General features: G+C 65.5%; 52 protein-coding genes, 2 tRNA genes and 1 pseudogene (1 of these 55 only partly in view). 38 read left to right on the forward strand and 17 right to left on the reverse strand.

Annotated elements, in window-relative coordinates:
- From ACTIFP_RS13110 to ACTIFP_RS13135, 6 genes and pseudogenes are all read left to right on the forward strand, one after another.
- A pseudogene (locus tag ACTIFP_RS13110) lies at positions 1-156 on the forward strand (electron transfer flavoprotein subunit alpha/FixB family protein); the annotation flags it as partial.
- Between the two features lie 142 nt (positions 157-298).
- Positions 299-1,288 carry a cupin-like domain-containing protein gene (locus ACTIFP_RS13115; RefSeq protein ID WP_439569158.1) on the forward strand — a complete coding sequence of 330 codons (990 nt, stop codon included), beginning with the start codon at positions 299-301 and terminating at the stop codon, positions 1,286-1,288.
- Positions 1,289-1,481: 193 nt separating this feature from the next.
- A tRNA-Phe gene (locus ACTIFP_RS13120) sits at positions 1,482-1,556 on the forward strand.
- Between the two features lie 2 nt (positions 1,557-1,558).
- Positions 1,559-1,624: transfer RNA gene (locus ACTIFP_RS13125), tRNA-Asn, on the forward strand.
- 363 nt (positions 1,625-1,987) lie between these two features.
- Positions 1,988-3,133 carry a slipin family protein gene (locus tag ACTIFP_RS13130; RefSeq protein WP_439569159.1) on the forward strand — a complete coding sequence of 382 codons (1,146 nt, stop codon included), beginning with the start codon at positions 1,988-1,990 and terminating at the stop codon, positions 3,131-3,133.
- 75 nt (positions 3,134-3,208) lie between these two features.
- The gene (locus ACTIFP_RS13135) at positions 3,209-3,856 is read left to right on the forward strand and encodes a hypothetical protein (RefSeq protein WP_439569160.1); all 648 of its coding nucleotides are present in this window, start codon (positions 3,209-3,211) and stop codon (positions 3,854-3,856) included.
- A 6-nt stretch (positions 3,857-3,862) separates the two neighbouring features.
- On the opposite strand, the gene ACTIFP_RS13140 is transcribed toward ACTIFP_RS13135, so the two are convergent.
- The gene (locus tag ACTIFP_RS13140; RefSeq protein ID WP_439569161.1) at positions 3,863-4,702 is read right to left on the reverse strand and encodes an energy transducer TonB; all 840 of its coding nucleotides are present in this window, start codon (positions 4,700-4,702) and stop codon (positions 3,863-3,865) included.
- Between the two features lie 109 nt (positions 4,703-4,811).
- Here ACTIFP_RS13140 and ACTIFP_RS13145 point away from each other — a divergent pair, with 109 nt between their 5' ends.
- Together ACTIFP_RS13145 and ACTIFP_RS13150 are read left to right on the forward strand one after the other, a co-directional pair.
- Positions 4,812-6,161: a phosphotransferase family protein gene (locus ACTIFP_RS13145; protein WP_439569162.1), complete on the forward strand. Its 1,350-nt coding sequence runs from the start codon at positions 4,812-4,814 to the stop codon at positions 6,159-6,161.
- A 14-nt stretch (positions 6,162-6,175) separates the two neighbouring features.
- Complete coding sequence (locus ACTIFP_RS13150) at positions 6,176-7,465, forward strand: acyl-CoA dehydrogenase family protein (RefSeq protein WP_439569163.1); 1,290 nt, start codon at positions 6,176-6,178, stop codon at positions 7,463-7,465.
- A gap of 422 nt (positions 7,466-7,887) precedes the next feature.
- Here ACTIFP_RS13150 and ACTIFP_RS13155 read toward each other — a convergent pair whose 3' ends face one another.
- Positions 7,888-8,634: a class I SAM-dependent methyltransferase gene (locus tag ACTIFP_RS13155; protein WP_439569164.1), complete on the reverse strand. Its 747-nt coding sequence runs from the start codon at positions 8,632-8,634 to the stop codon at positions 7,888-7,890.
- A 137-nt stretch (positions 8,635-8,771) separates the two neighbouring features.
- On the opposite strand from ACTIFP_RS13155, the gene ACTIFP_RS13160 reads away from it, so the two are divergent.
- On the forward strand, positions 8,772-10,511 hold the full coding sequence (locus tag ACTIFP_RS13160; RefSeq protein ID WP_439569165.1) for an N-acyl-D-amino-acid deacylase family protein: 1,740 nt from the start codon (positions 8,772-8,774) through the stop codon (positions 10,509-10,511).
- Between the two features lie 71 nt (positions 10,512-10,582).
- On the opposite strand, the gene ACTIFP_RS13165 is transcribed toward ACTIFP_RS13160, so the two are convergent.
- Positions 10,583-11,935: a hypothetical protein gene (locus ACTIFP_RS13165; protein WP_439569166.1), complete on the reverse strand. Its 1,353-nt coding sequence runs from the start codon at positions 11,933-11,935 to the stop codon at positions 10,583-10,585.
- Entirely contained in the window at positions 11,935-13,233 is a 1,299-nt protein-coding gene (gene nhaA, locus ACTIFP_RS13170; protein WP_439569167.1) for a Na+/H+ antiporter NhaA, read from the reverse strand. The genes ACTIFP_RS13165 and nhaA overlap by 1 nt, the downstream gene beginning before the upstream one ends.
- Positions 13,234-13,367: 134 nt before the next feature.
- Between nhaA and ACTIFP_RS13175 the strand changes: the two genes are divergently transcribed.
- From ACTIFP_RS13175 to ACTIFP_RS13200, 6 genes are all read left to right on the forward strand, one after another.
- The gene (locus ACTIFP_RS13175; protein WP_439569168.1) at positions 13,368-14,798 is read left to right on the forward strand and encodes a glycosyl transferase family protein; all 1,431 of its coding nucleotides are present in this window, start codon (positions 13,368-13,370) and stop codon (positions 14,796-14,798) included.
- Positions 14,795-15,943 carry a hypothetical protein gene (locus ACTIFP_RS13180; protein ID WP_439569169.1) on the forward strand — a complete coding sequence of 383 codons (1,149 nt, stop codon included), beginning with the start codon at positions 14,795-14,797 and terminating at the stop codon, positions 15,941-15,943. The genes ACTIFP_RS13175 and ACTIFP_RS13180 overlap by 4 nt, the downstream gene beginning before the upstream one ends.
- 105 nt (positions 15,944-16,048) lie before the next feature.
- On the forward strand, positions 16,049-16,957 hold the full coding sequence (locus tag ACTIFP_RS13185) for a sulfite exporter TauE/SafE family protein (protein ID WP_439569170.1): 909 nt from the start codon (positions 16,049-16,051) through the stop codon (positions 16,955-16,957).
- Positions 16,954-17,727, forward strand: coding sequence for a TIGR02186 family protein (locus ACTIFP_RS13190; protein ID WP_439569171.1), 774 nt, complete (start codon positions 16,954-16,956; stop codon positions 17,725-17,727). Before ACTIFP_RS13185 ends, ACTIFP_RS13190 begins: the two co-directional genes overlap by 4 nt.
- Before the next feature lie 71 nt (positions 17,728-17,798).
- The gene (locus tag ACTIFP_RS13195; RefSeq protein WP_439569172.1) at positions 17,799-19,511 is read left to right on the forward strand and encodes an ATP-binding protein; all 1,713 of its coding nucleotides are present in this window, start codon (positions 17,799-17,801) and stop codon (positions 19,509-19,511) included.
- Positions 19,512-19,554: 43 nt separating this feature from the next.
- Complete coding sequence (locus ACTIFP_RS13200) at positions 19,555-20,304, forward strand: hypothetical protein (RefSeq protein WP_439569173.1); 750 nt, start codon at positions 19,555-19,557, stop codon at positions 20,302-20,304.
- A 6-nt stretch (positions 20,305-20,310) separates the two neighbouring features.
- On the opposite strand, the gene ACTIFP_RS13205 is transcribed toward ACTIFP_RS13200, so the two are convergent.
- The 3 genes from ACTIFP_RS13205 to ACTIFP_RS13215 all read right to left on the reverse strand — a co-directional run bounded on the left by ACTIFP_RS13205 (position 20,311) and on the right by ACTIFP_RS13215 (position 22,992).
- Positions 20,311-20,697 carry a VOC family protein gene (locus ACTIFP_RS13205; RefSeq protein ID WP_439569174.1) on the reverse strand — a complete coding sequence of 129 codons (387 nt, stop codon included), beginning with the start codon at positions 20,695-20,697 and terminating at the stop codon, positions 20,311-20,313.
- Between the two features lie 43 nt (positions 20,698-20,740).
- Positions 20,741-21,874, reverse strand: coding sequence for a cell wall hydrolase (locus ACTIFP_RS13210; RefSeq protein ID WP_439569175.1), 1,134 nt, complete (start codon positions 21,872-21,874; stop codon positions 20,741-20,743).
- A 173-nt stretch (positions 21,875-22,047) separates the two neighbouring features.
- A complete protein-coding gene (locus ACTIFP_RS13215) occupies positions 22,048-22,992 on the reverse strand; it encodes a right-handed parallel beta-helix repeat-containing protein (protein ID WP_439569176.1) in 945 nt (314 codons plus the stop codon).
- Between the two features lie 272 nt (positions 22,993-23,264).
- Between ACTIFP_RS13215 and ACTIFP_RS13220 the strand changes: the two genes are divergently transcribed.
- A complete protein-coding gene (locus tag ACTIFP_RS13220; protein WP_439569177.1) occupies positions 23,265-23,717 on the forward strand; it encodes a hypothetical protein in 453 nt (150 codons plus the stop codon).
- Between the two features lie 42 nt (positions 23,718-23,759).
- Here ACTIFP_RS13220 and ACTIFP_RS13225 read toward each other — a convergent pair whose 3' ends face one another.
- Positions 23,760-23,966: a cold-shock protein gene (locus ACTIFP_RS13225; RefSeq protein WP_088442721.1), complete on the reverse strand. Its 207-nt coding sequence runs from the start codon at positions 23,964-23,966 to the stop codon at positions 23,760-23,762.
- A 414-nt stretch (positions 23,967-24,380) separates the two neighbouring features.
- On the opposite strand from ACTIFP_RS13225, the gene ACTIFP_RS13230 reads away from it, so the two are divergent.
- The 7 genes from ACTIFP_RS13230 to rbfA all read left to right on the forward strand — a co-directional run bounded on the left by ACTIFP_RS13230 (position 24,381) and on the right by rbfA (position 31,578).
- Positions 24,381-24,917: a hypothetical protein gene (locus ACTIFP_RS13230; RefSeq protein ID WP_439569178.1), complete on the forward strand. Its 537-nt coding sequence runs from the start codon at positions 24,381-24,383 to the stop codon at positions 24,915-24,917.
- 168 nt (positions 24,918-25,085) lie between these two features.
- Positions 25,086-25,631: a ribosome maturation protein RimP gene (gene rimP / locus ACTIFP_RS13235; RefSeq protein ID WP_439569179.1), complete on the forward strand. Its 546-nt coding sequence runs from the start codon at positions 25,086-25,088 to the stop codon at positions 25,629-25,631.
- Positions 25,631-27,280: a transcription termination factor NusA gene (nusA, locus tag ACTIFP_RS13240; RefSeq protein ID WP_439569180.1), complete on the forward strand. Its 1,650-nt coding sequence runs from the start codon at positions 25,631-25,633 to the stop codon at positions 27,278-27,280. Before rimP ends, nusA begins: the two co-directional genes overlap by 1 nt.
- Positions 27,261-28,031: a DUF448 domain-containing protein gene (locus ACTIFP_RS13245; RefSeq protein ID WP_439569181.1), complete on the forward strand. Its 771-nt coding sequence runs from the start codon at positions 27,261-27,263 to the stop codon at positions 28,029-28,031. The genes nusA and ACTIFP_RS13245 overlap by 20 nt, the downstream gene beginning before the upstream one ends.
- A 17-nt stretch (positions 28,032-28,048) precedes the next feature.
- Positions 28,049-30,586, forward strand: a complete 2,538-nt coding sequence (gene infB / locus ACTIFP_RS13250; RefSeq protein ID WP_439569182.1) for a translation initiation factor IF-2 — start codon at positions 28,049-28,051, stop codon at positions 30,584-30,586.
- 36 nt (positions 30,587-30,622) lie between these two features.
- A complete protein-coding gene (locus tag ACTIFP_RS13255; RefSeq protein WP_439569183.1) occupies positions 30,623-31,180 on the forward strand; it encodes a DUF1697 domain-containing protein in 558 nt (185 codons plus the stop codon).
- Positions 31,177-31,578, forward strand: a complete 402-nt coding sequence (rbfA, locus tag ACTIFP_RS13260; protein ID WP_439569184.1) for a 30S ribosome-binding factor RbfA — start codon at positions 31,177-31,179, stop codon at positions 31,576-31,578. The genes ACTIFP_RS13255 and rbfA overlap by 4 nt, the downstream gene beginning before the upstream one ends.
- 100 nt (positions 31,579-31,678) lie before the next feature.
- Here rbfA and ACTIFP_RS13265 read toward each other — a convergent pair whose 3' ends face one another.
- A complete protein-coding gene (locus ACTIFP_RS13265) occupies positions 31,679-33,097 on the reverse strand; it encodes a WS/DGAT/MGAT family O-acyltransferase (protein ID WP_439569185.1) in 1,419 nt (472 codons plus the stop codon).
- Positions 33,098-33,239: 142 nt separating this feature from the next.
- On the opposite strand from ACTIFP_RS13265, the gene ACTIFP_RS13270 reads away from it, so the two are divergent.
- The 7 genes from ACTIFP_RS13270 to pnp all read left to right on the forward strand — a co-directional run bounded on the left by ACTIFP_RS13270 (position 33,240) and on the right by pnp (position 38,976).
- On the forward strand, positions 33,240-33,854 hold the full coding sequence (locus ACTIFP_RS13270) for a thymidine kinase (RefSeq protein WP_439569186.1): 615 nt from the start codon (positions 33,240-33,242) through the stop codon (positions 33,852-33,854).
- The gene (locus tag ACTIFP_RS13275; RefSeq protein ID WP_439569187.1) at positions 33,847-34,389 is read left to right on the forward strand and encodes a GNAT family N-acetyltransferase; all 543 of its coding nucleotides are present in this window, start codon (positions 33,847-33,849) and stop codon (positions 34,387-34,389) included. The genes ACTIFP_RS13270 and ACTIFP_RS13275 overlap by 8 nt, the downstream gene beginning before the upstream one ends.
- A 9-nt stretch (positions 34,390-34,398) precedes the next feature.
- Positions 34,399-34,671, forward strand: a complete 273-nt coding sequence (locus ACTIFP_RS13280) for a hypothetical protein (protein ID WP_439569188.1) — start codon at positions 34,399-34,401, stop codon at positions 34,669-34,671.
- A gap of 52 nt (positions 34,672-34,723) precedes the next feature.
- Positions 34,724-35,140, forward strand: coding sequence for a DUF6491 family protein (locus tag ACTIFP_RS13285; protein ID WP_439569189.1), 417 nt, complete (start codon positions 34,724-34,726; stop codon positions 35,138-35,140).
- 32 nt (positions 35,141-35,172) lie between these two features.
- Positions 35,173-36,168: a tRNA pseudouridine(55) synthase TruB gene (truB, locus tag ACTIFP_RS13290; protein ID WP_439569190.1), complete on the forward strand. Its 996-nt coding sequence runs from the start codon at positions 35,173-35,175 to the stop codon at positions 36,166-36,168.
- A 26-nt stretch (positions 36,169-36,194) separates the two neighbouring features.
- Entirely contained in the window at positions 36,195-36,464 is a 270-nt protein-coding gene (gene rpsO / locus ACTIFP_RS13295) for a 30S ribosomal protein S15 (RefSeq protein WP_439569191.1), read from the forward strand.
- Between the two features lie 193 nt (positions 36,465-36,657).
- The gene (pnp, locus tag ACTIFP_RS13300) at positions 36,658-38,976 is read left to right on the forward strand and encodes a polyribonucleotide nucleotidyltransferase (protein WP_439569192.1); all 2,319 of its coding nucleotides are present in this window, start codon (positions 36,658-36,660) and stop codon (positions 38,974-38,976) included.
- A gap of 75 nt (positions 38,977-39,051) precedes the next feature.
- Here the strand turns inward: pnp and ACTIFP_RS13305 are convergent, their stop codons facing one another.
- Entirely contained in the window at positions 39,052-40,710 is a 1,659-nt protein-coding gene (locus ACTIFP_RS13305) for a M20/M25/M40 family metallo-hydrolase (RefSeq protein WP_439569193.1), read from the reverse strand.
- A gap of 145 nt (positions 40,711-40,855) precedes the next feature.
- Between ACTIFP_RS13305 and ACTIFP_RS13310 the strand changes: the two genes are divergently transcribed.
- From ACTIFP_RS13310 to ACTIFP_RS13325, 4 genes are all read left to right on the forward strand, one after another.
- The gene (locus tag ACTIFP_RS13310; RefSeq protein ID WP_439569194.1) at positions 40,856-41,581 is read left to right on the forward strand and encodes a 2OG-Fe(II) oxygenase; all 726 of its coding nucleotides are present in this window, start codon (positions 40,856-40,858) and stop codon (positions 41,579-41,581) included.
- A 79-nt stretch (positions 41,582-41,660) separates the two neighbouring features.
- Complete coding sequence (pip, locus tag ACTIFP_RS13315) at positions 41,661-42,752, forward strand: prolyl aminopeptidase (RefSeq protein ID WP_439569195.1); 1,092 nt, start codon at positions 41,661-41,663, stop codon at positions 42,750-42,752.
- Between the two features lie 66 nt (positions 42,753-42,818).
- Complete coding sequence (locus ACTIFP_RS13320; protein WP_439569196.1) at positions 42,819-43,172, forward strand: hypothetical protein; 354 nt, start codon at positions 42,819-42,821, stop codon at positions 43,170-43,172.
- 40 nt (positions 43,173-43,212) lie between these two features.
- Entirely contained in the window at positions 43,213-44,667 is a 1,455-nt protein-coding gene (locus ACTIFP_RS13325; protein ID WP_439569197.1) for an amidohydrolase family protein, read from the forward strand.
- On the opposite strand, the gene ACTIFP_RS13330 is transcribed toward ACTIFP_RS13325, so the two are convergent.
- From ACTIFP_RS13330 to acnA, 3 genes are read right to left on the reverse strand one after another with little or no spacing between them, the layout of a single operon-like run.
- Positions 44,664-44,939, reverse strand: coding sequence for a CBU_0592 family membrane protein (locus ACTIFP_RS13330; protein WP_439569198.1), 276 nt, complete (start codon positions 44,937-44,939; stop codon positions 44,664-44,666). The genes ACTIFP_RS13325 and ACTIFP_RS13330 overlap by 4 nt on opposite strands.
- 46 nt (positions 44,940-44,985) lie before the next feature.
- Positions 44,986-45,270 carry a ribosomal protein L7/L12 gene (locus ACTIFP_RS13335; RefSeq protein ID WP_439569199.1) on the reverse strand — a complete coding sequence of 95 codons (285 nt, stop codon included), beginning with the start codon at positions 45,268-45,270 and terminating at the stop codon, positions 44,986-44,988.
- A gap of 24 nt (positions 45,271-45,294) precedes the next feature.
- Positions 45,295-47,967 carry an aconitate hydratase AcnA gene (gene acnA, locus ACTIFP_RS13340; protein WP_439569200.1) on the reverse strand — a complete coding sequence of 891 codons (2,673 nt, stop codon included), beginning with the start codon at positions 47,965-47,967 and terminating at the stop codon, positions 45,295-45,297.
- 273 nt (positions 47,968-48,240) lie between these two features.
- On the opposite strand from acnA, the gene ACTIFP_RS13345 reads away from it, so the two are divergent.
- From ACTIFP_RS13345 to ACTIFP_RS13355, 3 genes are all read left to right on the forward strand, one after another.
- Complete coding sequence (locus ACTIFP_RS13345; RefSeq protein ID WP_439569201.1) at positions 48,241-49,593, forward strand: DNA cytosine methyltransferase; 1,353 nt, start codon at positions 48,241-48,243, stop codon at positions 49,591-49,593.
- A gap of 44 nt (positions 49,594-49,637) precedes the next feature.
- On the forward strand, positions 49,638-50,576 hold the full coding sequence (locus ACTIFP_RS13350) for a PmeII family type II restriction endonuclease (RefSeq protein ID WP_439569202.1): 939 nt from the start codon (positions 49,638-49,640) through the stop codon (positions 50,574-50,576).
- Between the two features lie 171 nt (positions 50,577-50,747).
- Positions 50,748-51,218 carry a RidA family protein gene (locus ACTIFP_RS13355; protein WP_439569203.1) on the forward strand — a complete coding sequence of 157 codons (471 nt, stop codon included), beginning with the start codon at positions 50,748-50,750 and terminating at the stop codon, positions 51,216-51,218.
- 202 nt (positions 51,219-51,420) lie between these two features.
- Here the strand turns inward: ACTIFP_RS13355 and ACTIFP_RS13360 are convergent, their stop codons facing one another.
- Positions 51,421-51,579: a Flp family type IVb pilin gene (locus tag ACTIFP_RS13360; protein WP_439569204.1), complete on the reverse strand. Its 159-nt coding sequence runs from the start codon at positions 51,577-51,579 to the stop codon at positions 51,421-51,423.
- Between the two features lie 329 nt (positions 51,580-51,908).
- On the opposite strand from ACTIFP_RS13360, the gene ACTIFP_RS13365 reads away from it, so the two are divergent.
- The gene (locus tag ACTIFP_RS13365; protein WP_439569205.1) at positions 51,909-52,604 is read left to right on the forward strand and encodes a hypothetical protein; all 696 of its coding nucleotides are present in this window, start codon (positions 51,909-51,911) and stop codon (positions 52,602-52,604) included.
- A 27-nt stretch (positions 52,605-52,631) separates the two neighbouring features.
- Here ACTIFP_RS13365 and ACTIFP_RS13370 read toward each other — a convergent pair whose 3' ends face one another.
- The 3 genes from ACTIFP_RS13370 to ACTIFP_RS13380 form a co-directional block, all read right to left on the reverse strand.
- Complete coding sequence (locus ACTIFP_RS13370; protein ID WP_439569206.1) at positions 52,632-53,297, reverse strand: LuxR C-terminal-related transcriptional regulator; 666 nt, start codon at positions 53,295-53,297, stop codon at positions 52,632-52,634.
- 1 nt (position 53,298) lies between these two features.
- The gene (locus tag ACTIFP_RS13375; RefSeq protein ID WP_439569207.1) at positions 53,299-53,796 is read right to left on the reverse strand and encodes a hypothetical protein; all 498 of its coding nucleotides are present in this window, start codon (positions 53,794-53,796) and stop codon (positions 53,299-53,301) included.
- Between the two features lie 90 nt (positions 53,797-53,886).
- Positions 53,887-55,530 carry the 3' portion of a S9 family peptidase gene (locus ACTIFP_RS13380; protein WP_439569208.1) on the reverse strand. Its footprint extends 519 nt past the window's final position, so only the last 1,644 of its 2,163 coding nucleotides appear in the window; its start codon lies beyond the right edge, outside the window — the gene reads right to left on this strand; its stop codon occupies positions 53,887-53,889.

The following is a 55,530-nucleotide window of genomic DNA, read 5'->3' on the forward strand; positions in this document are numbered from 1 at the left end:
ATCTCGGGCGCGATCCAGCATCTCGCCGGCATGAAGGATTCGAAGACGATCGTCGCGATCAACAAGGACGAAGACGCGCCGATCTTCCAAGTGGCCGACTTCGGCCTCGTCGCCGATCTGTTCAATGCCGTGCCGGAACTGACCGGCAAGATCTGATCGTCCGGCAGAATCGCAATGCAGAAAGGGCGGCCCCGATGGGCTGCCCTTTTTCTTTGCCTGCCCGGTGTCAGGCCCGTCTTGAAGCCCGTCATCTTTTTGTCATCACAATGCCGTTTGAGCAGGGCGAGGAGTTTCGTCCATGCCCCAGCCCGACAAACGCGCGCTGCTTGCTCAAGGTCTCAGCGCCGGTGATGACGACGATGCGTTGCGGGCGCGGTTGGTCGCGGCGGGCGTATCGTTGGCAACGGCGAAATATGAGGTCGACCGGCTGACCAAGGATCCGATGGCGGGCGAGCTGCGCCGGCAGGCGGCGCGTATGGCCAAGCAGCGCTGGCTGTTTGCCAATCAGGAGCGGTTGGCGTCCGGGGCCGATGGCGGCTTTGCGCTCGACACGCTCGACGCGCCCGACGTCGATCATTTCTATCGCCATTATTACGAAGCGAACCGGCCCGCGAAACTGACGGGAATCGTTGATCATTGGCCAGCGTTGCAGCGCTGGTCGCTCGACCATTTTGCATCGGTCGTCGGCGATGCCGTCGTCGAAGCGCAGGTCGAGCGCGAGCGCGATCCCGAATATGAACTCGCCAAGGACGATCACCGCCGTCTGGTCCGTTTTGCCGAACTGATCGACTGGCTGCGCAAGGACGAGGCGAGCAACGATATTTACCTGACCGCCTATAACAGCGGGACCAATGCGGCGGCGCTGGCGCCGCTGTGGGACGACATGGCGCCGATCGCGCTGCTTGATCCGCGACGGCACGACGGCTTTTTCTGGTTGGGGCCAAGGGGGACGCTCACGCCCTGGCATCACGACCTGACCAACAATCTGCTGGTGCAGGTGACCGGCCGCAAGCGCGTTCGGATGGCGCCGCCATGGGCTTTTGCACGGATGAAGAACAGCCGGCATTGTTTTTCCGACTGGGGCAATGCGGCGCTGCCGCCCGGCGCTGGCGATGCTGAAACACCCCCGGTTCTCGAAACAATAATCGGGCCTGGCGAGGGGGTGTTTCTGCCCGTCGGATGGTGGCATCAGGTTGAAGCGCTCGACCTGTCGGCGAGCATGAGCTTCACCAGCTTCCGCCGTGCCAATGCGCATGTCCAAGACTATGTCTCTTGGGGCGCACTTTAGCCCATCCTGATATAAATTCTTCTTTATATGTAATATTTCTTCTTGCGCACTGTTTGAGGCGCGTCTAACGGCGCCGTCCCCGGCCAGTCTGCGGGGCGGACATCAACGGATCGGGGTTTCGCGAAGCCCGCCCGCGTCGACCGGCTCTGCCGGTTCGCTGTACGGATGCCGCCACGTTTGGTCAGGTACCATGGCGTCTATAGCTCAGGGGTAGAGCGCCGGCCCGAAAAGCCGGAGGTCGCGGGTTCGATTCCCGTTGGGTGCACCATTGGATAGCTCAATCGGGTAGAGCACTAGACTGTTAATCTAGATGTTGAAGGTTCGAATCCTTCTCCACCTCGGTCCGTGAAACGACCGCCAGATTTAGGTTCTGGTTCTTAACTTGGGCTCGGGGATCGGCTTGCGGAAAGGCGATGTCGTCGCCTGTCCACCTCCTTAGGGATGCGGATGGGAGCGGCTCCGGCTGGACGCCATGCCGGAAGATCCGACAGGCGGTGATGGCCGCGCTGCAGCGGAGTCGGGATGGCTGTTTTTGAACGGCCGTCCCCGCCCCGGTGCCGCAACGCCCGCTCGCGCTCCGTCCATCTTTCGCCATGCCGCCGGTCCCCGAACCCTTTGGGCTGCGGGAAAAAGTGAAGTGCAACGCAAACAAGAAAGGAAATCGGCGTGACGTGACGCGGATTAAGAATGGTGAATGACATGATGAAGCAACTGATCGATAGCCTGATGGGCCGCAAGCGCGTGCTCATCGACGAAAATGAACGTGCGGTCTGGCTCTACAAGGGCGAGGTCCGCGGCATCCTGGGTGCCGGCGAACATGTGCTGAAGAACCGCGACGGTTCGCTGCGCATCGAACGTCAGGCGCTGACCCAGATGCTGTTCAAGTCGGCCTATGAGCAAGCGGTGCTCGAAAAACTGCCGGTCGATGCGGCAACGCATCTGACGGTAGTCCGCACGGCCGAGAATGAGATTGCTGTCATCGAACGCGACGGAATCATCAACACCATTCTCGGTCCCGACGACAAGCTGATCCTGTGGACCGACGCGGGTCCGTGGAAGGCGGCGACCATCGATATCGCGGCGAACCCGCGGGTCGATGCGAAGCTTCTCCAGCGGCTGCAGAAGGCCGACAAGACCCAGCTCGTCGCGCGCGTCGAGGTCGACGAGGGCAGGACCGCGCTCGTCAGCATCGACGGGCGGATGATCGATCGGCTCGATGCGGGCGTCACCGGCTACTGGAACCCGGGGCGGAAGATCGCCGCGAAGCTGGTCGATCTGACCCGCCAGGCGCTCGATGTCACGGGGCAGGAAGTGCTGACCCGCGACCGCGTGACGCTGCGGATCAACATCAGCGCGGAATACCGCGTTGTCGATCCGACGCTTGCCGTGTCGAGCGTGAAGGACTTCGCCGACGCGCTCTACCGGGCGCTGCAGCTGGCCTTCCGCAAGACGATTGGCGCGCTGACGCTCGATCAGATCCTCGAACAAAAGGGGCTGGTCGATGCCGAGGCGGCGGACAAGGTCCGTGCCGATATGGCGATGGTCGGGGTCGAGGTTTCGGACATTTCGCTCAAGGACGTGATCCTGCCGGGCGAGATGCGCGAGATCCTGAACCAGGTCGTCGCGGTACAGAAGGAGGCGGAGGCGAATGTCATCCGCCGGCGTGAGGAAACGAACGCGACGCGCTCGCTGCTCAACACGGCGAAGGTCATGGCCGAAAACCCGGTCACGCTCCGCCTGAAAGAGCTCGAGGCGCTGGAAAGCATCGCGGGCAAGGTCGAGCGACTGACGGTGACCAACGGCACCGAAGGCCTGCTCAACGACCTTGTGCGCCTGCGCGACTGACGGAGAGGGGCCGGTGAAAGCCGGCCCCTTTTTTGTTATCGGGATCGTAAATTCTTCGCGCTAAACGACGCCGCCATGGCCCTGATCAGCGATTATCAGCAACGGCAGATGCGCGACACCGAATTGCGGCGTTTCGACCGTTGGTTCGTCGATACCGCCATGGGGCCGGCCTATCGCGGCCGCGACGGGCGGGCGCGGGGGGTGAAGCCTGACGAGGTGGCGCGCTGGCGCGGCGAGGTCGAGGCGCATGTCGATGCGATGATCGCGGCGATCCCGGCGCAGGCCGCGTGGGCGATCGGGGCGCTGCTCGCCATCGTGTTCGGCGGCGGCTGGCTGCTCGACGTGCTGGCGATTGCGCAGCGGTTCCATGCCCCCGCGATCGGACTGGGGGTGTTCATCGTCGAGGTCGGCATGATCGGCATCGAAATCTGGGACTATGTCGCGGGCTGGCGCGCGCGCCGCGACGGCATCGAGGCGGCGGTGGCGGCGCGCGCGCCGCTGCCGATCGACCCGGCGCGGCTGGGCAGCGGGCATAATTGGTTCCAGACCGGCGTCCTGGCGCTGGTCGTCCCGATCATCCTGCTCGCTTATGCCTCGCACCTCGACGAGGAGTTGATCGATCGGATCGACTGGCGCTGGGTCTTTGCCGCGATCCCGCTGGCGTGGGGGCTGCATTTTGCCGCCAAATGCTATGACCGGCGGATAAGGAGCCTGCGGCGTTAGCGTCGATTATCGAGTCGGCTGCCAGAATACCCGGTTGGAATAAGTGGTCGCGACCGGTGCACCGCTGGCATCGAGCGCCGGGGTGAATTTGGCTCTCGCCGAAACCAACGGACATGTTCGTTCGTCCAGCATGGCGAACCCGGAACTTTGGATAATTTCGCAGCCTGTAACCATGCCCTCTTTGTCGATCTGAAGACGGAATCCGGTTTTCCCCTCCAGCCGCTGTCGCTGCGCTGCGGCCGGATAGTCGTTGTTCGTGACCCAGCGGCCCGCATTGCCCAAGGGTTCAGCTTCCCGCTTGTACGCGCGGCGGGCCGCGGCATCTTCGCCTTTGGCGGTCGCGATATGATCTTGGCAGTTTCGGAGCGCGACGAACGCCTTTTGGGCGCCGGGCCACCGCATCTTTGCGTCGATTCCGCTGGCGCCAGCGACAATCCGTATTTTTTGATCGTCGACGAGCAGGTCGGCAAAGGATAAGGTCTTCGCCGTTGTCCACCGGAGGATGCGCTGGCTGCCGTCGGTTGTCACTTCGATCATGCCATAGAATTTCTGAGGCTTGGCGGTTTCGTCGATCACCATCTCGACTACGCCGCTTCTTGCCTTGGCGAGAAGCGTATCGCTGGCGAGCTTGAAATCATGTGTCGTGGAATAGAGGTTTGGCTGGATCTGCAAAGTGACTTGCGCGCCGCTGCCGCCAAAGTTTCGGAACAATGTACATTGGTCGGGTTGCTCGTCTAGCTGCCAAGGTCCAACCGGTTGCCACATTGGCGTTTCCGCCCCGTGGGCGATCGTTGTCGTGCCCATGCTGGTCAGCATGAAGGCGAAGGTGAAAAAGGCGCGCTGCATCAATATCCCCGATTTGACCCATAGCCTATCATGCGTGGGTTAGAAGCAACAATAGGCTGACGCGATTGCCGGGTTGCGCTTGCCGCGCCTTGCCCGCACCATCGGGGCGATGATCGATCTGCCTTCCTTGCTGTCCGCGTTCATGGTGCGGACCATCGGCCACGGCGATCTGTCGGGGCTGGCGCGCCTGTCGGGCGGCGCCAATATGGAGAGCTGGGCGTTCGATTGGGCGGGCGGCGCCTATGTGCTGCGCCGCGCGCCGTCGGCGGACTATATGGCGGGGCGGCCCTATGGCCATGCCGACGAGGCGGCGCTGGTGATTGCGGCACATGGCGCGGGGGTTAAGGCGCCCGAGGTTGTCGGGGTGCTAGCGGACGGCGACGGGATGGGCACTGGTTATGTGATGCGGCGCGTCATCGCCGAGGTGAATCCGGCGAAGATATTGGCCGATCCGCCACCGTCGCTGCTGACCGACCTGGGGCGCGAGCTGGCGCGTATTCATGCCATTCCAGCCGAAACCATTCCGGCGGCGATCCCGCTGATGGACACCGTGGCGGCGCTCGCCGAGCTGAAGGGGCGCTTTCTGGACTATGGCGGCGACCGGCCGGTAATCGCGCTGGCGATCAAATGGTGCGAGGATCATCTGCCGCCGCCTGCCGCGCCCGTGCTGGTGCATGGCGATTACCGGATGGGCAACATCATGGTCGATTGCGCCAAAGAGAGCGGGGGGCTGGCGGTCGTGCTCGACTGGGAACTCGCACATCGCGGCGACGCGCATGAGGATCTGGCGTTCGGGTGCATGACGGTGTGGCGGTTTGGGCGGATCGACCAAACGGCGTTCGGGGTCGGCAGTCTTGCGGAGTATTTCGCGGCCTATGAAGCCGCAGGTGGAGTCCAGGTCGACCGCGACCGCTTCCGTTTCTGGCTGGTATATCGCACCCTTTGGTGGGCGCTCGGCTGTTTGCAGATGGGGCAGGCGTGGCGTAATGGCGCCGACCCGACCGTCGAGCGCGTCGTTATCGGGCGGCGAACCGCCGAGCAGGAGCTTGACCTGCTGTTGCTGCTCGAGGTGGAGGCGCCGGCGGTCGAGCGGGGAAGGGCGCTGCCGCCTTCGTCAGTTGCCCATTCGGCGCCGACGGGTGAGCCGACGAATGGCGAGATCGTGCAGGCGGTGCGCGACTGGCTGGGCGATGCGATCAAGCCGCAGGCCGAGGGGCATGGCAAGTTTCAGGTTGCAGTGGCGATGAACGCGCTGGGGATCGTGATGCGCGACTTGGATGCCGGGGTGCGCGCCGAAGATCACGCGCTGGCGGCGGCGTTGCTGAGCGGCGCGGTGACACTCGCTCAGCCCGGATTGCTCGCGAAACTACGCCGCGCGGTGCTCGATAAATGCGCGGTCGACAGCCCCAAATATGCCGCGCTCGCCCGCGCGCGAGAAACTTGGGGTGCACAAGAATAACCAGGGAGAGAGACATGGATTTTGCGATGCCCGCCGACTTGCAGGCCTATCTGGACGAACTCGATGCCTTCATCGACGCCGAGATCAAGCCGCTGGAGGACGCCGACGACAATATCCGTTTTTTCGACCATCGCCGCGAACATGCGCGCACCGACTGGGACAATCAGGGCCTGCCGCGCCACGACTGGGAACAATTGCTGCGTCAGGCCACACGCAAGGCCGACGCCGCGGGGCATTGGCGCTTTTCGGCGCCGAAGAAATATGGCGGAAAGGATGGCAGCAATTTGTGGATGGCGGTGATCCGCGAGCATTTCGCCGCCAAGGGTCTTGGGCTCCACAACGACCTGCAGAACGAACATAGTATCGTCGGCAATTTCCCCTTTGTGGAGATGTTCGAGCAATTTGCGACGAGCGAGGAGCAGAAGCAGGAGTTCATTCTGGGCGGGTTCGAGGGCAAGCGCCGCACCGCGTTTGGCCTGACCGAGCCCGATCATGGCAGCGACGCGACGCATATGGAGACGCGCGGCGTTCGCGAAACCCGCGACGGCGTCGATGGCTGGCGGATCGATGGGCGCAAGATGTGGATCACCGGCATGCACGTCGCGACCCACTGCGCGACCTTCTGCCGCACCGACGGCAAGGGCGGCGATGCCAAGGGGATCACCTGTCTGCTGGTGCCGACGGGAACGCCGGGGATGAGCGTCGACGAATATATGTGGACGTTCAACATGCCCACCGACCATCCGCGGATGACGTTCGACAATGTGTGGGTGCCGGATAGTGCAAGGCTCGGGCCGGTCGGCGGCGGGTTGTCGATCGCGCAAAGCTTCGTCCACCAGAACCGCATCCGGCAGGCAGCGTCGTCGCTGGGCGCCGCGGTCTTCTGTATCGAGGAAAGCGTCAAATATGCCCGGACGCGAAAACCGTTCGGCGAGGCGCTGGCGCGCAATCAGGCGATCCAGTTCCCGCTCGTCGAGCTGGCGACGCAGGCCGAAATGCTGCGCTTGCTGATCCGCAAGACCGCATGGGATATGGACAACACCCCACACAAGGAAATCGAACACACGCTGTCGGACAAGGTCAGCATGTGCAATTACTGGGCGAACCGGCTGTGCTGCGAAGCCGCCGACCGCGCGATGCAGGTCCATGGCGGCATCGGCTATTCGCGCCACAAGCCGTTCGAGCATATCTATCGCCATCACCGGCGCTACCGGATCACAGAGGGCGCGGAGGAGATCCAGATGCGCAAGGTGGGGGCGTATCTGTTTGGGTATTTGGGGCCGCGGCGGGGGACGTTGGGGTAGGACCCAACTTTGGCCCGGTAACTGCCACTCCCAATTCGTCATCCCGGCGAAAGCTGGGACGACGATGTTCTATGGTAATAAACTGCTGGTTGCCGTCATCCCAAAGTTCAGGAAAGTTCAGCCCATTGCAGCGCCCGGTTTGTCGTGTGCGGTGGACAGAGGACGGCCGGATCCTAGCCGCGCCCGGAATCCGGGCGGCGACCGTTTTTGCCTACATATTGAAAGAGCTGAGGCGAAGGCTGGCACAGCGGAAAAATGTAGGAAAGCATTTTTTTGAGCTGCGGATGGCGGCTTTGGGTGGTGAGCGGACGTTCTCACCTAATTTCGTCATTCCCGCGAAGGCGGGAATCCCGCTTTTTCTTTCGCCGTCGCAAAGCGGGATCCCCGCCTTCGCGGGGATGACAGGAAACGGTCGAAACCGGTCAGCCCGGTTTGCGGAAGCGCAGGGTGAACTGGTCGGTCTTGCCGCGGATCGCGGGGTCGAAGACGTTCGTCGTGCGCGGGTCGTCGGCGCGTTTGTAGAGGTCGCTCTCGGCCTCCAGCTTGAACCCGGCCTTGGTCAGCGCCGCGACCACCGCCGCCTTGTCGATGCGGTGCAGGCTGTCGGCGAGCGTCGTGCCTGTCCCGTCGGCGGCGCTGTGGTCGACGATCACCAGCGTGCCGCCGGGCTTGAGCGCCGCGAACAGTGCCGCGCTCGCCTTGGCGCCGGTGCCTTCGGGGAAGGGTTTCAGATAAAGGTCGTGGAAATTCTGCACCGTGATGATCGTGTCGAGCGGTTCGGCGAAAGCAGGCGCGGCGAACGGTCCCGCGACCGCATCGACATTGGCGTAGGCGGCATCGACCGCGGCCTGATCGGTGCCATATTGTGCCTTGAACGCGATGAACTCGGCGGGCTGGAAGGCATGGACCTTGCCGGTCGGGCCGACCGCTGCCGCAAGCAGGCGGGTCACATAACCGCCGCCCATGACAAAATCGCCGACCTTTTCGCCCGGCGCGATCTGCGCGAACGCCAGCAACTCGGCGGGCTTGCGCGCCGCATCGCGCTCGCGATCGGCGGCGGGGCGCGCCGGATCGGCGAGCGCGGCCGGATAGTTTGGCGCGGCTTCCTTGGCAACGAGTGGGGTCGCGGAAACGGCGAGTAGCAGGGCGAGGGTAAGCGGACGGATCATGACATCGACTCCCGTGGTGTATCGCACCAGTATAACAGCATCGCGCGTCCTTCGCCCGTTTATTTGCATCTCGCGATTTTGATGATAGGTTTCTTCGTGAAACTAAAAATCGAGACAAGAGATTCGGGAGAGTCAGGATGTTTGATCTGGTGATACGCGGCGGCACTGTCGTCGATGGGTCGGGCGGGACGCCCTTTGTCGCCGATGTCGCGGTCGATGGCGACCGCATCGTCGCGGTCGGTGAGAACCTCGGCGCGGGGCGCGACGAAATCGACGCCAGCGGCAAGATCGTCACCCCCGGCTTTGTCGACGTCCACACCCATTATGACGGCCAGGCGACATGGGACGCCGAGATGGCGCCGTCGAGCTGGCACGGGGTCACCACCGTCGTCATGGGCAATTGCGGCGTCGGCTTCGCCCCCGCCAAGCCCGACCGCCACGACTGGCTGATCTCGCTGATGGAAGGAGTCGAGGACATCCCCGGCACCGCGCTGGCCGAGGGCATGTCGTGGGATTGGGAGACCTTCCCCGAATATATGGATGCGCTGGAAAAGCTGCCGCGGACGGTCGATGTCGCGTGCCACGTCCCGCACGGCGCGGTGCGCGCCTATGTGCTCGGCGACCGCGAGAAACCCGGCGCGATCCCGACCGATGCGGACATTGCCGAAATGTCGCGTATCGTCGAGGAAGGCATTCGCGCGGGCGCTCTCGGCTTTTCGACCAGCCGCACCGTGCTGCACAAATCGATCGACGGCGAACTGGTCCCCGGCACCACCGCGACCGCCGAGGAACTGATCGCGATCGGCCGCGCGATGGGGCGCGTCGGTTATGGCGTGTTCGAAATGGCGAGCGACCTGAAGCGCGAGTGGAACGAGTTTCAGTGGATGGGCGACCTCAGCCGCGAAACCGGGCTGCCGGTGACCTTCGCCGCGCTGCAATCGATCGCCAAGGAACTGCCGCTCGAGGAACAGATCGAAGAAATGCGCCGCCAGAATGCCACCGGCGCCAACATCGTCGCGCAGATCGCGCTGCGCGGCAACGGCATCATCATGGCGTGGCAGGGGACGGTCCACCCGTTCCGTTTCAAACCGGCGTGGAACGAGATTATCGATCTGCCGTGGGAGCAGCAACTCGCGAAGCTGAAAGACCCGGCGTTCAAGGCGCGCATGATCGCCGAAGAGAATGTTTGGCCCGAAAGCGACATCATCGACTTCCTGAAAATCGTCGCGCTCGGCTGGCCGGTGCAGTTCGAAATGGACCCCGATTTCAACTACGAGCCCAAGATGGACGAAAGCATCGCGGCGCGCGCCACCGCGGCGGGCGTCTCTCCGTCGGAATATGCCTATGACTTGCTGATGAAGGACGAGGGCAAGGGCTTCATCTATTTCCCGATTTTGAACTACCGCGACGGCAACCTCAATTTCCTCGAGGATTTGCAGCACGCCGACGACACGGTGAACAGCCTGTCCGATGGCGGCGCGCATTGCGGGACGATCTGCGACGCCGCGTCGCCGACCTTCATGCTTCAGCATTGGGTGCGCGACCGCGCGGGCAAGCGGATCGCGCTCGAACATGCGGTCAAGCGCCAGTGCCGCGATACCGCGCTGCTCTATGGGCTGGAAGATCGCGGCGTGCTGGCGCCGGGCTATCTCGCCGATCTGAACATCATCGATATGGGCGCGATCAAGCTCGGCAAACCGTGGCTCGCCTTCGACCTTCCCGCGGGCGGCAAGCGCCTACTGCAAAAGGCCGACGGCTATGTCGCGACGGTGAAGTCGGGCGAAGTCACGTTCCGCGATGGCGCGATGCAGGGACCGACCCCCGGCGGGGTGATCCGCGGCCCGCAGCGCGTCGAAATGGCGATGGCGGCGGAGTAGTCCCGAAACTCAACCAAACGTCATCCCGGCCTTCGCCGGGATGACGGCATTTATGCAGTGGTTGTTGTCCATCAGCGCGCCAGCAAATCCGACGGCAAAGTCGGTTCGCTGACCAGCTTTTCCATCCGCCGCCACATTTCGTCGCGGCCCGGCCTGCCGCGTTCGACATGCGCGCGGACCATCGCTTCGCCGAGGCCGTAGTTGATGACATAGCTGCGATATTGATCGGTGAAGCTGACCGATTGTTCGGCGCGCTTCTGCGACACCAGCAGATATTTCTGGGTCAGCTGGACGGCGGTCGGCCGGTCGATGGCACCGTCGAGATATTGCTGCGCGATCGTCAGCCGCGCGCCGCCCAGCGCTTCGATGGCTTTCAGCAATTGCCAGTAGCGGTCGTCGGACGGCACCGCGAGTTCGGCGAGCGGCATCAGCACGTCGCGCTCGGTCTCGGCCTTGCTGGCCTCGGGAAAGGCGAGGTCGATGCCGTAATTGGCGGTGCCTTCGGCGATCAGGCTTTGCGGGCTGTAGAGCGGATAGACGCTGAATTCGCTCCAGCCGCGCTCCTTCACCAGCTTTTCCTCGAGCTTCATGTTGAGCAGATGATGCCCCGGATAGCCTTCGTGGCAGCCGAGATCGAGCGCGCGCGACAGGCGGATCGGCAGGTCGGTGTTGACCTGGATCAGGCTGTGGTAGGCGCCCTGATAATAATTATAGCCGCTCCAGCTTTTGCCGGTGACGAATTCCAGCCGGAAACTTTCGCCGTCGGGCATGGCGATATGCGCGAGGCTGCGACCGCGGCAGCGCGCGATCGCGACGTCGAACACCTTTTGCAACCGGTCCTTGGGGATGGTGAAGGCGTCGAGATAGGCCTCGACGCGCGTCGCCAGCGGGCCGTCGCCGGGGACGAGGGCCTCAACCGCGGCGAGATGCTGGTCGTAGCTGGTGAGGGGCTTCAGCCGCGGGCGGACGCCGAACAGCCGTTCGGCCTCGTCGGCGAAGGCAAAGCGCGTGCCTTCCATCATCAGCAGCCGCGTTTCGGCGGCGCGCAGCTGGGCGCGCAGAAAGGCGGCGCGGCGGCGGTCGAGCGGGTCGGACAGGCGGCGCGCGGCGGTATTGAGCCGCGCGGTCAGATCGCGCGTCGCGGCGAGCAACGTCGGTTTGTCGCGCGGCGCGGCTTCGGCCGCCGCCTTCAGCTCGGGCGGGCCGTAATAGGCGTCGATATAGCCGTCCTCATGGGTGCCGATCTCGAGCGTCAGCTTGAGATAGCTCGCGGCGATGTCGTTCAGCGCCAGCGCCGAGGCGGGGGTACGGCGCACGTCGATCGCGGCGACGTCGGCCGGTGCTGCGGGCTGCACGGTCGCACTCGTCGCGCAGCCCGACAGGATGGCGGTGGCGGCGAGCGCCAATATGATCGATCTGGGCATCACGCGGTTATGGGCTCCTGGTCGTCTGAGATGTCTTCGGAGGTGTCTTCGACATCGCCATCGGCGGCGATCTCGGCGTCGGTTTCGCGCTCCACCGCATCATGTTCGGGATGGAGCGGGGCAAAGCGGAGGATAGCAAAGCCGATCAGCGCCGCGGCAAGCGACCCCATCAGGATACCGATCTTGGCCTCCTCGACCAGCAGCGGGTCGCCGGGAAACGCAAGGCCGCCGATGAACAGGCTCATCGTAAAGCCGATGCCGCACAGCATCGCGACGCCATAGATTTGCAGCCAGGTCGCGCCGCGCAGCTTGCCCGCGATGCCCAGTTTGACCGCCAGCCAGACGCTGCCGAAAATGCCGATCTGCTTGCCCAGGAACAGCCCCGCCGCGATGCCGAGCGGCAGCGGCGCGACCAGCTGTTCGGCGGTCAGGCCGCTAACGTCGACCCCGGCGTTGGCAAAGCCGAACAGCGGCACGATCGCAAAGGCGACCCATGGATGCAGACCATGTTCGAGCCGGTGGAGCGGCGAGCTCTGGCTGTCGGGCGACCCTGGCGTGCGCTCGAACGGGATCGCCATCGCCGCGAGCACCCCGGCGATCGTGGCGTGAACGCCCGACAGCAGCATCGCATACCAGAGCAAGGCAAAGGCGAGCAGGTAGAGCGGCAGGCTTTTGAGCCCGAGCCGGGCCATCGCGAACATCGCGCCGAGGACCGCCGCCGCAGCGGCAAGCGCCAGCAGGTTGATCTTGGCGGTGTAAAAGAGCGCGATGATCGCCACGGCGCCCATGTCGTCGACGATCGCGACGGTGACGAGGAACAGCTTGAGCGACGTCGGCGCGCGGCGACCGAGCAGCGCGAGCACCCCCATGGCAAAGGCGATGTCGGTGGCGGCGGGGATCGCCCAGCCCTGCGTGAGCCCCGGGGTCGTCCCGGCAAAGATCAGGTACAGCGCAGCGGGGATCGCCATGCCCGCCGCCGCGGCGAGGAAGGGCAGCCGCCGCCGGTCCCAGCTTGCGAGGCGTCCGTCGACGAACTCGCGCTTGATCTCTAGCCCGACGAGCAGGAAAAATATCGCCATCAGCCCGTCGTTGATCCACAGATGGACCGTCATCGGCCCCAGCTTGGCGGTGAGCACCGGCCCGGTCACCGCATGGATCATATGGTGATAGGCGGGGGCGAGCGACGAATTGGCGACAATCATTGCCAATATGGCTGCGAAAATTAGCAGCATGCCGCCCGCGCTCTCGCTCGAGAGAAAGTCGCGCAGCGCCGAACGGGGCGGAAAACTGCCATTCATTGGTCGGTTAAGTCTAACATATGATGGGGCATTGGTGGCGTCCTAGCTCTATGCGCCCGGCTTTACAAATCTCCCTCGCGCACTAGCAATATGGGCGTGGGTGGCGCGACGCCGCCGTGGCACGAGGCTGGTGGGTGGAGCTATCGACCGCATGGCTGGAATGGCTGGTGACGGGGGCCGGCCATGAACTGATGCTGTTCGCATCGGTGGGCATTTTGCTGATCGGGCTCGACGACCTGTTGTTCGATGCGCTGTGGCTCGGCACGCGGAACCAAACCGCCCCCTCCCGCTATCGCCGCGAAGCGCCGCCGCTCAGCGGAACGCTGGCCGTCTTCATTCCGGCGTGGGACGAGCATCGCGTGCTGCCCGCCATGCTGAACCGCGCGCTGGCGGCGTGGGCGGGCGAAGACGTCCGCATCTATATCGGCTGTTATCCCAATGATGCTGCGACTTTGTTCGCCGTCTCGCCGCTGATCGCGCGCGACCGCCGGTTGCGGCTGGTGGTCAGCGACCGCGACGGTCCGACGACCAAAGGCGACAATCTCAACCGCCTATGGGCGGCGCTGGGCGAGGACGAGCGCGCCGAGGGCAGGCGCGTCGCCGCGATCGTCCTCCACGATGCCGAGGATCACGTGCATCCGGGCGAGATCGCGCTCTATCGCCGCCATCTCGGCGAAAATGCGATGGTCCAGATTCCCGTCGTGCCGACGATGGCGCGCGGCGCACGGTGGATCGGCGGCCATTATGGCGATGAATTTGCCGAGGCGCATGGCAAGGAACTGGTCGTCCGCTCGCGGCTCGGCCTGCCGCTGCCGTCGGCGGGGGTCGGCTGCGCGCTGACGCGGCATACGCTGGCGCTGCTCGCGCTGGAGCGCGGCGGCGACCCGTTCCGCACCAACAGCCTGACCGAGGATTATGAGCTGGGCATGGTGATCGGCGCCTATGGCCTGCGCACCCGCTTTGTCGACATGGCGGCGCCGACCGGCGACCGGATCGTGTCGCGCGGGGCGTTCCCCGACCGCGCCGACGCGGCGGTACGGCAAAAGGCGCGCTGGATCGCCGGGATCGCGCTGGCAGGGTGGGATCATCTGGGTTGGCCCGGTGCGCGGCGCGACGCCGGGCCGCCGTCGCTGGGTCGGCTGTGGCTCGCGCGCTGGATGCTGTGGCGCGATCGCCGGGCGCCGCTCGCCGCGCTGGTGCTGCTCGCCGCCTATGCGGCGCTGGTGCTGACCGCGATCGGCGGCGCGGGGCAGGCGCTGCTGGGGTGGCAGCCCGCGGAGCTGGGCGACGCCATGCGGCTGCTGCTGGCGCTCGGCGCGGTCATGTTGGTCTGGCGGCTCGCGATGCGCAGCCTGTTCACCGCGCGCTGCTATGGCTGGCGCGAGGCCGCGTGGGCGCTGCCGCGGGCCTTTGTCGCGAACATCGTTGCGATGCTGGCGGCGCGGCGCGCGGTGATGATTTACTGGCGGATGCTGCGATCGGGCGAGGTCGTGTGGGACAAGACCGAGCATCACGCCGCCGATATGGAGGCCGATCCGATCGCGGCGCCGGTGTTGCAGCGGTGACCGTCCGGCGATCGGTGGCGGGCCGCGATGCCCCGGCGCTGCGCTTCCTGCTGCTCTGCGTTGGCGGCTGGACCGTGCTGCGCGTCGCCGCGCACTGGAACCCTGCGGTACCGCCGCCGCCCGCCGCTGCCGTGCCGCCTTGGTCGGCCCCGTCGCCCTTTGCGGCGATCGGCCCGGTCGCGCGCAGCCACCCGGCGGTTGTAGCGCCTGTTCCGCACGTCACGGCGATTCCGGCGAGAACCCAAAATTCGCGGTCCTATGCACTTGCGGCTGATTGGTTAAAACCCGCGGCCACCGACAGCGCAGCGGTGTCAGGCATCGGCGGCGCGGCCGATCGGCACAGCCTGCGGTTCGCCTTGATGGCGCACCGTCTGCCCGCGCCCGCGGGCGGTGGGGCGCGTTCGGCGCTAGGCGCCGGTGGCCCGGTCTGGGCGCCGCTGCCCGCCGCCGCGCGCGCCGATCCGGGGCAGGGCAAGCCCTTTTGGATGCGGCGCCAGATGTCGGGTTGGTCGCTGGCCGGCTGGCTTTACCTGCGCGGCGGCGCGGTCGCCGCACCCGACGCGATCGCCGCGGCGGGCCAGCTTGGCGGCAGCCAGGCGGGGATGCGGATCGGCTATGGCTTCGGCGCCACCGGCCGCGCGCGCGTCTATGGCCGCGCGGCGCTCGCGGTGCGCCGCCCCGAACAGCGCGACCTTGCGTTCGGGCTGGCCTTTGCCCCGGTGGCACATTGGCCGGTCGATGTCGCGGTCGAACAGCGCCTTGCCGCGGGCAAAGAGGGGCGCACCGCGCTCGCCGCGATGGTCAGCGGCGGCGTTTCCGACGTTGCACTGCCGCACGGTTTTCGGCTGGAGGCCTATGGCCAGGCCGGAGTGGTCGGGATGCGCCGCCGCGACGGCTTTGCCGACGGCGCGATCGTCGTCGACCGGCGGATCGGCCCCGACGAAACGTCGCCGCTGCGGCTCGGTGCGCTGGCGGCGGGGGCGGTGCAGCCCGGTGCGGCGCGGGTCGACGTCGGCCCGCGGCTGACGCTGCGCCTTCCGCAAGTCGGCGAAGGCAGCCGGATCGCGGTCGACTGGCGCCAGCGCGTCGCGGGCGATGCGGTTCCCGAAAGCGGCGTCGCGCTGACCCTCGCCACCGACTTCTGACCCGCGGCGAAATTAAGCGCCGCAGCCGATTCCCCGCGCCCGAAAAATACTCTAGGGTCGCGGGACTCGGCGACTTTTCGTGCGCCGCAGACGCGTTTGGGGCCCATGGATCTTTACCTTCCCGTTGCCAATCTGTCGGTCAATGCGCTGGTTATCGTCTTGCTCGGCGGCGGGGTGGGGTTTCTGTCGGGCATGTTCGGGGTCGGCGGCGGGTTCCTGACTACGCCGCTGCTGATCTTTTACGGCATCCCGCCGACGGTTGCCGCAGCGTCGGCGGCGACGCAGGTCACCGGCGCGAGCGTATCGGGGGTGATGGCGCATCTGGAGCGCGACGGGGTCGACCTGCGGATGGGCGCGGTGCTGGTCGCGGGCGGCCTGCTCGGGTCGCTAGTCGGTGCCGGGCTGTTCGAACTGCTCACCGCCTGGGGCCAGATCGATACGGTGATTTCGATCCTCTATGTCGCCTTGCTCGGCACCGTCGGGACGTTCATGGGGCGCGAGGCATGGGGCAGCTTTCGCGCCGCGCAGGCGGGGTTGCCCGCCCCGGCGCGCAAGCGCCGCCACCATCCGATGGTCGCCAACCTGCCGCTGCGCTGGCGCTTCTACCGCTCGGGCCTCTATATCTCGCCGCTCGCGCCGCTACTGCTCGGCATGGCGGGCGGGGTGCTGACGATGCTGCTGGGGGTCGGCGGCGGGTTCATCATGGTCCCCGCAATGCTTTATCTGCTCGGCATGGGGACGCAGGTTGTCGTCGGGACGTCGCTGTTCCAGATCCTGTTCGTGACGATCGCGACGACGATGGTCCACGCGCTGACCACCGGCGCGGTCGACATTGTCCTCGCCGGGCTGCTGCTGCTCGGCAGCGTCGTCGGCGCGCAGTTCGGCGCGCGTTTCGCGCAAAAGGCGCGGCCCGAATATCTGCGGCTGGCGCTGGCGGCGATCGTGCTGCTGGTGGCGTTGCAGATGGCGGTCGGGCTGTTCATCCGCCCCGACGAAATCTATTCGGTGCAATGACCGGGCTGCGCGCCTTGATCCTGTGCATCGCGGCGCTGCTGCTGGCGCCGGGCATGGCGCAGGCCGCCGACCCGCGGCTGGTCCCTGACGTGTCGAGCCGCGCGATCGACATCCAGTACAGCTTTACCGGCGAGGAACTCCTGCTGTTCGGCGCGATCCTCTATCCCGGCCAGCGGCTGCCCGACGAACGCGCCGACATCGTCGTGGTGCTGAAGGGACCGGTGCGGCCGATCATCCTGCGCGAAAAGCGCCGCGTGGCCGGCATCTGGGTCAATGCCAGCAGCATTCGCCTGCGTACCTCGCCCGGCTTTTACGCGATCGGATCGTCGCGGCCAATCGACAAGCTGGTCGACGAACGCACCGCCGCGATCTTTGAATTGGGGCTCGCCAATCTGTCGATGTCGCCGACCGGCTTTTCGGAAGCGAACAAGCTCGAACGGTTCGAGGCGGGGCTGACCGACCTCTATCGCCGGATCGGGCTATTCTATGAAAATCCGGCGGCGGTCGAGATTACCGAAGGCGTGCTTTACCGCGCCCGCATTCCGGTGCCGGCGCGCGTTCCCGTTGGCACCTACCGCGCCGAAACTTTCCTGATCAGCCGCGGCCGCGTCATCGCGGTGGCATCGCGCGACGTCCAGATCCGCAAGGCCGGGTTCGAACGCTTTGTCGCGCTGGCGGCGCAGCGCCATGGCTTTCTTTATGGCCTGACCGCGGTGTTGCTGTCGCTGCTGCTCGGCTATGCCGCATCGGCGATATTCCGCCGCCGGTAAAACGCCTTTAGCCTATATTTACCCTAGCCTGCGATACCGAACGCCGGGACCACAATAGGCGGGGCGTTTTGATGGATATGCAAGGGGGCGGATTTCCCGCCGGAGATTCGACCGCGGCGCAGCATGTCCGGCTCGCCGGTGGCGGTGCGGCGGCTGCGGTGGCGCCGGTGATCAACCATCATCGCGACGATCTGATGATCGGCGAAGTGATCGACATTTCGGGGTCTGCCTCGCGCATTCTGCTCGACGCCGCGACGATCGGCAAATTGTCGACCTCGAGCGACGCCGCGGTGGCGATGGCGGGCCAGGTCGGCGCACAGGTCAAGGTCCGCGTCGGCAATATCTGGCTGATCGCCAGCATCCGCGACCAGCAATTGCACGAACGCGGCGAAGGGCTGATCGTTGCGACCATCGACTTCCTCGGCGAAGGCGAAGAGGAAAAGATCACCGGCCGCATCTCGAATTTCCGCCGCGGCGTCACCCGCTATCCGATCCCGGGCAGCCAGGTGTTTGCGGCGACCAGCGCCGACCTCAAGCAAATCTATGCCGCCGACGAGCGCGCGCATGTCGAAATCGGCACCGTCTATCCGACCAAGGATATTCGCGGCTCGCTCTATGTCGATGCGATGCTCGGCAAACATTTCGCGCTGCTCGGTTCGACGGGTACCGGTAAATCGACCAGCGCCGCGCTGATCCTCCACAAGATTTGCGAGCTTGCGCCGCAGGGTCACATCGTGATGATCGATCCGCACGGCGAATATTCGGCGGCGTTCAAAGGCATCGGCGCGCTGTTCGACGTCGACAACCTCGCCATGCCCTATTGGCTGATGAATTTCGAGGAACATTGCGAAGTGTTCGTCACCGCCGAGGGCCGCGACCGTCAGGCCGACTGCGACGTGCTGTCGCGCTGCCTGCTGCAGGCGCGGACCAAGAACCGGCTGGCCGAAGGCATGACCAAGATTACGGTCGATTCACCGATTCCCTACCTGCTTTCCGACCTGCTCAGCATTCTGACCAATGAAATGGGCAAGCTCGACAAGGCTACGTCGTCGGCGCCGTTCATGCGGATCAAGGGCAAGATCGAGGAAATGCGCGCCGACCCGCGCTATAACTTCATGTTCTCGGGCATGCTGGTCGCCGACACGATGGCGGGCTTTCTGGGCAAGATTTTCCGCCTGCCGTCCGACGGCCGGCCGATTTCGATCATCGACGTTTCGGGGGTGCCTTCGGACATCACCGGGGTGGTCGTCGCGGTGCTGTCGCGCCTGACCTTCGACTATGCGATCTGGTCGCGCGGCGAACCGCAGCGGCCGATCCTGCTCGTCTGCGAAGAAGCCCACCGCTACATCCCGTCGAAGGACGTCGGCAGCGGCCAGGCGGTGCGCAAGATTCTGGAACGGATCGCCAAGGAAGGTCGTAAATATGGCGTGTCGCTGGGCCTGATCACCCAGCGTCCGTCCGATCTGGCCGAAGGCGTGCTGTCGCAGTGCGGCACGATCATTTCGATGCGCCTCAACAACGAGCGCGACCAGCATTTCGTCAAGGCCGCGATGCCCGAAGGCGCGCGCGGGTTCATCGATTCGATCCCGGCGCTGCGCAACCGCGAATGTATCGTCTGCGGCGAAGGCGTGTCGATCCCGATCCGCGTCTATCTCGACACGCTGGAGGAAGAAAAGCGGCCCGCATCGAGCGATCCCTTGTTCTCCAAACTGTGGCGCGAAACCGGCGGCGAGGCAGAAATCCTCGAGCGCGTGGTGAAGCGCTGGCGCAGCCAGGGGCGTTGATCGCCGCCGCCGGGTTCGTTAAACCCGCGGTATGGAGTGTCGGTTGGTTCCCGGTGCCGCGGTCGCTTTCCTGGCCATGGCGTTGTCGTCGCCCGCACCTGCGGCCGATGCGCGCGGCGTTCCTGCCGCCATGGCCGAAAAATACCAGCTGAGCGATCCTTGGTACGCCCAATATTCGGAGGTGCGCGGCATCCCCGTCGTCGGGTCGGCCATGGTCGATGACCGGACGCTGCAGCTGGCGCGGCGCACCGTGGCGCGCGTGCTGGCGACGGTGCCGCGCGATACCGTCCGGCAACTGCGCCAGGCGAATTTCCGCATCGCGATCATCGCCCGCGGCGAGACGATCAGCGCTGTTCCGGGCGCCCGCGATCGCCTGGGCTCCGACGCCGACAGTCGGTATTGGGGCGGCTTTGGCGCCACGCGGCACTGGCCGCTGTGCGTCGCGACCGAAGCCAATCTGGCCGACCGCGCCGGTGACGAGAATATTCTGGTGTACAGCCTCGCCGCGTCGATCGCCGAGCTGGCACTGCGGCCTCGAAAGGACTCCTTCGCGCCCGCACTCGACAAGGCCTATGCCCATGCGGCAACAAATCGCCGGTGGGCGAACACCTATGCCGCGACCAGCGCGAACAGCTATTGGGCCGAGGGCGTCCAGCCTTATTTTAATGCCAACCGCGAGGGCAGCCGCGGCGGCGACGGCATCCACGGGCACATCAATACCCGCCGCGAATTGCGCGCTTATGATCCGTTGCTCTATCGCCTGATCGCCGACGAATTCGGCGCGGGCCGCTAGCCCGGCTTACCCCTTCGGCGGTTCCCACAGCTCGATCGGATTGCCTTCCGGATCGTGCACGCGCGCAAAGCGGCCGATCGCCGGGTCGTCCCACTCATCCTTGGTGATGACCGCGTCGCCCGCGTCGTGAAACGGCGCGAGCACGGCGTCGAGGTCGTCGACGCGCAGGTTCAGCATATGTTGTTTATCGGCGGCGAAATAGTCGGTGTCGCCCTTGAACGCGCTGAACACCACCGGGCCGGCGGTGACGTTCCACACCCATTCGTTGACGGGGCCGCTATCGTCGGCGTTGCAGCCTGCGCCGATGCCCAGCCGCTCACGATACCAGGCGTTCAGCGCGTCGGGGTCGCGCGCCCGGAAAAACAAACCGCCGATGCCTTTGACATGTCCCATATCCGCCTCCCTGTCGTCGGATGGGCAGACTAGGCCGATTGGATCAGCGTTTCCACTCACCGCTGCCGCGGAATTCTTCGCGGACCTGACCCGACTGGTTAAGCCGCGGATCGGCATAGGTCGGCGCCGGAGCCGGGGCGACGACGGGCGACGGCATTACGGGCGCGGCGGGTGCCATCGCGCCGGGCAGCGGCGCGGCAGCGACATCGGGCAGCGGCGCGCCGGGGCCGCTGAGCATCGGTGCGGGACCGGCGCCGGGGGCGATGCCCTGACCTTTCAGGATCGCCAGCTGCTGCGCGAGCGGCAGATAGGGGCCGGGCACCGGCTCGCGGCCGAGGTACGGGGCGCGGAACGCGTCGGGCATGCCCCAGCGGCCGCGCCAGCGATGGAAGATGTGCGCGCCGACGATATTGGTCATCACCAGGCTCTTGCCCCAGCGCGGCCAGATCGCCTGCGTGTGATAATGGGTGGCAAGCCCAACCTTGGGGAACACATAACCGCCCAGTGCCGCCGACGCGACGCGGCTGGCGCGCAGCCAGTTCGGCTTGCTGGGCGCGCGTGCCATCGCGCCGTCGCAACTGAAGGTAAATTGGCACACCCCGGCGCGCTGCGACCCCTGAAAGACGACGCCGCACACGGTGTTGGGAAAGCTGGGGTGGCGAACGCGGTTGATCACGGTCTGCGCGACGCCGCGCATGCCATCGTCGGTCTCCGATGCGGCTTCGTAATAGATGGCGGCGGTCAGGCAATAATGCGCCCGCTCGCGGTCGAGCGCGGTGACGCCGCGAAACACATAGGGTTTGGCAGGTGGCCCGACGAACGCCTCGTCGCGCAACAACGCGGGATCGGTGGGCGGCAGCGCCGCGGCGTCGCCGAAACCGATGCTCGCGGGATCGGGCAGCGTCGGGTCGATCTTCAGCGCGTCCTCATAATCATCGGCATTCATGATCGCCCAGCGCGCCGGGTCATAGGCGCGAAAATCGAGCGGCACCGACACGCTGTACGGGCCGAACACTGCGGGCGCGCGCAGCTGGCCGCTCGACAGCAGGAAGGCGAGGCACGCCACCGCCATCACCGCAACGATCGCGGCCCAAAAGGCGCGGCCCGGCCCCGCCGGCTTTTCGGGCACCGGGTCGCGCCACGTCGAACGGGCGGTCAGGGTCAGTTCGGGCTTCATGCGTCCATCAAATTCCATCGCCGCAGCGGCGCGCGATTCGCGCCGACGGGGTGCCGATCCGTCTTATACCCGCAAACGCCAATAAAATGTTGCAACGCATTATGGGTAGCCCGCAGCGGCGCCGGCGATGCGGGCGCGCGTTGCGTCGTCCACCAACCGGCGGACTGCGTGGTTCACGGGTCGGGTATCGGGACCGGACTGCCGTTGTCGTCGCGGGCATTGCCGCTCGCGGCGGCGATGTCGCCGGGCGCCGAATTGTCGAGGACAAGGCCGTAGCGCTCGTCGCGGCCAAAGCGGTTGTCGACGATGTGATACCCCTGGCCGGGCGCGAGGCGCAGGGCATAGCCGCCGCCATTCAGATAATTTCCGATAATCCGGATCATGGTGTTGCCGCCATTGGCATTTTCAAAGAACAGCGCGGCGTTCAGCGCATCGGCCCCGCACACCTGGCGCCATGGGCCCATGTCGATCGCGTTATTTTCGATCACGATGCGATCGACGCCGCGGATCTGGATGCCGTCGGCGTGGGCGCCGCACGCGGGCAGCGGGCTGTGCAGGAAATTGTTGGTGATTGTCAGGTTGCGGATTCGCCCGGTGTCCGACGTGATGTGGATCAGGTCGCTGCTCGATCCCTGGATATTGTTGCGGTTCAGCACGACGTCGGGTGCGCCCGACACCGAAATGCCGCCGCGGATCTCGCAATTTTCGACGCGCGCCCGCGGACCCGATAGCTGGATACTGGCGTGCGACCGGCAGTTGCGCAGCACGACGTCGGCGCCGGTGAAATGATAAAAGCGCCCGTCGGCCGGAACGGGCAATTCATACGCCTCGATGATCAATCCCGCCCGGTTGTCAAAGGCGGGGCCGGTCCAGGCGCGCAGGACGGTGCCGGGCGCCACGCCAGTGTTGCGCGCGTCGGGGCGCTGACTGGCGGGGGTCGGCGTCGGGGTTGGCGCCGGGGTCGGCGCGGGGGTGGGAGATGGTGCGGGCGTGGGCGACGGCGTCGGGCCGGGAATCTGGACCGGCGGGGCCGACTGGCCGCCTTCGCCCGATCCGCACGCGGCAAGCAACATCGCGCTGCCAAGCGCCGCCCCGATCATCAACCCGGATTTGGCCATCGTCATTCTGCTCCTGATCATTCCACCGGCGCGGCATGCGGTCGGCGCCGGGGCCATGATGATCGAGAAACGGTGGCAACGGCAATTACGCGCCGGGTAGGAAAATCATATCATTTGAGTGGGATAGTTAATGATTCCTTGCTTCGAGTCGGGCAACTGCCACGGCGGACGCGGCGTTAGGGCTCCCTTGACCTATTTCCGCCTATGACCATTGCCTGGGCAATGACGCGGCCATCCCGTCCTATCGGCGCAGCGCGCGCACCGATTTTCGAATGTGGCTGTTGCTGGGCTTTGGGCTGGTGTTTCTGTGGGCGGGGTCGACGATCGACCCGGCCGACAATTGCAGCGAGGACGGCCGCGAATGCGCGCCCTGGCTGGTGCCGCTGGCGCAAGGGCTGGGCGCGCTGGTCGCGCTCGGCGCCGGGCTCAACATGCTCGCCAATCCGAACCGCGGCAGTTTTGTCGATCCAGCGACGGGCGACCTGGTGTGGTGGCAGGGGCGGATCGGGAACAGCGGCGGCGACGAAGGGCGCATCCACCCCTCGCAGATCAGCAAATTGCGTATCGTGCGCCAGGACGACAGCGACGACGCGGTGCATCTGTACGACCGCGCTGGCGAGCGGCTGTTCTGGTTCGATCAGGAAGTGATTCCGTGGCCCTATGAGCGCTGGGCGCAGCGGCTGGCGGCGCGGTGGCCGCATATCGTCGTCGAACGGATCGACTGACGATCCGATCCGGCGCCCGCGGGACGCCGGATCGGAAATCATTCAGGCAGGCTGAAGATTGACAGCCGACGTCTTGCCGCGCTGGTCGGTTTCCAGCTCGTACGAAACGCGCTGTTCCTTGTTCAGCGTCGACATGCCGGCGCGCTCGACCGCGGTGATGTGGACGAAGCTGTCGCCCGAACCATCCTCGTTGGCGATGAAACCATAGCCTTTGTCGCTGTTGAAGAATTTTACGGTGCCGATGGGCATGGGTGTTTCCTTTCACGAAAACAGGAAATTCACCGGTAAAAGCACCGGTGAAGCTGGTAGCGCGTGAAGGGAAGTATCAGCCAGATGGCATCAAATTTCCGTCGCAGGCGACGTTAGCGGAATTACATCGCCATTATTTTGGCGAAAAGTCAAGTTTTTGCGCAAAACATGAAGCGCGAGAGAGAGCGAAGCACGATAATTTGATCAGATCAATCCGTTGCCAGCCAATATATTTTTGCCGGAAACGAGGCGCCGCCGCCGCGCCCAGCGCGTGCTTGCCCCTTGGCGCCGGTACGGCGTTGTACCGGTTGCTTTCCCAAACTTCGCGCGTACGCCATGAATCGATCGCCGCCGACCGCGCCAGAGCGTGGGCGTTTCGCGGGAGATTTCGGCATCAATTGCGTGGGGGGCAGCATGAACGACGAACGCAAGCTCGAACGAAATTTCTGGCGCTTCTGGCTGGGCGGATTGTTCATCCTCGCCGTCATGATCGCGATGAACCCGTGGTTCGTCAGCGACGTTTCGCCTTGGGGGATCAGGGATCATCAATCGGCGGGCAACGCCGCGCGGATCGATGCGATTCAGGCGGCGTGGCAGGCGGAAGGCGCGATGGAGCTGGCACGGTGGGCGATCGCGTTGGACCTGGTCTATATCGCGGTCTATTCCTTTGGTGCCTATTGCGGCGGACGGATGTTTCGCGCCGCGGACACGCCCGCGCTGCAACGGCTCGGGTGGATTATCATGGTCGCCGCGATCATCGTCTTTGTCGCCGATTATATCGAGACGATCTGCCAGTTTATCCAGGCGCTGCGCTTTGCGGGCGATGACGCCCTGGCCGAGATTGCCGCGGCGGCGCAGCCGATCAAGTCGGCGGCGTTCCTGATCAGCCTGTTCGGTATAATCACCGCTCTGGTCGTCCGGCGGCGGGCGCGGCGCTCCGCCGGGGGCTGACGCGGGAAGTGTCCGCCTTCCGGTCGCTCATTCCCCCTTGCCGACTCACGCTGCCAAGCCTATATGCGGCCTACTTCTTGACATGGTTAGCCAGTTGGGACGTCGGGGCCGCGGGCCGCGGCGGCTGTACCCACATGCTTTCCGGTCATCCGAAACGGAAAGACAGACTTGGCCGATCTCGACGCCCTGAATGCGATCATCGCGCCCGAAGCCGAAGCGATGGGCCTGGCGCTCGTGCGCGTCGCCTTTTTCGGCGGCGAGAGCGATCCGACGTTGCAGGTCATGGCCGAGCGTCCCGAGACGCGCCAGCTGACGATCGACGATTGCGCCGACCTGTCGCGCCGCATTTCGGATCGGCTCGACGCGCTGGAGGAAGCGGGCAAGGATCCGATCGATCAGGCGTACCGGCTGGAAGTGTCGTCGCCCGGCATCGACCGGCCGCTGACCCGCCGCGGCGATTTCGCCGACTGGGCGGGGCATGAGGCGAAGGTCACGCTGAAGGAAAAGCTGAACGGCCGCCAGCGCTTCAACGGCCTGCTGGTCGGGATCGACGGCGATGTCGTGACGATTTTGGACAAGGAAGAGGTGGAGCATAAATTGTCGTTCGACGCGATCGACACGGCGAAGCTGGTGCTCACCGACAAGTTAATTGCTGCAACCGTCCCGCTTTCAGCCGAAGGCGCCGACGAACTGGAAGAAGAAGGACAGGACTGATGGCCACTGCCATTTCCGCCAACCGCGCCGAACTGCTGGCGATTGCCAACAGCGTCGCCAGCGAAAAGATGATCGACAAGGGCATCGTGATCGAGGCCATTGAAGAAGCGATCCAGCGCGCCGCGCGCGCCCGTTATGGCGCCGAAAACGACATTCGTGCCAAGCTCGACGTCCAGACCGGCGACCTCCGCCTGTGGCGCGTCGTCGAGGTGGTCGAGACGGTCGAGGATTATTTCAAGCAGGTCGATCTGGCCGCGGCGCAGAAATTGCAGAAGGACGCCCAGCTCGGCGACTTCATCGTCGACCCGCTGCCCGCGGTCGACCTCGGCCGTATCGACGCCCAGTCGGCGAAGCAGGTGATTTTCCAGAAGGTCCGTGAAGCCGACCGCGAGCGCCAGCATGAGGAATTCAAGGACCGCGCGGGCGAGATCATCACCGGGGTCGTGAAGTCGGTCGAATTTGGCCATATCGTCGTCAACCTCGGCCGCGCCGAAGGCGTGATCCGCCGCGACCAGCAGATCCCGCGCGAATTGATGCGCGTGGGCGACCGCGTCCGCGCGCTGATCCTGTCGGTGCGCCGCGAAAACCGCGGCCCGCAGATTTTCCTGTCGCGCGCCCACCCCGACTTCATGAAGAAGCTGTTCGCGCAGGAAGTGCCCGAAATCTATGACGGCATCATCGAGATCAAGGCCGCCGCGCGCGACCCGGGTTCGCGCGCCAAGATCGGCGTGATCAGCTATGACGGCAGCATCGACCCCGTCGGTGCGTGCGTCGGCATGAAGGGCAGCCGCGTCCAGGCGGTCGTCCAGGAAATGCAGGGCGAAAAGATCGACATCATCCCCTGGTCCGAAGACACCGCGACCTTCGTCGTTAACGCGCTGCAGCCCGCGACGGTCCAGCGCGTCGTCATCGACGAAGATGACAGCCGCATCGAAGTCGTCGTTCCCGACGACCAGCTGTCGCTGGCCATCGGCCGCCGCGGCCAGAATGTCCGCCTCGCCAGCCAGCTGACCGGCAGCCAGATCGACATCATGACCGAGGCCGACGCGAGCGAAAAGCGCCAGCGCGAATTCGTCGAACGCTCGACGATGTTCCAGGAAGAACTCGACGTCGACGAAACGCTGGCGCAGTTGCTCGTCGCCGAAGGCTTCAGCGAACTCGAAGAGGTCGCTTATGTCGGTATCGACGAACTGGCGAGCATCGAAGGCTTCGACGACGAACTGGCGCAGGAACTGCAAAGCCGCGCGCTCGAAGGGCTGGAGCGCCGCGAAGAAGCCGCGCGCGCCGAGCGCCGCGAATTGGGGGTCGAGGACGATCTGGCGGCGATCCCGCACCTGACCGAAGCGATGCTGGTCGTGCTGGGCAAGGCCGGGATCAAGACGCTCGACGACCTTGCCGACCTTGCGACCGACGAGCTGATCGCCAAGAAGCGCACCGACAACCGCCGCGGCCCGCCGCGCAGCGAGCGCGCCGAGGACAAGGGCGGCGTGCTGGGCGAATATGGCCTGAGCGAAGAACAGGGCAACGAGATCATCATGGCGGCGCGCGCGCACTGGTTCGAAGACGAACCGGTTGCTGACGCACCGCAAGCCGGGTCCGCGGCGGAGCCGCTAAACGGGGAGGCCGCTGATGCGGACCCCGCACAATGATCAGCTGAGCGAACCAGACCGCGCTGGTCGGCGCGGCCAGCATGTGCCTGAACGGCGCTGCGTCATCACCGGCGAGGTTTCGCCGGCGGAGCGGCTCGTCCGTCTGGCGCTCGGCCCCGATGGCAGCATCGCGCCCGATGTGCTTGGCAAGGCGCCGGGGCGCGGGGCGTGGATCGGCGTCGACCGCGCGACGCTGGAAGCCGCACAGGCGAAGGGCAAGCTGAAGGGCGGCCTCGCGCGTGCGCTGCAGGATGGCAATTTCACTATCCCCGACGATCTTGGCGCGCGGATCGAGGCGCAACTGGCGCGCGCGACGCTCGACCGGCTGGGGCTGGAATCGCGCGCGGGCACCTTGCTCAGCGGCAATGAAAAGATCGAGACGGCGGCGCGCAAGGGGCAGGTGCGACTGCTTCTGCATGCCAGCGATGCCGGTGAAGATGGCCGCAAGAAACTGGCGCAAGCCTGGCGCGTCGGCGAGGATGCCGAAGGGTCGGGGCGCGAAGGCCTGGTCTTGCCGGTGGACCGCGGCACCCTATCTATGGCATTGGGGCGCGAGAATGCAGTGCATCTGGCGTTGACCGACGCCCGCGCCGCGGACCGGGTGCTGGCGCATTTGAGCCGCTGGCAGTTTTTCACAGGATGGAGTAGGGACGCGGCCAACCGCGATTCCGACCCGCATGCCGCGCCAGTTGCTGGCGAGGAAAAAATTGGGACGGCGCCGACAGGCACCGCCGCTTCGGACGCGTTTTGAAGGAATGATGAGTTTCGATGAGTGACGAACAGGACAAACCGACGCTGACCCGCAAGCCCCTGGGGCTGAAGCGGACGGTCGAGGCCGGGCAGGTGCAGCAGCAGTTCAGCCACGGCCGCCGCAACACGGTGGTGGTTGAGGTGAAGCGTCGCCGCGTGCTCGGACGTCCGGGCGAAGCTGCGCCTGAACCGGTGGTCGAAGAGGTCGAGGCCGCGCCGGCGCCCGCGCCGGTTGCTGCGCCGCCGCCCGCCCCGAAACCCGCCGCGCCGCGCGCGAGCGAAAACGACAGCCTGATGTCGCGGCAGGAACGCCAGGCACAGTTGCTGCGCGAGGCCGAAGAAGCGCGCATGTCGTCGCTCGAGGAAAATCGCCGCCGCGAAGAGGCCGCGCGCGCCCGCGCCGCCGAGGAAGACAAACAGCGCGCCGAAGCGCGCGTCGAACAAACCGCCGCCAAGGCCGCCGAACCCGCGCCCGCCCCGGCGGCGCCCGAAGCGACCGCCGAAGCCCCCGTCGCCGAGGCGCCGCAGGCTGAGGCCGCCGCGCCGCGGGCGACCACCAGCGCCGCCCCGGCGCCGCGCCGCTTTACCCCGGTCGAGGCGCCCAAGCGCCCCGAACCCAAGCGCCCCGAGCCGAAAGCGAACCGCGGCGGCGACACCCGCCGCCAGTCGGGCAAGCTGACCGTGACGCGCGCGCTCAACGACGATGAAGGCGCGCGCGCGCGCAGCCTGGCGGCGCTGAAGCGCGCCCGCGAAAAGGAAAAGCGTTCGCACACTGCCTCGTCGGGGCCACGCGAGAAGCAGATCCGCGAAGTCGTCGTGCCCGAAAGCATCACGGTGCAGGATCTGGCCAACCGCATGGCCGAAAAGGGCAGCGATCTGGTCAAGGCGCTGTTCAAGATGGGCATGCCGGTCACGATCAACCAGACGATCGATCAGGACACCGCCGAACTGCTCGTCACCGAATTCGGGCACGAGATCAAGCGTGTCAGCGAGGGCGACATCGACATTCGTCACGACGAGGATGTCGACGATGCCGCGCATCTGAAGCCGCGCGCGCCGGTGGTGACGATCATGGGCCATGTCGATCACGGCAAGACCAGCCTGCTCGACGCGCTGCGCGGTGCGAATGTGCAGGCCGGAGAAGCCGGCGGCATCACCCAGCATATCGGCGCCTATCAGGTGAAGACCCCCGACGGGTCGTTGGTGACCTTCCTCGATACGCCGGGTCACGAAGCCTTTACCGAGATGCGTCAGCGCGGGGCGAACGTCACCGACATCGTCATCCTGGTGGTCGCCGCCGACGACGGGCTCAAGCCCCAGTCGATCGAGGCGATCAACCATGCGAAGGCCGCGGGCGTGCCGATCATCGTCGCGATCAACAAGATCGACAAGGAAGGCGCCAACGCCCAGCGCGTCCGCGAACGCCTGCTCGAACATGAGCTGGTGGTCGAGGAAATGGGCGGCGACGTGCAGAATGTCGAAGTGTCGGCGCTGAAAAAGACCGGCCTCGACAAATTGCTCGACGCGATCGCGGTGCAGGCCGAAATCATGGAGCTGAAAGCGAACCCCGACCGCGCCGCCGAAGGCACGGTGGTCGAGGCCAAGCTCGACAAGGGCCGCGGCCCCGTGGCGACGATCCTCGTGCGCCGTGGTACTTTGAAGGTCGGCGACATCTTCGTCTGCGGCGCCGAAAGCGGCCGCGTCCGCGCGTTGGTCAACGACCAAGGGCAGCAGATCAAGACCGCGGGTCCGTCGATGCCGGTCGAAGTGCTCGGGCTGGGCGGGGTGCCGATGGCGGGCGATACGCTCACCGTCGTCGAAAACGAGGCCCGCGCCCGCGAAGTCGCGGCCTATCGCCAGGGCGAGGCGCTCAAGAAGCGCACCGTGCAGGCGCCGGTCAGCCTGGAAGGCATGTTCGAGGCGCTGGCCGACAAGGCCAATGTCATCCAGTTCCCGGTGGTCATCAAGGGCGACGTGCAGGGATCGGTCGAAGCGATCGTCAATGCGCTGAACCGCCTGTCGACCGACGAGATCCGCGTCCGCGTGCTTCAGTCGGGGGCCGGCGCGATCACCGAAAGCGACGTCACGCTGGCGGCGGCGACCAAGGCGCCGATCATCGGCTTCAACGTCCGTCCGAACGCCAAGGCGCGCGAGATCGCGAACCGCGAAAAAGTGCGCTTCATGTATTATGACGTCATCTATCACCTGACCGAAGAAATCGCGAAGGAGATGGCGGGCGAGCTGGGTCCGGAACGCGTCGAAACGGTCGTCGGCCGCGCCGAGGTCAAGGACGTCTTCCCCGCCGGCAAGCGAGACAAGGCCGCCGGTCTGCTCGTGCTCGAAGGCGTCATCCGCAAGGGGCTCCACGCGCGCCTTACCCGCGACGACGTCATCGTGTCGGCGACGACGATCGCGTCGCTGCGCCGCTTCAAGGACGACGTCGCCGAAGTGCGCGCCGGGCTGGAGTGCGGCGTCGTGCTGTCGGATACCAACGACATCAAGGCGGGCGACAACCTCGAAGTCTTCGAAGTCGAACTGCGCGAACGGACGCTGTAACAGGCGTCCGCTCGGCGCGGATCAGGAGGCGTCGGCATGGCTCGCTATGTGGCATTGTTCGGCAGCATCAACGTCGGCGGCAACCGGCTGAAGATGGTCGACCTGCGGCGGGCGTTCGAGGCTGAGGGGTTTTCCGACGTCGAAACCGTGGTTGCCAGCGGCAATGTCATTTTCTCGCACCCCGCGCGGCCGACGCGCGGGCTGGAGGAAAAGCTGACTTTGATGGTCGACGACCGGTTCGACATGAACTGCGCGGCTTTGGTGCGCAGCCGCGACGAGCTGGCCGCGGCGATTGCCGACAATCCCTTTGCCGGGGCCAACGAGGACAGGTTCGTCCACACGATGTTCCTCGACGGCCAGCCGACTGCGGCGCAGTTCGATGCGCTGGCGGCCGACAAATGGATCCGGCCGAACGAGCGTATCGCGCTCGGCGACCGGGCGCTCTATATCGATTATGGCGATGGGGTGGGCGACAGCAAATTGACCGCGCGGATGATCGAGCGCCGGTTGGAGCATAAGGGCACCGCGCGCAACCTGCGTTCGATCGCGCGGATCGTGGCGAAACTGGACGAACTGGAGAAGGGTGCGGCATGAAAGCGGTAGAGAGCAAGGGCCCCTCGGTCCGCGTCCTGCGCGTCGGCGAACAGGTGCGTCACATCCTGTCGGACATATTGGCGCGCGGCGACGCGCATGATGAGCTCTTGGCCAAACATCCGGTGAGCATCACCGAAGTGCGCATGTCGCCCGACCTGCGCCACGCGACGGTGTTCGTGAAACCCCTGCTCGGCAAGAATGAGGACGCGGTGTTGAAGGCGCTGCGCACCAACACCGCCTGGCTGCAAAAGAGCGTCGCCGAAAAGATGAGCATGAAATATGCCGCCAAGCTGAAATTCCTGTCGGACGAAAGCTTTGACGAGGCGAGCCATATCGAAAAATTGCTGCGCGACCCGAAAGTGGCGCGGGATTTGACGGGCGGCGAGGGCGAAGCCTGACCTCCATTCCCGTTCGCATCGAGCGAAGTCGAGATGTCCCTCGGCCGAGCGTTCCCCGATGGGTGTCTTGACTTCGCTCGACACGAACGGGGGAGGGTGATTATTTCCCATTGATCCCCGCCGCTTCCTCCAGCTCGACCAGCGCATCCTCCAGATAGTCGATCAGCCGCTGGACGTGCGGTACGCTGCGGCGGCACGCGGTGATCCCGAAATCGATATTCTTGTTGTTCGATACCTGCGTGATGTTCATCGCCATCCCGTCGACCGGGATGCTCGCGGGATACATGCCGTCCAATCGTGCGCCGTTCCAGTAGAGCTGTTCGCGCGGGCCGGGGACGTTCGAGATCGTCACGCTATACGCCGGGAATTTGTCGGCGGTGCGCGTCAGCGCGGTCAGCATCTGCGGCATCTGCGTGATCGCGGTATAGATCTGGATCTGCTGCGCGGTCATTTCGCGCAGCTGCGCCTTGGCGGCGTTCATCGACGCTTGAATCGTCCGCATCCGCTCGGCGGGATCGTCGATATGCGTCGCGAGATTGGCGGTGACCGCGGCGACCGAATTGCCCGAATCGATGTCGTCCTTGGCGCGGATCGACACCGGCGCCATGGCTTTCAAGGGCTTGTCGGGCAGTTCGTTCAAGGATTGCAGATATTTGCGCATCGCCCCCGAACACATCGCGAGCACCGCGTCGTTGATCGTCCCGTCATACGCCTTGCCCATCGCGCGCACGCGCTCCAGTGACCAGCTCTGCGCGACGAAGCGCCGCGCCCCGGTGATATTGCGGTTGAAACTGGTGCGCGGCAGCCCGCCCCACGGCGTGGTGAGGTCGCCGCCGCCCAGCCCGAACATCGCCGCGGCATATTGGTTCAGCGCCTTGGTCACCCCGACGCTGTTGCCCCATTGCTCTTTCAGGAAGGCACCGATTGCTTTCAGGTCGGTGATACTCGGCGTCGGGGCTTTTTTTGCGGTCGGGAATTTGCGCTTATAGGCTTCATAGACCTCGACCGACATCGGCGACGCAGTGGGTTTGTAAGTCTTGTCGTTGCTCAGCATCGCATTGGTGAAATGCATCGAACTGGCGCCGTCCATAAAGGCGTGGTGGATCTTGAAATAGGTCGCGATCTGGCGGTTCGGCAGGCCCGAGATCAACGTGATTTCCCACATCGGGCGGGTGCGATCGAGCAAGGTGCCGTGGAGGCGCGAGGCGAGTTCGAACATCTCGCGGTAGCGGCCCGGTTTGGGCAGCGCCGCGGCGCGGACATGGTAATGCATGTCGATGTCCTTGTCGGGGACAAGGCGGATCGGGCCGTACTGGCCGAGCGGCGTGAGCTTCAATACCTCGCTGAACGGGCGCCGCAGCCCTTCCTGCTGGCGCAGCAGCGCGAGCATCTCGTTCAGCCACTCGGTCTCGTCGACCTTGTCGGGCAACGTGTAGAGATTGACCCCGCCGACATGCATCGGCGTCTCGCGCGTCTCCGCGACCAAAAACATCGCGTCGGTCACCGGCATCAGCCGCATGGCAGCTCTCCCCACTGTTTATGCTGCGTCTTTGATATGCAGCATGGCAGGGGCGATGGGTGAGTCAAGCCGCCCTCCGTTCCTCGTCACCCTGGATCAAGTCCGGGGTGACGAAGGTCGCGATGCGCGTTATCGCACGTCTATGGCCAAGCTCTATTTCTACTACGCCAGCATGAACGCCGGCAAATCGACGACGCTGCTTCAGGCGGATTTCAACTATCGCGAGCGCGGCATGGAAACGATGCTGTGGACCGCGGCGCTGGACGATCGTTATGGCGTTGGCCAGGTGACGAGCCGGATCGGGCTGATGGCCGAGGCGCATAAATTCGATCCCGACAGCGACCTGTGGGCGGCGGTGAACGCCGAACATGCCGAACGCCCGCTGGCCTGCGTGCTGGTCGACGAGGCGCAGTTTCTGACGCGGGCGCAGGTGCTCGAGCTCGCCCGGCTCGCCGACGAAAGCGGCATTCCGGTGCTCTGTTATGGCCTGCGCACCGATTTTTCGGCCGAGCTGTTCCCCGGATCGGCGGCGCTGCTCGGCATCGCCGACGCGCTCGTCGAACTCAAGGCGGTGTGCGAATGCGGGCGCAAGGCGACGATGAACCTGCGCGTCGACGAGAGCGGGCGCGCGGTGGTCGAGGGCGCGCAGACCGAAATCGGCGGCAACGACCGCTATGTCGCGATGTGCCGGCGGCATTTCATGGCGAAGCGGCGCGAAGCCGCGGAGGCGCCAAGGGAGGTCGGCGCCAATGCTTGACCGGCTTTACGTCGATCTGGCCGACGGCGACCTTCAACTCGTCAAGCTGACCGAAGCGCATCGTGCGGCGCTGCGCACCGCCTGCGCCGCCGATCCCGACATCTGGGCAATCTATTCGTCGAGCTTTGGCCCCGGTCATTTCGACAAGAGCTTTGACGCGCTGATCGGCGGCGCCGGCCGCATGGCCTATGCGATCATGGACGGCGACACGCTGGTCGGCATGACCGCCTGGCTGCGCCCCGATATGTCGGCGCAGACGGTCGAAATCGGCAACAGCTATATCCACCCCGCCGCGCGCGGCACCGGGTTCAACGGGCGTTTGAAAAAGCTGATGATCGATCATGCGTTCGCCGTTGGCATCCGCCGCATCGAATTTCGCATCGACGAGCGCAACGCGCGCAGCCAGGCGGCGGTCGCCAAGCTCGGGGCGGTCAAGGAGGGCGTCCTGCGCGCCGAGCGGATCACCTGGACCGGCTATGTGCGGCGTACCGGGTTATTTGGCCTGCTTGCCGAAGATTGGGCCGCCCGGCCATAGTCCCTGCCGATGGGTGTGGCATGGCTGTTTATCGGGATAACATGGCTCGCGTGCACCGCGGTGACGCTGCTGTTCGCGTCGCTGATCGACCGCTTCGCGATGCGGCGCCGGTGGGGACGCACGCCGCGCGCGCTGTGGCTGGCGCTGCTGGCCGGGCACGCGCTTAACCTGCTGCTATTCTGGAACCCATTCACGCTCGATCCGCACCGCTGGCTGTTATATGCCGGTACGGCGGTCGCCGCGGGGCTGCTGTTGTGGCCCGCCGCGCGGCGTCGCCGTTAGGCTTTCGACCCAGTCAGCATGAGTTCAGTCAGCTTGCGCTATCCGAGTCGCGATGAAAAATCTCGCTCTCTCCCTGGCCGCCGCTTTGCTTCCCCTTTCTGCGGCGGCGGCCAACGAGCCTGCCCCGACATCGACCGCGCCGCCGCGCGCGCTGGGCGTCGAGGCGAGTATCGTATTTCCGAGCGACAGTTCGATCCGCAATTGGCGGGCCGACCGCGGCCGCGGCATCTGGATTCAGGACCGCCGCGGCGACTGGTATTACGGCGTCTTTGCGGGATACTGCCGCGACCTCGATTTCGCATCGGCGATCGGGGTCGAAACGCGCGGCGCGGGACGGCTCGATCGCTTTGCCGCCATCCTGGTGCGCGGCGAACGCTGCCCATTGTCCTCCTTCGTCACGTCCGACGGCCCGCCGCCGCGGCGCGACAAGTCGAAGGACATCATGGGCGAAAAGTCCGGCACAAATTGACAGTCGGCCCCCGGCGGCCCTAGCGCGCGGGGATGAACGGCTGGATCATTCTCGACAAACCCGTGGGGCTTGGCTCGACGCAGGCGGTGGGCGCGGTCAAGCGTGTGTGCCGCGAGGCGGGGCTGGGCAAGGTCAAGGTCGGCCATGGCGGCACGCTCGACCCACTGGCGTCGGGGGTGCTGCCGATCGCGCTCGGCGAGGCGACGAAGCTATGCGGCCGGATGCTCGACGCGAGCAAGATTTACGATTTCACCGTGCAGTTCGGGATCGAGACCGCGGGGCTTGATGCCGAGGGCGAAGTGGTCGCGACGAGCGACGTGCGGCCGACGCTGGCTGAGGTGGCGGCGGTGCTACCGCGCTTTACCGGGGCGATCGAGCAGGTGCCGCCGACTTATTCGGCGATCAAGGTGGGCGGGCAGCGGGCTTATGATCTGGCGCGCAAGGGCGAAGTGGTCGAGATGAAGGCGCGGGCGGTGACGGTTCATTCTCTTAAGCCCCTCCCCTTCAGGGGAGGGGTTGGGGTGGGGGCTCGCGATGTCGCGGAAGGCCCGCTGGCCCACCCCGCCGCGACTAGCCAGCAAGCTGGCAAGTCTCGCTGCCCCTCCCCTGAAGGGGAGGGATTGCAGAGTATCACCCTCTCCGCCCATGTCTCGAAAGGCACCTATATCCGTTCGCTTGCCCGCGACATCGCGCATGCCGTCGGCACCGTCGGCCATGTCACGATGCTCCGCCGGACAAAGGCCGGGCCGTTCGATCTGGATCACGCGATTTCGCTGGACAAATTGAACGCTTTCGGCCAAGGCGCCGCGCAATCAGAAGTATTTCTGCCGCTCGAGGCAGGGCTGGTCGACATCCCGGCTCTGAACCTTTCCCCGGAAGCGGCAGGGGCGATCCGTCAGGGTCGTGTCTGGACCGGGGGTAGCACGGATGACGGGCTCTATTGGGGAAGGGACGACGAAATGCGTCCCGTCGCCCTGATCGAGGCTTTGGCGGGAACGCTGAAGGTCGTCCGCGGCTTCAATCTGTAAACAAGGATGTTCGAGGAAAAACGAATATGTCGATTACCGCCGAGCGCAAAACCGAAGTCATCACCGACAATGCCCGTGCCAAGGGTGATACCGGTTCGCCGGAAGTGCAGGTCGCAATCCTGACTGACCGCATCAACACGCTGACCGCCCATTTCAAGGCGCATCACAAGGACAACCACAGCCGCCGCGGCCTGTTGATGATGGTCAACAAGCGTCGCAGCCTCCTCGACTATCTGAAAAAGAAGGACGAGGCCCGCTATTCGGCGCTGATCGCGAAGCTGGGTCTTCGTAAGTAAGAATTTCTGGCGGCCCCGGGTTTCCGGGGCCGCTGTCATATTGGTCTCGTGCAGTTTTGCCGGACCACAGGGCCGCTCCCGCATCCGGCGGGACCGCCATTGGGGCCGACAGACGCCCCGCACCGCCCCGGGTCGGATTACCTGGAATCAGAGGCCCCGCCCGGCATAGGGCCCGGCGGGCGAAGGAAACCACATGTTTGACGTGAAAAAAGTATCGATCGAGTGGGGCGGTGAAACGCTGACCCTCGAAACGGGCAAGGTTGCCCGTCAGGCCGATGGCGCGGTTGTCGCGACGCTCGGCGAAACGATGGTCCTGGCCGCGGTCACCGCCGCCAAGACGGTCAAGGAAGGGCAGGACTTCTTCCCGCTGACTGTCCACTATCAGGAAAAATATTCGGGCGCAGGCCGCATCCCCGGCGGCTTCTTCAAGCGCGAGCGCGGCGCGACCGAAAAGGAAACGCTGGTTTCGCGTTTGACCGATCGTCCGATCCGTCCGCTGTTCCCGGAAGGTTTCTACAACGAAATCAACGTCATTGCCCAAGTTCTGAGCTATGACGGCCACAACGAACCCGACATTTTGGCGATGGTCGCCGCTTCGGCTGCGCTGACCATCTCGGGCGTCCCCTTCATGGGCCCGATCGGCGCCGCGCGCGTCGGTTATGTCGATGGCGAATATATCCTGAACCCGACCGACGCACAGGTTGCCGAAGGCGACCTCGATCTGGTTGTCGCCGCGACTTACGACGCGGTGATGATGGTCGAATCCGAAGCCAATGAGCTGTCGGAAGAGATCATGCTGGGCGCCGTGCTGTTCGCGCACGACGCGTGCAAGGACGTCGTCAAGGCGATCGTGAAGCTCGCCGAACAGGCTGCCAAGGATCCCTGGGACATGGCCGAGCAGGCCGACCTGTCGGCTGCCAAAGACAAGCTGAAGAAGCTGATCGGCAAGGACATCGCCGCCGCGTACAAGCTCACCGACAAATCAGCCCGCTCGAACGCGCTGAACGAAGCCCGCGCTGCTGCCAAGGCCGCTTTTGCCGACGCTGCGCCGCAGGACCAGATGGCCGCCGGCAAGCTGATGAAGAAGCTGGAAGCCGAAATCGTGCGCGGCGCCATCCTGAAGGACGGCAAGCGCATCGACGGACGCACGACGACGCAGATTCGTCCGATTGTCGCCGAAACGCACTTCCTGCCCCGCGCCCATGGCTCGGCGCTGTTCACGCGCGGCGAGACGCAGACGATCGCGACTTGCACGCTCGGCACCAAGGACAGCGAGCAGATGATCGACGGTCTCAACGGCCTGTCGTATTCGAACTTCATGCTGCACTATAACTTCCCGCCCTATTCGGTCGGCGAAGTTGGCCGCTTCGGGGCGCCCAGCCGCCGCGACATCGGCCATGGCAAGCTCGCCTGGCGTGCGCTGCACGCGGTGCTGCCGACGAAGGACGAATTCCCCTACACGATCCGCATTACCAGCGACATCACCGAGTCGAACGGCTCGTCGTCGATGGCGTCGGTTTGCGGCGGTTCGCTGGCGATGATGGACGCGGGCGTGCCGCTGAAGCGCCCGGTTTCGGGTATCGCGATGGGCCTGATCCTCGAAGGTAAGGATTTCGCGATCCTGTCGGACATCCTGGGCGATGAAGATCACCTCGGCGACATGGACTTCAAGGTGGCGGGGACGTCCGAAGGCATCACCACGATGCAGATGGACATCAAGATCGCGGGCATCACCCGCGAGATCTTCGAAGCCGCTCTGAACCAGGCGAAGGACGGCCGCGCGCACATCCTGGGCGAAATGGCGAAGGCGCTGGGCGAAGCCCGCACCGAGCTGTCCGAACATGCGCCGCGTATCGAAACGATGCAGATCGACAAGGCGAAGATCCGCGACATCATCGGCACCGGTGGCAAGGTGATCCGCGAGATCGTTGCGACCACCGGCGCCAAGGTCGACATCGACGACGAAGGTCTGATCAAGATCTCGTCGAGCGATCCGTCGCAGATCGAAGCCGCGCGCAAATGGATTTCGGGCATCGTCGAAGAAGCCGAGGTCGGCAAAATCTATGACGGCAAGGTCGTCAACCTTGTCGATTTCGGCGCGTTCGTGAATTTCATGGGCGGCAAGGACGGTCTGGTTCACGTCAGCGAAATCGCCAATGAGCGCGTCGAAAAGGTCGCGGACGTCCTGAGCGAAGGCCAGGAAGTCAAGGTCAAGGTGCTCGAGATCGACCAGCGCGGCAAGGTCCGCCTGTCGATGCGCGTCGTCGATCAGGAAACCGGCGCCGAGCTGGAAGACACCCGCCCGCCGCGCGAGCCCCGCAGCGACCGCGGCCCGCGCCGTGATGGCGGCGACCGTGGCGATCGCGGCCCGCGTGGCGATCGTGGCCCGCGCCGCGATGGCGGCGGTGATCGTGGTCCGCGCCGTGACGGCGGCGGCGACCGCGGCCCGCGCCGCGAACGCAACGAAGGTCCGGAAGACCAGGGCCATGTGCCCGACTTCCTGAAGGACTAAGCCTTCGGTTTATCGAACAAGGAAAGGGGCTGCTCCGGCAGCCCCTTTTTGTTGCGCTACCGCCGCGATGCCGCGCTATTTGCGCGCCGCGGCACTTTTGTCCCGGATGGCCTTGAATTCGCTGCCGGCTTTCCAGTCGGGCCAGCGCGCCGAGCGGGCGAGTTCGTCGCCGATCGTATAAAACAGCGAAATATCCTGTACCGCGCCATCAAGGTTCCAATCCGGACCCCAGGCGTCGCACGCCTGATGATAGCATTTGCCGGTATAGGCATCGACCCACGCCTGTCCGGCGGGTTTACCGCCGCTCACGAGGTCGGAGGCGCCGGCGATGCCCATCATCAGCAAAACGGGGACGCCGCGCTTGGCCATGCTGAAATGATCGGCGCGGTAGAACAGGCCGCGTTCGGGCAGGCTTTCGACCGAAACGCTGCGGCCCTGCGCGGCGGCGACGCGCGCCAGATCATCCTCCAGCGTGCCTTGGCCTTTGCCGATCAGGATAACGTCTTTGGCGCGCCCCGCGGTTTGCAGGATGTCGAGGCCGAGGTTGACCACCGTCTTTTCGACCGGAAACAGCGGGTTTGCGGCATAGGCTTCGGAGCCGAGCAGGCCGCGTTCTTCTGCGGTCCAGAAGGCGAAGATGATGCTGCGGTCGGGCGGCGGTGCGGCTTTGACGTTCCGCGCGATTTCGAACAATCCGGCGACGCCGAGCGCGTCGTCATTGGCACCGGCGCGATAGATACGCCCCGTCTCGTCGGCCGGACCCGCGCCATAGGCATCCCAATGGGCGCCATACATCACGACCTCGTCGGGGCGCTTGGCGCCGGGGATTTTGGCGAGGACATTCTGGCTTTGCACGACCGCCTGCGCCACGGGGATGGCGGCGTTGAAGCTGGTGCCAAGGTCGACGGGTTTGAAATCCTTGCGGCGCGCAGCGATGCGCAGCTTTGCCAGATCCTGTCCGGCGTTCGCGAAGAGGCTTGTCGCGGTCTCGCCCGAGATCCAGCCTTGCAGCGCGAGGCTGGTAACCTTTTCGGGCGGGACGACGAGGCCGTAATTTTCGCCGCCGCCGCTTTTGACGACGTTCCAGCCATAACCGACGCCCTCGGTGTCGTGGACGATCAGCGCCGCGATCGCGCCGCGCCGCGCCGCCTCTTCGAACTTGTAGGTCCAGCGGCCGTAATAGGTCATCGTCCGCCCGCCGAACTTGCCGAAGCTGTCCTCGCCCTTGGCCGCAACGAAATCGGGATCGTTGATCAGGAAGACCGCGACCTTGCCCGTCAGATCCTGACCCTTGAAGTCGTCCCAGCCGCGTTCGGGGGCGGCGACGCCATAGCCGACGAAAACCAGCGGCGCGTTTGTGACAACTGCCTGGTCCTTCGGCTGGAGCGTTGAGACATAGATGTCGGTGCCAAAGGTGAGCGGCGTCGCCGCACCCCGGCGCTCGAACGCGAGCGTGGTGGGGGTGCCAAGGCGGGTGTGCAACAACGGCACCGGCTGGGTCCAGCCGCCGTCCACCCCGGCGGGTTCGAGCCCCAGCGCCTGCAGCCGCCCGATCAGATAGCCGACCGTGCGTTCCTCACCGATCGTCCCGGGCGCGCGGCCCTGAAACTGGTCGGAGGCGAGGGTGCGCACGGTTTCGGTGAGCCTGGCGGCGTCGATGGCGGGCGCGGTTTGGGCTGCCGCGGGGACCGACAGGGCAGCGAGGAGCGAGGCGGCGGCGAGGCGTAGGGTCATAAGGCGAAGGCTTCCCGGTTGATGGGCCGCCAGCCTAGGCGCTTTCGGGGCGGCATTGAAGCGCGCAAACCGCCACGCGGCGAGTTCGTCGTTTGACCGCAAGAAACGGAGCGTCGCCGGGGCGGCGGCGTGGCAGGGGTGCGCCATGACACAGACGATCGACACCGCCGTCGCGGCGCGCATCGCCGCGCTGGACTGGCCCGCCATCGGCGCCGCACTCGACCGGGACGGTTGGGCGGTCCTGCCGCAGCTGCTCTCGGCCACCGAAGGCGACGACACCGCGGCGCTCTATGGCGACGAGGAACGCTTCCGCAGCCATGTCCAGATGGCGCGGCACGGGTTCGGGCGCGGCGAATATCGCTACTTCGCCTATCCATTGCCGCCGCTGGTCGCGGGCTTGCGCGCAGCGCTCTATGCCCGGCTGGCGCCGGTCGCCAATCGCTGGCACGAGCGGATGGGGCGAGCGGAGCGCTTCCCTGGCGATCACGCCGACTATCTGGCGCATTGCCATGCCGCGGGGCAGGCGCGGCCGACGCCGCTGCTGCTGCAATATGGGCCGGGCGATTACAACTGTCTGCACCGCGACCTGTATGGGGCGGAGGTGTTCCCGTTGCAGGTCGCGGTGTTGCTGTCGGCGCCGGGGACGGATTTTGACGGCGGCGAATTTGTCCTGACCGAACAGCGGCCGCGGATGCAGTCGCGCGCCGCGGTGGTGCCGCTGGCCAAGGGCGACGCGGTGATATTCGCGGTGAACGAGCGCCCGGTGGCGGGCAGCCGCGGCGATTATCGGGTGGCGATGCGCCATGGGGTGAGCGTGGTCCGGTCGGGGCGGCGCCACACGCTGGGGGTGATTTTTCACGACGCGGCCTAATCGCGCCTGGCGGGTGGACATGGCCGCTGCGGCGGCTAAGCCGGGGGCCATGTTATCGGCATCAGCGAGGACAGCGGCGATGGATTTTTCCCGGCTTCAGGCGAGCAGCAAAATTGGCGACGACTGGGTCTATCCGCAGCCGCCATGCCTGAATTTCGGCTGGCTGGAAGTCGACCTGGACCCCGCGCACCGCATCTATTGGGAGGAATATGGCAACCCCGCGGGCGAGCCGGTGATGTTCCTGCACGGCGGCCCCGGCGGCGCGTGCGCCCCGGCGATGGCGCGCTTTTTCGATCCCAAACGCTACCGCGTCATCCTGTTCGACCAGCGCGGGTGCGGCAAGAGCGAGCCCAATGTCGCATCGGCGGGCCCGGCGGTGGCGCTGGCCAAGAACACCACCGCCGACCTGATCGGCGACATCGAGAAATTGCGCGATCATCTGGAGATTATGGGCGCCATGCACGTGTTTGGCGGCAGCTGGGGCAGTACGCTGGCGATGGCCTATGCGATCGCCCACCCCGCGCATTGCGCCAGCCTGATCCTGCGCGGCATCTTTCTGGGCGCGGCGGAGGATCTGCTGTATCTGTATCAGGGCAATGCCGCGACCTGGGATGCCGACCCCTACGGGCTGACTGCGCCGGGAGCGTATATCAAATATCCGGGTGAGTGGGCGGCGTTGCTGAACGTGCTGACCCCCGCCGAGCGCCGCGACGTGATGGCGTCGTACAAGGCGATTTTCGACATGGCGCCGGCGAGCGCGGCGGAAAAGGCGCGGCAGCTGGAGGCGGCGGTGACCTGGTCGCTGTGGGAGGGGGTGATTTCCAACATGATCCCCGAGACCGCCGACACCGGCAAGTTCGGCGAGGCCGACTTCGCGCTCTGTTTTGCGCAGATCGAGGCGCATTATTTCGCGAACGAGCTGTTCATTCCGGCGGGGCATTTCTTCGACAATATCGCCACGCTGGCGGCGATCCCGGTGCATATCGTCCATGGCCGGTTCGACGAGGTGTGCCCGCTGACCCAGGCATCGCGGCTGGTCGCGGCGCTGCGCGCGGCGGGCGCCGAGCCGGTGAATTACATCGTGACCAACGCCGGGCACAGCGCGATGGAGCGCGAGAATGCGCTGGCGCTGACCGCGGTGATGGACGGACTGGCGCCGATCGGCGGCTGAGGCGCCGTGACTTCGGTCGCCCGGGACGCTAGACCTGTCTCACTCGATCACGACGGAGGGCGCCGCATGCCCCGCTTTCTTGCTGTCTATACAATGCAGCCCGAAGACCTCGCGCGCTTTCGCGCTCTGCCACGATCCGAACAGGATGCGATTGATGCGGCGGGCCTGCCGCTATGGGTGGACTGGGAGGCGCGGAATGCCCCGTTTTTGCCCGATCGCGGCGGCATGGTCGGCAAAACCAGGCGCGTGACCAAGGCGGGCGTCGGTGATGCGGTGAACCCTTTCTGCGGCTATATCGTCGTCGAGGCCGATGACATCGATGCGGCCGCCCGGCTGTTCGAGAACCATCCGCATTTCACGGTATTTCCGGGGGACGGTGTTGACATCATGCCGTTCCTCACCGACCCGAAACCGGTTTGAAAATTCGCTGATCGCCTTTGCCTCGAAAGATCTCCCTGCCATGAAGCATCTGCTGGCCGCCATCTTCGGCATCCTGCTCGCCGCGGCGTCGCCCGCATCGGGGACGTTGCAGCGGGGCGATGTCATCGTCCGCGACGTGACCGTGATCGATGTCGAGGCGGCGAAGGCGGTCGCCGGGCAGGCGGTCGTGCTGCGCGGCGACGATATTGTCGCGGTCGGCCCCGATGCGGCGATCGCACGCAACTGGCGCGCGATCCGGCAGATCGACGGCGAGGGCAAGTTCCTGATCCCCGGATTGTGGGACATGCACGTCCATTTCGGCGGCGGGCCCGCGCTGATCGACGAGAATAAGGCGCTGCTGCCGCTATATGTCGCGAACGGGATCACGACGATCCGCGACGCGTCGGGCGACCTGCCCGACCAAGTGCTCGCCTGGCGGAGCGAGATTGCGGACGGCCGCCTGTTCGGCCCGCGCCTGCTGACCTCGGGCGCCAAGATCGAGGGGATTGCGCCGCTGTGGAAGGGGACGATCGAGGTCGGCAGCACCGCTGACGTCGACGCGGCGCTCATCCGGCTCAAGGACCGCGACAAGGTCGATTTCGTCAAGATCACCGACAGCACGCTGAAGCCCGAACTCTTCCTCTATGCGCTGGGCAAGGCGAAGGCGCTGGGGCTGCGCACGTCGGGGCATATCCCGATGGCGTTGACCGTGCAGCAGGCGGTCGATGCCGGGATCAGTTCGATCGAGCATCTCGACTATGCCTATCATGCGGGCGCGAAGGACGAGGCTGCAATCGCCGCCGACTTCGCCGCAGGCCGGATCGACCGTGCCGAGGCGAACCGCCGTCTGGGCGCCGGGTTCGATCGCGCGACCGGGATGGCTGCCTATCGCCGCTTCGCGGCGCAGGGGGTGTTTGTCACCCCGACGCTAAACGGCAGCCGGATCATCGCCTATCTCGACCGCGACGATCATTCGAAGGACGCGGGCCTCGCCTATGTCGGGCCGAAGCTGCGCCAGACCTACGCCTGGCGCGTCGAACGCGCTGCGAAGGCCGATGCCGCCGCCATTGCGGCGCGGCACCAGCAGATCGAGGATGTCGCCGCGATCCTGCCGATGCTGGCCGAGGCGGGGGTGCCGATCATCGCAGGGACCGACGCGGGTTTCCTCAACAGCTTCAACTATCCGGGCTTTGGCCTGCACGACGAGATCGCGCTGTTTGTCGACAAGGGGCTGACCCCGGCGCAGGCGCTGGCGTCGGCGACGCGCGCGGGGCCGGCGTGGTTCGGCTGGCTGGGTCGTTATGGCGCGATCAAGCCGGGCATGGCGGCCGATCTGGTGCTGCTGACGCGCAATCCGCTGGACGACATCGCGGCGACGCGCGCGGTCGATATGGTGATCCTGCGCGGGGCGGTGCATGATCGCGCGGCGCTCGACGCGATGCTGGCCGATACGAAGGCCAAGGTTGCGGCCTGGGATGCGGCGCCGAAACCCTAGTGGACGTTAGCGGCGGCCGCCTTGCGCGCACGCCACACGCTCCACAGGGTGAACACGCCCATCAGCGCCCAGATGACGTTGAGCCCCGCCGAGGGCAGCGCGCCATTATAGCCCGAGTTCAGCACAAAGCCGCTTGCCCCGATCACGTTCATCCATTGATAAAGATAGCCGCGCGGTTCGATCCGGCCGAGTGAGAGCAGGACGTAGCTGGCGAGGATGAGCGCGGCGGCAAGCCAGCCGATAACCTCGATCGCGATCTGTAAAACGCTCATATGCCGTCCCTTTGGGTGGCCTGCACCCCGGCGGGGGACAGGAAATTCAGCGCATCGTCCGTTCGAGTGCCTCGACCGCGTCCTTGGCGTCGGCGAGCCCGAGGCCGGTGCGTTCGCGGACCAGCTTGATCGCCTCGATCTTGCGATCCTGGCGGATCAGGTCGCGGATTTCGTCATTGTCGATCCGCTCGTCGCCGACGCGCACCATCGGAGGCGGGACGGTGCGCGGCGGCGGCGCGGAGAGGTCGCGGCGTGCCCGCTGCCCGCGCAAATAGCGGGCGAGGAGCAGGCCGAGAGCCAAGCCGAGGATCAGGAACAGCAGCTTGCCCATCGCCCGATCCTCGCCCGTTTATGCTTACGCCGCCAGCTTGCGCAGGACGTAGTGCAGGATGCCGCCGTTCATATAATATTCGACCTCGTTCGCGGTATCGATGCGGCAGAGCGTATCGAAAGCGAAGGTCGAGCCGTCGGCGCGGGTGACGTTCACGGTGACCGTCTGGCGCGGCTTCAGATCCGCGACGCCGGTGATGGTGAACTGGTCGTCGCCGGTCAGGCCCAGCGTCTCGCGGCTCTGGCCGTCGAGGAACTGCAGCGGCAGCACGCCCATGCCGACGAGGTTCGAGCGGTGGATACGCTCGAAGCTCTCGACGATCACCGCGCGGACGCCGAGCAGATTGGTGCCCTTCGCTGCCCAGTCGCGCGACGAGCCGGTGCCATATTCCTTGCCGGCGATGACGACGAGCGGGGTGCCGTCGGCCTTGTGGCGCATCGCGGCGTCATAGATCGGCATGACTTCGGCGCCGTAGCGCGACATGCCGCCCTCGATGCCGGGGACCATTTCGTTCTTGATGCGGATGTTGGCGAAGGTGCCGCGCATCATGACGTCGTGGTGGCCGCGGCGGGCGCCGTAGCTGTTGAAGTCGGCCTTGCTAACCTGATGTTCCATCAGCCATTTTCCGGCCGGGCTGTCCGCCTTGATGCTGCCCGCGGGGCTGATGTGATCGGTCGTGATGCTGTCGCCGAGGATCGCGAGCGGTTTCGCGTCGATGATGTCGCTGACCGGCGCCGGGGTCATCGTCATGCCCTCGAAATACGGCGGGTTGGCGACATAGGTCGATCCGGCGCGCCACTGATAGGTGTCGCTGCCTTCGACCTCGATCTTCTGCCAATGCTCGTCGCCCTTATAGACATGCGCGTAGCGCGCGACGAACATGTCGCGGTCGACCGCGCCCGCCACCGCATCGGCCACTTCCAGATTGGTCGGCCAGATATCGGCGAGGAAGACGTCGTTGCCCGACTGGTCCTGCCCGATCGGGGTGGTGGTGAAATCCTCGATCACCGTGCCCTTGAGCGCATAGGCGACGACGAGCGGCGGCGAGGCCAAGAAGTTCGCGCGCACGTCGGGCGACACGCGGCCTTCGAAGTTGCGGTTGCCCGAGATCACCGCCGCGGCGACGAGGCCGTTTTCGTTGATCGCCTTCGAAATCGGCTCGGCGAGCGGACCCGAATTGCCGATGCAGGTCGTGCAGCCATAGCCGACGAGGTTGAAGCCGATATTGTCGAGATGCTTCTGTAGCCCGGCCTTTTCCAGATAGTCGGTCACAACCTGCGACCCCGGGGCGAGCGACGTCTTGACCCACGGCTTGGGCTTGAGGCCCAGCGCGTCGGCCTTTTTCGCGACGAGCCCTGCGGCGACGAGCACCCCGGGGTTCGAGGTGTTGGTGCAGCTGGTGATCGCGGCGATGGTGACGTCGCCGTCGCCGATGTCGAAATCCTTGCCCTCGACCGGCACGCGCGTCTGCGCCTTTTTATAGGTGTTGACCATGTCGGCGTTGAACACATCGTCGACGTCGGGGAGCGAGACGCGGTCCTGCGGACGCTTCGGCCCGGCGAGCGACGGCACGACGGTGCCGAGGTCGAGTTCGAGCGTGTCGGTGAAGATCGGGTCCGCGGCGCCCTCGACGATCCACAGCCCCTGCGCCTTCGCATAGGCCTCGACCAGCGCGATATTCGCGTCGCTGCGGCCGGTGAGGCGCATATAATCGAGCGTCTTGTCGTCGACGCCGAAGAAGCCGCACGTTGCGCCATATTCGGGCGCCATATTGGCGAGCGTCGCACGATCCGCGAGGCTCAGCGAGGCGAGGCCGGGGCCGAAATATTCGACGAAGCGGCCGACGACGCCCTTGGCGCGCAGCATCTGCGTCGCGGTGAGCACGAGGTCGGTCGCGGTGACGCCTTCCTTCAGCTTGCCGGTGAATTTGAAGCCGACGACTTCGGGGATGAGCATCGACACGGGCTGGCCGAGCATCGCGGCCTCGGCCTCGATCCCGCCGACGCCCCAGCCGAGCACGCCGAGCCCGTTGATCATCGTCGTGTGGCTGTCGGTGCCGACGCAGGTGTCGGGATAGGCGACGGTTTCACCCGACGCGTCGTCGCTCGACCACACCGCCTGCGCGATATGCTCGAGATTGACCTGGTGGCAGATGCCGGTGCCCGGGGGCACCGCCTTGAAATTCGAGAGCGATTTGGACCCCCATTTCAGGAAATCGTAACGCTCGCCGTTGCGGTAATACTCGATCTCGACATTCTGCTCGAACGCCTTGGGATGACCGAATTCGTCGACCATGACGCTGTGGTCGATGACAAGGTGGACGGGGACGAGCGGGTTGATCTTGGTCGTGTCGCCGCCCAGCTTGGCGATCGCATCGCGCATCGCGGCGAGGTCGACGACGCAGGGAACGCCGGTGAAATCCTGGAGCAGCACGCGCGCCGGGCGATACTGGATCTCGCGGTTCGAATGCGGGTCTTTCTGCCAGTCGACCAGCGCCTGGACATCGTCGGACGACACGGTGAAGCCGCCGTCTTCGAAACGCAGCAGGTTTTCGAGCAGCACCTTCATCGAAAACGGCAGCCGCGACACGTCGCCGAGCTTTGCCGCGGCCTTGTCGAGCGAATAATAGGCATAATGTTTGCCGCCGACGCTCAGCGTCGAACGGGTGCCCAGCGTGTCGTTGCCCGTGGTCGTCATTTTGCAGTTGCCCCATTTCTGGCGCGGCGGGGGAAGACTGTCCGAAGGCGAAGCGGGAGAGCGGGGCCAACGGGAGTCGCACGCGCGGGTTTATGTTGGCGCCGCCTTACGCCGGGGGTGGGGAAATGCAAGGGGGTGGGGGTGGTTGCAATTGCCCGGTCCTTTGAATGGTGTCGAATCTCTTGACCGGGGGGTTCGCAATATGTTCCAAGGCGCTCGGTCGGCGCCCTTTGGTGGCGGCGCATCGCGGGCGTCTCGATTCTAGGGAACAAGATGACGAAGTATAAAGTTGTTTCTCTATTCTCCGGCGCGATGGGTCTCGACCTTGGGCTGGAGCGGAGCGGCCATTATGAAATCCTGGCTTGCGTCGAAAAAGAACGGTCCTTTTGCGATACGATCGAACGCAATGTTGCCCTCGGCAATGTGGCGGGGAGACCCAAAGTTATCTGCGCGGATATCGCGAACCTGTCGGTCGACGCGTTCCTAAAGGCCACGGGCATTCAGCGGGGCGAAGTTGACCTGCTGGTTGGCGGGCCGCCGTGCCAATCCTTTTCGACGGCCGGCAAGCGGCAGAGCGTTCAGGATCCGCGCGGCACATTGCTGTGGCATTTTCTGCGCTTCGTCGAGGAACTCCAGCCTAGGTTCTTTTTGATGGAGAATGTCAGAGGCCTTGGTTCGGCGGCGTTGAAGCATCGCCCGCTGGCATCGCGGCCGGAAAAGGGCGGTGCCCCGCTGTTGCCCGAGGAGGAAGCGGGATCGGTGATCCGGCTGTTCGCAGAAGATCTGCAAAAAATGAGCGGCGGTCCCTATCATATGGACTGTTTTGAAGTGAACGCGGTCAATTACGGCGCCCCGCAACTGAGAGAGCGCGTCCTCTATGTCGGCAACCGTTTCAATTATGAGGTTGATTTTCCGCTGCCGACGCACGGCAATCCGAGCGCCGCAACGCCGGATGCCGATCTGTTGGCGGGAACTGCACTGTTGCCATGGCGTACTTTGGGTGAAGCGATCCGGCCGCTGCGCGAAGCGGACCCGGTCATCATGGATTTCAGCCCGCGTAAGAAGGCCTTTCTCTCGCTAATCCCGCCGGGATCGAATTGGCGAAGCCTGCCGGTGGACATTCAGCAGGAATCGATGGGGAAGGCGTGGAAGGCCAAGGGGGGACGCTCGGGCTGGTGGCGCAAGCTTTCCTACGACCTCCCTTGCCCGACGCTGGTAACCATGCCGAACCATGCGAGCACGGCGCTGTGCCACCCCGAGAAGAATCGTGCGCTGACGCTGCGTGAATATGCGCGGGTGCAGGAATTTCCCGACGAATGGCAATTTTGCGGCACGCCGTCGCAGCAATATGCGCAGGTCGGAAATGCCGTTCCGGTACGGCTTGGTTCGGTTGCCGGTTCGGTGATTGCGGGTGCGCTGAGCGTTCTGCAGCGTCGGGACTGGCGGCCGCTCGACAAGGTGCTGAACGCCTATCGCGTGATCTATATCCAGTCGCATGTCCGGACGCGGCAATGGTTCAAGGACGGCAAGAGCGTCGCGTGGATGGGAAATGACGCGGAAGGGCACCATCATTACAAGGCACCGGTGACGCTGCGCCGGTCTAAGGAATTGGGAGCGGTGCGCTAGTGGCGCGAGGGCATCCCGATCTGCCGGGCCCCGTTGCCGAAACGGTGCTCAGCAAAAGCGCGATTTTCGCGGCATTGAAATCGATAGATGACGATGTCGCCGCGAAGGACCGGGTTCTTCACATGGAGACCGAGTTTCGCAAGCGGATCGACAGCCATATTCTGGCCCTTCCGTCGTCCAGTGCCGGTTTTGCGAAGTTCAACACCAGCCCCTTTGTGCTGATGTTCTATTCGCGGCAAAAGGGTTATAGCCATGTTGTGGAGGTCGAGAAGGACATCGTCCCTGCCAAAGTGTTTTCGTCCATGGAGACATCGGCCGGGCGCATGGTCGAGACCGTGGTGCTTCCGGTCTATGGGTGGAACATCGTTCCCAGCACGATGCATTCGGTGGAATCGGTTCTTGATGGACGCAAAGAGGCGGCCGACGGCGTGTTCATGGCGACGACGCTCAAAAGCGGGCCGCGGTGCCTGAACGACGAAATGGCCAAGGATATTGGCATCGATGTCGTAACGCACGCTGCGGCATGGGCGGACGATCATGGCGCTAGAAAAGTGAGTTTTACCTACGGCGTCCTTTACGGCACCAAGAAACAGTCCAACAAGAAGGACTGGCATATCCTGCGGAACATGTCGCAGGCCTTGCCGTCCTCGGCCGTGGTTACCACGCCTTGTCGAAAGCGGTGGGATATTGCCTACACCGATGGCGGCCTAGAAGTGGAAGCCATCGTTCGCGTTGGCACCGAATGGTGGGATTATCTGGGCGGCCCGAACGCCTGGGTCGAAGTCTGTGTCGCGCTGATCAGGGCCTGCATTGCGCCCGCGCCGCAGCAGGCCGGGGTGCCTTCCTATACCATCCGCGATCTGGGCCAGATCATCGACCATTCGGTGCTTCCGGCAGATTTCAAGGTGGCGCTGCTTCAGCGGAGCCAGTTCGAATGGCTGATGTTTCTGGCGCGTCATTTCTGTGACCGGCTGGCCGACTAGTCCTCAAAAAGATTTTGGGAATTACGGCGAGAATTACGGTGACAGTTTACTGATCACCCAAACCCAAGCGACCAGTCTCGCACACGCTGCAAACCCAACTCTCCCCAGCCTTGCTCCGCCACCAAAGCCCTGTCACCTTCGCGCCCTGACCAGCGAACAGGGGAGATGATCATGCGAACCACCCGGGCCGCCACCGCAACGGCGATGCTGAGCCTTGCCCTTCTCGCCTCGCCCGCTTTCGCGCGCGACCCCGCCAACGTCCTGATGCCCGAAAATCCCGAGGCGCGGGCGTTTCAGGAAGCCGTGGGCTATGCGACCGCGGTGATCGCGGGGGATATGATTTACCTGTCGGGGGTGGTCGCGGGGCCGGCGGCGGGGGAGAGCGATCTGGCGCCCGGATATGAGCGCGCCTTTGCGCATATCGCCGCGACGCTGGCGCGCGCGGGGGCGAGCTGGGACGATGTGGTCGACATCACCACCTTTCACACCGACCTGGCGGCGCATATCGACGGCTTTGCCGCGGTCAAGAACCGCCATGTGAAGGCGCCCTTTCCGGCGTGGACCGCGATCGGCGTGTCGCGGTTGTACGAGCCGACCGCGGTGGTCGAGATCAAGGTCGTGGCGCGGTTGCCGAAGACATAGGGGGTGGGTGGGGGCTTGCTGCGCGTGGCGTCCCCCGGTCTATGCCGCTTTTGAACCAATGGCCGTTCCCCGGCGAAAGCCGGGGGCCAGGGTGTGTTTGACAGACGCTGGCGCTCCAACGCCCTGGGCCTCGGCTTTCGCCGGGGAACGGTGGTTGCAAGGGCGGTCGGGGATGGCGAAGCGGCTGACGCAGCGCCCCGCGCTAGTTCAGCGCGTCGTTGATCGTCGTGAAGATGTTGGCGAGGCTGAGGCCGAGCATCTGGAAGGCGATGAGGCTGGCGAGCGCGATCAGCGCCGCGATCAGGCCATATTCGATCGCCGTGGCGCCGCGCTGGTCGGCGCACAAATTGTTCCTGGTCATTCCTGTTCCCGCTGGTGTCTGGCGCGTCGGTCCCGGCGGCGGGTTTAAGCGGCTGAACTGCAACAGGATATTGGCGGACGCGGTTAATGCGGCGGCAGGGACGGTGTGGGGGGGGGTTTTTGCTTTCCTACTTAACCAAATAGGTTCATATGACTCTTGATTCATTCCAAAGTGATTCGGGAGGTGGCGCTATGGGGCGTTTGGTGGAGCGGGGTTCTTGGGGGGCGGCTGGGGTTGCAGAGGGTGGTGCTGCGGCCCACCCCGCTGCGACTAGCGAACAAGTTCGCAAGTCTCGCTGCCCCTCCCCTGAAGGGGAGGGGAGGAGGAAAGTGAATCCCTTCATGCCGGGGCTGCGGGTGCGCGAGGACGGGTTTACCGCGGCGCGGACGCGGGTGTTCCTTGCGACGCTGGCCAAGACCGGCTGCGTCACCGATGCGGCGCGGGTGGCGGGGGTCAGCCGGACGTCGGTCAACCGGTCGCGCGCGCTGTTCGCGCCGTTCGATGCAGCGTGCCGCGAGGCGCTGGCCAAGGCGCTGCGCGGGCTGGAAGCGGTAGCGTATCAGCGCGCGGTCGAGGGGCGCGAGACGGTGGTGATCCGCGGCGGGCGCGAGGTCGAGCGGCGGATCGCGCCGTCGGACGCGCTGCTGGCGCTGCTGATCAAGCGCGGCGAACTGGGCGCGGGTACGAGTGGGGGCGCGGCAGCCGAGACGGCGGCGGAGGCGGCGCGGTTCGACGCCGCGACGGCGATCACCCGCGCAGAATATCTGGAGGGGTGGCGGTTCGACGTCGACGGGACCAAATATTTCTATCCGGGCAGCGCGAAGCAGCGATTGCGCGACAAGCTGCATGCGATGCGGACGGCGATGCAGGCCGACGAGTGGGCGCAGGAGGAGGCGACCGGCGAATGTATGCGATGCGGCGCGCGGGCGCATGGCGCGGCGCTGGAGCGGCTGGCGGCGCTGCGCGCGAAGGATGCGGCGAGCGAGGCGGAGTTTGCGGCGGGCGACGACCTGCCGGTGGACTGACGCGGGGTGCCGCGCGCCGCGTTCCCCTCAGCCGATCAGCCCGGCGTGGCGCGCCTTTTCGGCGAGTTCGCCGCGGGTGCGGGCGCCCATGGTGCGGAACAGCGACGAAATGCGGTTGCGGACGGTGAAATGCGACAGCGACATGGCGCGGGCGATTTCCTTGTTCGATTTGCGCGCCGCGACCATCGTCAGCACCTCGACCTGGCGCGGGGTCAGGTCGGGGACCGGGACCGGCCGGACCGACTGGCTGTCGGGTTTCAGCACGATGGGGTGACCGGCGCGCAGCGCGTGGAGGGCGGCCATGATGCGGTCGGCGGGTACCGATTTGGCGATATAGGCATCGGCGCCATAGCCGATCACCCGGTCGATGGTCGCGTCGTCGTCGACCATCGACACGACCGCGATTGCCGACCGCGGAAAATGCTGGCGCAGCATCGGGATGGTGCGCTGGGGGATCATGCCCGGGAACAACAGGTCGACGAGGAACAGCCAGGGCGCGCCGTCGCGGTCGGCGATGCGCAGCATTTCGTCGACGGTGCCGGCCTGGTGGATCGCCATCGGCGGAAAGGCCGCGTGGACCAGATGCGCCAGCCCGGCGCGGAAAATCGGGTGGTCGTCGGCGATCAGGATGCTGTCGGTGACGCCGCGGGCGGCGGACGGCGGGGCGAGCGGCGGTGGGGCGAGACTGGCCATGTCAGCCTGCCGCGACGTCCTCGGGCGGATATTCCTCGGCCGATGACGGGCAGCTGCCCTGTTTCATCACGCTCGGCCGCCCGGCCTCGAACCACTGCGACGCCTGGAAATCTTCGCCATAGCCAACCCCGTCGTAAATGCAGACCTGGGCGTCCGAGCCGTCGGAGGCGATGACGACGGCCCAGTTGTAGCGATCCTCGGCGCGCCAGGCGCCGCCCCAGATGAGCAGGCGGCCGCCGTCGACGCGGGCGATCGGCAGGCCGAGGCTGTTTTCGGCAAAATCGATCCCGGCGCGCAGCTTTGCATCGGGGACCGCGGCGGCGATCGCGGCCTGGACCGCGGGATGATCGAGGAAGCGGTGGCCGTTGACGACGTCGAAGGGATATTTGCCGGCATAGGCGGAGAGGTCGGGGGCGGCGGCGGGGCCGGGCGCCGCGGCGGCGGGCGCGGCGAACAGCGCGGCGGCGGCGAACAGGGAGGCGGCGGGGATGAGTTTCATGCAGCGGGCTCTTTCATGCCGGGGGAGAGACGATGACGCTATCGCACGCGCAGCGCAGCGGCGGTGACCGCGATCACAGCCGCGGCGGGGTCAGCGCGGGGCGGGCGGTGCGGGGCGGGTCCAGCCCTGGCGATATTTGGCGAACCAGGCGAGGATCGCCGCGGCCTTCGCCGCCGATTGCGACGGGCGCGCGGCGATGCCGCCGTGGCTGGCGCCGGGGATGGTGACCAGCGCGGTGGGGACGCCGCGGAGGCGGAGCGCGGTGTAATATTGTTCGGATTCGCTGACCGGGGTGCGGTAATCCTCGGCCCCGACGACGACCAGGGTGGGGGTTTCGACATTGCCGACGAGCGAGAGCGGCGAGAGCGACCAGTAGAGTTCGGGCTTTTCCCACGGTTGGGCGCCGAGCCAGTAGCGGCCGAAAAAGGCGGGGCCGTCGGCGGTCAGCGCCTGCGTCGTCCAGTTGATCACCGGTTTCTGGGTGACCGCGGCCTTGAAGCGATTGGTTTTCCCCACGATCCAGCTGGTGAGCACCCCGCCGCCCGACCCGCCGGTGACGAACAGGGCGTCGGGATCGGCGATGCCGAGCGCGATCGCGCGGTCGACGATGCTGATCAGGTCGAAATAATCATTGCCCGGATAGGCCTTGTCGATTTCGTTCGCAAAGGCTTCGCCATAGCTGGTCGAACCGCGCGGGTTGGCCGAAAGGACGGCGTAGCCCGCCGCGGCATACAGCTGGTTGTCGGTCGAGAAATGCGGACCATAGGCCTGGAACGGGCCGCCGTGGATTTCGAGGATCAGCGGCACCCGCGCGCCGTCGACATAGCCGGGGGGCAGGGTCAGCCAGCCTTCGATCGGCTTGCCGTCGTGGCTGGAGGGGGTGGTGATCTTGCGGACTTCGCCGAGCGATTTTACTTCGCGAAGTGAGCGGTTGAGATCGGTGAGGATGCGCGCCGATCCGCCGCGCGCCAGCTGAACCTCGGCGGGGCGGGTGGCGGTGCCGCCGGTGAAGGCGATGGCGCCGCCGTCCGATACGGTAAAGCTGCCGCCGGCATAGGGGCGATCGAGCCCGCCGCCCGACAGCCCCTTGGCGACGTCGCGCACCGATCCGTCGAGGCCGATGCGGGCGATTTTGGTTTCGCCACGATCGTTGTACTGCGCGTAGAGCGCGCGGCCGCCGCTGTCCCACTGGATCGCATCGACGCTGTAATCCCATGCCTCGGTAAGGTTGCGGCGGGCGGAGCCGTCGGCGCTCATCACATAGAGGTTGGTGTTTTCATAGGCGCGCCCGGCGTCGTCGAAGCCGAGATATGCGATTCTGCTGCCGTCGGGCGAGACGAGCGGATTGGCGTCGGGGCCGTTGCGGTCGGTGAGCGCGGTGATGCGGCCGCTGGCGAGATCGAGCGCGTGGACCTCGCTCTCGACCGGGTCGCTTTCCCAGTCGGGCTTGCGATTGGCGGCGAAATACAGCGTGCGGCCGTCGCGCGACCAGCTCAAAGGGCCGGTGTCGTGATAGGGGCCGAAGCTGAGCTGGCGGGGCGCGCCGCCGGTGGCGGGGACGAGGAAGATCTTTTCGAACCCCGGTTCGACATAGCCCTGTCCGTCGGCGCGGTAGGTGAGGAGGTCGCGGATTTCGAGCGGTTCGGCCCAGGTCGCACCCTTGGGTTTGTTCGCGGGCGCGGCGCCGAGTTTCAGCCCCTCGTCCTTGACCAGCATCGTGTAGGCGATCGAACG

It is taken from the genome of Sphingopyxis sp., assembly GCF_051861155.1.
Classification (GTDB): Bacteria; Pseudomonadota; Alphaproteobacteria; order Sphingomonadales; family Sphingomonadaceae; genus Sphingopyxis.

What these genes read in the sequence shown, in the direction of transcription:
- ACTIFP_RS13115 (WP_439569158.1), top strand. Translation starts at nt 299, where the DNA reads ATGCCCCAGCCCGACAAACGCGCGCTGCTTGCTCAAGGTCTCAGCGCC.
- ACTIFP_RS13130 (WP_439569159.1), top strand. Translation starts at nt 1,988, where the DNA reads ATGATGAAGCAACTGATCGATAGCCTGATGGGCCGCAAGCGCGTGCTC.
- ACTIFP_RS13135 (WP_439569160.1), top strand. Translation starts at nt 3,209, where the DNA reads ATGGCCCTGATCAGCGATTATCAGCAACGGCAGATGCGCGACACCGAA.
- ACTIFP_RS13140 (WP_439569161.1), bottom strand. Translation starts at nt 4,702, where the DNA reads ATGCAGCGCGCCTTTTTCACCTTCGCCTTCATGCTGACCAGCATGGGC.
- ACTIFP_RS13145 (WP_439569162.1), top strand. Translation starts at nt 4,812, where the DNA reads ATGATCGATCTGCCTTCCTTGCTGTCCGCGTTCATGGTGCGGACCATC.
- ACTIFP_RS13150 (WP_439569163.1), top strand. Translation starts at nt 6,176, where the DNA reads ATGGATTTTGCGATGCCCGCCGACTTGCAGGCCTATCTGGACGAACTC.
- ACTIFP_RS13155 (WP_439569164.1), bottom strand. Translation starts at nt 8,634, where the DNA reads ATGATCCGTCCGCTTACCCTCGCCCTGCTACTCGCCGTTTCCGCGACC.
- ACTIFP_RS13160 (WP_439569165.1), top strand. Translation starts at nt 8,772, where the DNA reads ATGTTTGATCTGGTGATACGCGGCGGCACTGTCGTCGATGGGTCGGGC.
- ACTIFP_RS13165 (WP_439569166.1), bottom strand. Translation starts at nt 11,935, where the DNA reads ATGCCCAGATCGATCATATTGGCGCTCGCCGCCACCGCCATCCTGTCG.
- nhaA (WP_439569167.1), bottom strand. Translation starts at nt 13,233, where the DNA reads ATGAATGGCAGTTTTCCGCCCCGTTCGGCGCTGCGCGACTTTCTCTCG.
- ACTIFP_RS13185 (WP_439569170.1), top strand. Translation starts at nt 16,049, where the DNA reads ATGGATCTTTACCTTCCCGTTGCCAATCTGTCGGTCAATGCGCTGGTT.
- ACTIFP_RS13190 (WP_439569171.1), top strand. Translation starts at nt 16,954, where the DNA reads ATGACCGGGCTGCGCGCCTTGATCCTGTGCATCGCGGCGCTGCTGCTG.
- ACTIFP_RS13195 (WP_439569172.1), top strand. Translation starts at nt 17,799, where the DNA reads ATGGATATGCAAGGGGGCGGATTTCCCGCCGGAGATTCGACCGCGGCG.
- ACTIFP_RS13205 (WP_439569174.1), bottom strand. Translation starts at nt 20,697, where the DNA reads ATGGGACATGTCAAAGGCATCGGCGGTTTGTTTTTCCGGGCGCGCGAC.
- ACTIFP_RS13210 (WP_439569175.1), bottom strand. Translation starts at nt 21,874, where the DNA reads ATGAAGCCCGAACTGACCCTGACCGCCCGTTCGACGTGGCGCGACCCG.
- ACTIFP_RS13215 (WP_439569176.1), bottom strand. Translation starts at nt 22,992, where the DNA reads ATGGCCAAATCCGGGTTGATGATCGGGGCGGCGCTTGGCAGCGCGATG.
- ACTIFP_RS13220 (WP_439569177.1), top strand. Translation starts at nt 23,265, where the DNA reads ATGTGGCTGTTGCTGGGCTTTGGGCTGGTGTTTCTGTGGGCGGGGTCG.
- ACTIFP_RS13225 (WP_088442721.1), bottom strand. Translation starts at nt 23,966, where the DNA reads ATGCCCATCGGCACCGTAAAATTCTTCAACAGCGACAAAGGCTATGGT.
- ACTIFP_RS13230 (WP_439569178.1), top strand. Translation starts at nt 24,381, where the DNA reads ATGAACGACGAACGCAAGCTCGAACGAAATTTCTGGCGCTTCTGGCTG.
- nusA (WP_439569180.1), top strand. Translation starts at nt 25,631, where the DNA reads ATGGCCACTGCCATTTCCGCCAACCGCGCCGAACTGCTGGCGATTGCC.
- ACTIFP_RS13245 (WP_439569181.1), top strand. Translation starts at nt 27,261, where the DNA reads ATGCGGACCCCGCACAATGATCAGCTGAGCGAACCAGACCGCGCTGGT.
- infB (WP_439569182.1), top strand. Translation starts at nt 28,049, where the DNA reads ATGAGTGACGAACAGGACAAACCGACGCTGACCCGCAAGCCCCTGGGG.
- ACTIFP_RS13255 (WP_439569183.1), top strand. Translation starts at nt 30,623, where the DNA reads ATGGCTCGCTATGTGGCATTGTTCGGCAGCATCAACGTCGGCGGCAAC.
- rbfA (WP_439569184.1), top strand. Translation starts at nt 31,177, where the DNA reads ATGAAAGCGGTAGAGAGCAAGGGCCCCTCGGTCCGCGTCCTGCGCGTC.
- ACTIFP_RS13265 (WP_439569185.1), bottom strand. Translation starts at nt 33,097, where the DNA reads ATGCGGCTGATGCCGGTGACCGACGCGATGTTTTTGGTCGCGGAGACG.
- ACTIFP_RS13270 (WP_439569186.1), top strand. Translation starts at nt 33,240, where the DNA reads ATGGCCAAGCTCTATTTCTACTACGCCAGCATGAACGCCGGCAAATCG.
- ACTIFP_RS13275 (WP_439569187.1), top strand. Translation starts at nt 33,847, where the DNA reads ATGCTTGACCGGCTTTACGTCGATCTGGCCGACGGCGACCTTCAACTC.
- ACTIFP_RS13280 (WP_439569188.1), top strand. Translation starts at nt 34,399, where the DNA reads ATGGGTGTGGCATGGCTGTTTATCGGGATAACATGGCTCGCGTGCACC.
- ACTIFP_RS13285 (WP_439569189.1), top strand. Translation starts at nt 34,724, where the DNA reads ATGAAAAATCTCGCTCTCTCCCTGGCCGCCGCTTTGCTTCCCCTTTCT.
- truB (WP_439569190.1), top strand. Translation starts at nt 35,173, where the DNA reads ATGAACGGCTGGATCATTCTCGACAAACCCGTGGGGCTTGGCTCGACG.
- rpsO (WP_439569191.1), top strand. Translation starts at nt 36,195, where the DNA reads ATGTCGATTACCGCCGAGCGCAAAACCGAAGTCATCACCGACAATGCC.
- pnp (WP_439569192.1), top strand. Translation starts at nt 36,658, where the DNA reads ATGTTTGACGTGAAAAAAGTATCGATCGAGTGGGGCGGTGAAACGCTG.
- ACTIFP_RS13305 (WP_439569193.1), bottom strand. Translation starts at nt 40,710, where the DNA reads ATGACCCTACGCCTCGCCGCCGCCTCGCTCCTCGCTGCCCTGTCGGTC.
- ACTIFP_RS13310 (WP_439569194.1), top strand. Translation starts at nt 40,856, where the DNA reads ATGACACAGACGATCGACACCGCCGTCGCGGCGCGCATCGCCGCGCTG.
- pip (WP_439569195.1), top strand. Translation starts at nt 41,661, where the DNA reads ATGGATTTTTCCCGGCTTCAGGCGAGCAGCAAAATTGGCGACGACTGG.
- ACTIFP_RS13320 (WP_439569196.1), top strand. Translation starts at nt 42,819, where the DNA reads ATGCCCCGCTTTCTTGCTGTCTATACAATGCAGCCCGAAGACCTCGCG.
- ACTIFP_RS13325 (WP_439569197.1), top strand. Translation starts at nt 43,213, where the DNA reads ATGAAGCATCTGCTGGCCGCCATCTTCGGCATCCTGCTCGCCGCGGCG.
- ACTIFP_RS13330 (WP_439569198.1), bottom strand. Translation starts at nt 44,939, where the DNA reads ATGAGCGTTTTACAGATCGCGATCGAGGTTATCGGCTGGCTTGCCGCC.
- ACTIFP_RS13335 (WP_439569199.1), bottom strand. Translation starts at nt 45,270, where the DNA reads ATGGGCAAGCTGCTGTTCCTGATCCTCGGCTTGGCTCTCGGCCTGCTC.
- acnA (WP_439569200.1), bottom strand. Translation starts at nt 47,967, where the DNA reads ATGACGACCACGGGCAACGACACGCTGGGCACCCGTTCGACGCTGAGC.
- ACTIFP_RS13345 (WP_439569201.1), top strand. Translation starts at nt 48,241, where the DNA reads ATGACGAAGTATAAAGTTGTTTCTCTATTCTCCGGCGCGATGGGTCTC.
- ACTIFP_RS13355 (WP_439569203.1), top strand. Translation starts at nt 50,748, where the DNA reads ATGCGAACCACCCGGGCCGCCACCGCAACGGCGATGCTGAGCCTTGCC.
- ACTIFP_RS13360 (WP_439569204.1), bottom strand. Translation starts at nt 51,579, where the DNA reads ATGACCAGGAACAATTTGTGCGCCGACCAGCGCGGCGCCACGGCGATC.
- ACTIFP_RS13370 (WP_439569206.1), bottom strand. Translation starts at nt 53,297, where the DNA reads ATGGCCAGTCTCGCCCCACCGCCGCTCGCCCCGCCGTCCGCCGCCCGC.
- ACTIFP_RS13375 (WP_439569207.1), bottom strand. Translation starts at nt 53,796, where the DNA reads ATGAAACTCATCCCCGCCGCCTCCCTGTTCGCCGCCGCCGCGCTGTTC.